The 56,392-nt window shown below is 63.2% G+C and carries 57 protein-coding genes, 1 tRNA gene and 1 riboswitch (1 of these 59 cut by a window edge); of the genes, 30 read left to right on the top strand and 28 right to left on the bottom strand.

Annotation, left to right across the window (positions count from 1 at the left end; all coding sequences use genetic code 11):
* The 6 genes from FJ951_RS20535 to map all read right to left on the bottom strand — a co-directional run.
* A protein-coding gene (locus FJ951_RS20535) for an autoinducer 2 ABC transporter substrate-binding protein (protein ID WP_140495805.1) crosses the window boundary here: on the bottom strand, positions 1-458 show its 5' portion. The gene continues 529 nt to the left of window position 1, outside the view; 458 of the gene's 987 nt are visible here — the first part of the coding sequence; the start codon lies at positions 456-458; the stop codon falls past the left edge of the window.
* Positions 459-489: 31 nt separating this feature from the next.
* Positions 490-1,260 carry an ATP-binding cassette domain-containing protein gene (locus tag FJ951_RS20530; protein ID WP_140517083.1) on the bottom strand — a complete coding sequence of 257 codons (771 nt, stop codon included), beginning with the start codon at positions 1,258-1,260 and terminating at the stop codon, positions 490-492.
* Between the two features lie 27 nt (positions 1,261-1,287).
* A complete protein-coding gene (locus FJ951_RS20525) occupies positions 1,288-2,064 on the bottom strand; it encodes a glutamine amidotransferase (RefSeq protein WP_140495807.1) in 777 nt (258 codons plus the stop codon).
* Positions 2,065-2,100: 36 nt separating this feature from the next.
* Positions 2,101-3,282 (bottom strand): PfkB family carbohydrate kinase, encoded by a 1,182-nt coding sequence (locus FJ951_RS20520; RefSeq protein WP_140521013.1) that lies wholly within the window; start codon positions 3,280-3,282, stop codon positions 2,101-2,103.
* 231 nt (positions 3,283-3,513) lie between these two features.
* Positions 3,514-4,302, bottom strand: a complete 789-nt coding sequence (radC, locus tag FJ951_RS20515) for a DNA repair protein RadC (RefSeq protein WP_140517081.1) — start codon at positions 4,300-4,302, stop codon at positions 3,514-3,516.
* Positions 4,303-4,351: 49 nt separating this feature from the next.
* Complete coding sequence (gene map / locus FJ951_RS20510) at positions 4,352-5,179, bottom strand: type I methionyl aminopeptidase (protein WP_140517079.1); 828 nt, start codon at positions 5,177-5,179, stop codon at positions 4,352-4,354.
* A 209-nt stretch (positions 5,180-5,388) separates the two neighbouring features.
* Between map and FJ951_RS20505 the strand changes: the two genes are divergently transcribed.
* The 4 genes from FJ951_RS20505 to FJ951_RS20490 all read left to right on the top strand — a co-directional run bounded on the left by FJ951_RS20505 (position 5,389) and on the right by FJ951_RS20490 (position 7,009).
* On the top strand, positions 5,389-5,787 hold the full coding sequence (locus FJ951_RS20505; RefSeq protein WP_140495811.1) for a hypothetical protein: 399 nt from the start codon (positions 5,389-5,391) through the stop codon (positions 5,785-5,787).
* A 108-nt stretch (positions 5,788-5,895) separates the two neighbouring features.
* Positions 5,896-6,132: a hypothetical protein gene (locus tag FJ951_RS20500; protein WP_140495812.1), complete on the top strand. Its 237-nt coding sequence runs from the start codon at positions 5,896-5,898 to the stop codon at positions 6,130-6,132.
* A 178-nt stretch (positions 6,133-6,310) separates the two neighbouring features.
* Positions 6,311-6,607: a DUF982 domain-containing protein gene (locus tag FJ951_RS20495; RefSeq protein WP_140517077.1), complete on the top strand. Its 297-nt coding sequence runs from the start codon at positions 6,311-6,313 to the stop codon at positions 6,605-6,607.
* Between the two features lie 42 nt (positions 6,608-6,649).
* Positions 6,650-7,009, top strand: a complete 360-nt coding sequence (locus tag FJ951_RS20490) for a DUF6074 family protein (RefSeq protein ID WP_246671067.1) — start codon at positions 6,650-6,652, stop codon at positions 7,007-7,009.
* Positions 7,010-7,049: 40 nt separating this feature from the next.
* Here FJ951_RS20490 and FJ951_RS20485 read toward each other — a convergent pair whose 3' ends face one another.
* From FJ951_RS20485 to phaC, 5 genes are all read right to left on the bottom strand, one after another.
* Positions 7,050-8,192 (bottom strand): hypothetical protein, encoded by a 1,143-nt coding sequence (locus FJ951_RS20485; protein ID WP_140517075.1) that lies wholly within the window; start codon positions 8,190-8,192, stop codon positions 7,050-7,052.
* Positions 8,193-8,359: 167 nt separating this feature from the next.
* A tRNA-Glu gene (locus FJ951_RS20480) sits at positions 8,360-8,434 on the bottom strand.
* Positions 8,420-8,644 carry a hypothetical protein gene (locus FJ951_RS20475; protein ID WP_140517073.1) on the bottom strand — a complete coding sequence of 75 codons (225 nt, stop codon included), beginning with the start codon at positions 8,642-8,644 and terminating at the stop codon, positions 8,420-8,422. Before FJ951_RS20475 ends, FJ951_RS20480 begins: the two co-directional genes overlap by 15 nt.
* 57 nt (positions 8,645-8,701) lie before the next feature.
* Positions 8,702-9,949, bottom strand: coding sequence for a YcbK family protein (locus FJ951_RS20470; protein WP_140517071.1), 1,248 nt, complete (start codon positions 9,947-9,949; stop codon positions 8,702-8,704).
* Positions 9,950-10,165: 216 nt separating this feature from the next.
* Positions 10,166-12,001, bottom strand: coding sequence for a class I poly(R)-hydroxyalkanoic acid synthase (gene phaC / locus FJ951_RS20465; RefSeq protein WP_140517069.1), 1,836 nt, complete (start codon positions 11,999-12,001; stop codon positions 10,166-10,168).
* A gap of 98 nt (positions 12,002-12,099) precedes the next feature.
* Here phaC and FJ951_RS20460 point away from each other — a divergent pair, with 98 nt between their 5' ends.
* From FJ951_RS20460 to recJ, 7 genes are all read left to right on the top strand, one after another.
* Positions 12,100-12,492 (top strand): hypothetical protein, encoded by a 393-nt coding sequence (locus tag FJ951_RS20460; RefSeq protein ID WP_140495819.1) that lies wholly within the window; start codon positions 12,100-12,102, stop codon positions 12,490-12,492.
* A 74-nt stretch (positions 12,493-12,566) separates the two neighbouring features.
* Positions 12,567-13,784, top strand: coding sequence for an LL-diaminopimelate aminotransferase (locus FJ951_RS20455; RefSeq protein WP_140495820.1), 1,218 nt, complete (start codon positions 12,567-12,569; stop codon positions 13,782-13,784).
* A gap of 48 nt (positions 13,785-13,832) precedes the next feature.
* A complete protein-coding gene (locus FJ951_RS20450; protein WP_140517067.1) occupies positions 13,833-15,146 on the top strand; it encodes a homoserine dehydrogenase in 1,314 nt (437 codons plus the stop codon).
* A gap of 128 nt (positions 15,147-15,274) precedes the next feature.
* Entirely contained in the window at positions 15,275-15,631 is a 357-nt protein-coding gene (locus FJ951_RS20445) for a hypothetical protein (protein WP_140517065.1), read from the top strand.
* Positions 15,632-15,696: 65 nt separating this feature from the next.
* Positions 15,697-15,864, top strand: coding sequence for a Thivi_2564 family membrane protein (locus FJ951_RS20440; protein WP_140517063.1), 168 nt, complete (start codon positions 15,697-15,699; stop codon positions 15,862-15,864).
* A gap of 179 nt (positions 15,865-16,043) precedes the next feature.
* Positions 16,044-17,027: a class II fructose-bisphosphatase gene (gene glpX / locus FJ951_RS20435; RefSeq protein ID WP_140495884.1), complete on the top strand. Its 984-nt coding sequence runs from the start codon at positions 16,044-16,046 to the stop codon at positions 17,025-17,027.
* A 60-nt stretch (positions 17,028-17,087) separates the two neighbouring features.
* Positions 17,088-18,872 (top strand): single-stranded-DNA-specific exonuclease RecJ, encoded by a 1,785-nt coding sequence (gene recJ, locus FJ951_RS20430; protein WP_140517061.1) that lies wholly within the window; start codon positions 17,088-17,090, stop codon positions 18,870-18,872.
* A gap of 11 nt (positions 18,873-18,883) precedes the next feature.
* On the opposite strand, the gene FJ951_RS20425 is transcribed toward recJ, so the two are convergent.
* The 3 genes from FJ951_RS20425 to folE all read right to left on the bottom strand — a co-directional run bounded on the left by FJ951_RS20425 (position 18,884) and on the right by folE (position 21,136).
* The gene (locus FJ951_RS20425; RefSeq protein ID WP_140517059.1) at positions 18,884-19,855 is read right to left on the bottom strand and encodes a patatin family protein; all 972 of its coding nucleotides are present in this window, start codon (positions 19,853-19,855) and stop codon (positions 18,884-18,886) included.
* A 97-nt stretch (positions 19,856-19,952) separates the two neighbouring features.
* Positions 19,953-20,411 (bottom strand): phosphoribosyl-AMP cyclohydrolase, encoded by a 459-nt coding sequence (hisI, locus tag FJ951_RS20420; protein ID WP_140517282.1) that lies wholly within the window; start codon positions 20,409-20,411, stop codon positions 19,953-19,955.
* Positions 20,412-20,500: 89 nt separating this feature from the next.
* The gene (folE, locus tag FJ951_RS20415; RefSeq protein WP_140517057.1) at positions 20,501-21,136 is read right to left on the bottom strand and encodes a GTP cyclohydrolase I FolE; all 636 of its coding nucleotides are present in this window, start codon (positions 21,134-21,136) and stop codon (positions 20,501-20,503) included.
* A 242-nt stretch (positions 21,137-21,378) separates the two neighbouring features.
* On the opposite strand from folE, the gene FJ951_RS20410 reads away from it, so the two are divergent.
* A complete protein-coding gene (locus FJ951_RS20410) occupies positions 21,379-21,825 on the top strand; it encodes an iron-sulfur cluster assembly scaffold protein (RefSeq protein ID WP_140495827.1) in 447 nt (148 codons plus the stop codon).
* 16 nt (positions 21,826-21,841) lie between these two features.
* Here FJ951_RS20410 and FJ951_RS20405 read toward each other — a convergent pair whose 3' ends face one another.
* Positions 21,842-22,747, bottom strand: a complete 906-nt coding sequence (locus FJ951_RS20405; RefSeq protein WP_140517055.1) for a LysR substrate-binding domain-containing protein — start codon at positions 22,745-22,747, stop codon at positions 21,842-21,844.
* 326 nt (positions 22,748-23,073) lie between these two features.
* On the opposite strand from FJ951_RS20405, the gene yidD reads away from it, so the two are divergent.
* The 4 genes from yidD to FJ951_RS20385 all read left to right on the top strand — a co-directional run bounded on the left by yidD (position 23,074) and on the right by FJ951_RS20385 (position 27,591).
* Positions 23,074-23,448, top strand: coding sequence for a membrane protein insertion efficiency factor YidD (gene yidD, locus FJ951_RS20400; RefSeq protein ID WP_140495829.1), 375 nt, complete (start codon positions 23,074-23,076; stop codon positions 23,446-23,448).
* Between the two features lie 143 nt (positions 23,449-23,591).
* Positions 23,592-24,410: a class D beta-lactamase gene (gene blaOXA / locus FJ951_RS20395; protein ID WP_140517053.1), complete on the top strand. Its 819-nt coding sequence runs from the start codon at positions 23,592-23,594 to the stop codon at positions 24,408-24,410.
* Positions 24,411-24,557: 147 nt separating this feature from the next.
* On the top strand, positions 24,558-26,534 hold the full coding sequence (thrS, locus tag FJ951_RS20390; RefSeq protein ID WP_140517051.1) for a threonine--tRNA ligase: 1,977 nt from the start codon (positions 24,558-24,560) through the stop codon (positions 26,532-26,534).
* Between the two features lie 118 nt (positions 26,535-26,652).
* Entirely contained in the window at positions 26,653-27,591 is a 939-nt protein-coding gene (locus FJ951_RS20385) for a GNAT family N-acetyltransferase (protein WP_140517049.1), read from the top strand.
* A gap of 53 nt (positions 27,592-27,644) precedes the next feature.
* Here FJ951_RS20385 and FJ951_RS20380 read toward each other — a convergent pair whose 3' ends face one another.
* Positions 27,645-28,607 (bottom strand): hypothetical protein, encoded by a 963-nt coding sequence (locus FJ951_RS20380; protein WP_140517047.1) that lies wholly within the window; start codon positions 28,605-28,607, stop codon positions 27,645-27,647.
* A 154-nt stretch (positions 28,608-28,761) separates the two neighbouring features.
* On the opposite strand from FJ951_RS20380, the gene FJ951_RS20375 reads away from it, so the two are divergent.
* From FJ951_RS20375 to FJ951_RS20365, 3 genes are all read left to right on the top strand, one after another.
* Positions 28,762-29,346, top strand: a complete 585-nt coding sequence (locus FJ951_RS20375) for a nitroreductase (protein WP_140495834.1) — start codon at positions 28,762-28,764, stop codon at positions 29,344-29,346.
* The gene (locus FJ951_RS20370; RefSeq protein WP_140495835.1) at positions 29,347-29,955 is read left to right on the top strand and encodes a flavin reductase family protein; all 609 of its coding nucleotides are present in this window, start codon (positions 29,347-29,349) and stop codon (positions 29,953-29,955) included.
* 202 nt (positions 29,956-30,157) lie between these two features.
* A complete protein-coding gene (locus tag FJ951_RS20365; protein WP_140495836.1) occupies positions 30,158-30,832 on the top strand; it encodes an isoprenylcysteine carboxylmethyltransferase family protein in 675 nt (224 codons plus the stop codon).
* 3 nt (positions 30,833-30,835) lie between these two features.
* Here the strand turns inward: FJ951_RS20365 and FJ951_RS20360 are convergent, their stop codons facing one another.
* Complete coding sequence (locus FJ951_RS20360) at positions 30,836-31,717, bottom strand: CoA ester lyase (RefSeq protein ID WP_140517045.1); 882 nt, start codon at positions 31,715-31,717, stop codon at positions 30,836-30,838.
* On the bottom strand, positions 31,717-32,169 hold the full coding sequence (locus FJ951_RS20355) for a MaoC family dehydratase (protein ID WP_140517043.1): 453 nt from the start codon (positions 32,167-32,169) through the stop codon (positions 31,717-31,719). The genes FJ951_RS20360 and FJ951_RS20355 overlap by 1 nt, the downstream gene beginning before the upstream one ends.
* Positions 32,170-32,320: 151 nt before the next feature.
* On the opposite strand from FJ951_RS20355, the gene FJ951_RS20350 reads away from it, so the two are divergent.
* Positions 32,321-33,445, top strand: a complete 1,125-nt coding sequence (locus tag FJ951_RS20350; protein WP_140517041.1) for a DUF2336 domain-containing protein — start codon at positions 32,321-32,323, stop codon at positions 33,443-33,445.
* A 1-nt stretch (position 33,446) separates the two neighbouring features.
* Here the strand turns inward: FJ951_RS20350 and FJ951_RS20345 are convergent, their stop codons facing one another.
* Together FJ951_RS20345 and parE are read right to left on the bottom strand one after the other, a co-directional pair.
* Positions 33,447-35,513 (bottom strand): FUSC family protein, encoded by a 2,067-nt coding sequence (locus tag FJ951_RS20345; RefSeq protein ID WP_140517039.1) that lies wholly within the window; start codon positions 35,511-35,513, stop codon positions 33,447-33,449.
* Positions 35,514-35,551: 38 nt separating this feature from the next.
* Positions 35,552-37,612, bottom strand: a complete 2,061-nt coding sequence (gene parE / locus FJ951_RS20340) for a DNA topoisomerase IV subunit B (protein ID WP_140517037.1) — start codon at positions 37,610-37,612, stop codon at positions 35,552-35,554.
* Positions 37,613-37,847: 235 nt separating this feature from the next.
* On the opposite strand from parE, the gene cpaB reads away from it, so the two are divergent.
* The 10 genes from cpaB to FJ951_RS20290 all read left to right on the top strand — a co-directional run bounded on the left by cpaB (position 37,848) and on the right by FJ951_RS20290 (position 48,014).
* A complete protein-coding gene (gene cpaB, locus FJ951_RS20335; RefSeq protein WP_246671759.1) occupies positions 37,848-38,774 on the top strand; it encodes a Flp pilus assembly protein CpaB in 927 nt (308 codons plus the stop codon).
* Positions 38,775-38,890: 116 nt separating this feature from the next.
* Positions 38,891-40,276: a type II and III secretion system protein family protein gene (locus FJ951_RS20330; protein ID WP_181167416.1), complete on the top strand. Its 1,386-nt coding sequence runs from the start codon at positions 38,891-38,893 to the stop codon at positions 40,274-40,276.
* Positions 40,277-40,280: 4 nt separating this feature from the next.
* Positions 40,281-40,550, top strand: coding sequence for a hypothetical protein (locus FJ951_RS20325; RefSeq protein ID WP_140517033.1), 270 nt, complete (start codon positions 40,281-40,283; stop codon positions 40,548-40,550).
* A 24-nt stretch (positions 40,551-40,574) separates the two neighbouring features.
* Complete coding sequence (locus FJ951_RS20320) at positions 40,575-41,789, top strand: response regulator (RefSeq protein WP_140517031.1); 1,215 nt, start codon at positions 40,575-40,577, stop codon at positions 41,787-41,789.
* A complete protein-coding gene (locus FJ951_RS20315) occupies positions 41,786-43,207 on the top strand; it encodes a CpaF family protein (protein ID WP_140517029.1) in 1,422 nt (473 codons plus the stop codon). The genes FJ951_RS20320 and FJ951_RS20315 overlap by 4 nt, the downstream gene beginning before the upstream one ends.
* A 4-nt stretch (positions 43,208-43,211) precedes the next feature.
* A complete protein-coding gene (locus FJ951_RS20310; protein ID WP_140517027.1) occupies positions 43,212-44,177 on the top strand; it encodes a type II secretion system F family protein in 966 nt (321 codons plus the stop codon).
* 1 nt (position 44,178) lies between these two features.
* Positions 44,179-45,141, top strand: coding sequence for a type II secretion system F family protein (locus FJ951_RS20305; protein WP_140517025.1), 963 nt, complete (start codon positions 44,179-44,181; stop codon positions 45,139-45,141).
* A gap of 60 nt (positions 45,142-45,201) precedes the next feature.
* A complete protein-coding gene (locus tag FJ951_RS20300) occupies positions 45,202-46,029 on the top strand; it encodes a hypothetical protein (RefSeq protein ID WP_181172261.1) in 828 nt (275 codons plus the stop codon).
* A 163-nt stretch (positions 46,030-46,192) separates the two neighbouring features.
* Entirely contained in the window at positions 46,193-46,663 is a 471-nt protein-coding gene (locus FJ951_RS20295) for a tetratricopeptide repeat protein (RefSeq protein ID WP_140517023.1), read from the top strand.
* A 175-nt stretch (positions 46,664-46,838) separates the two neighbouring features.
* Positions 46,839-48,014 (top strand): diguanylate cyclase, encoded by a 1,176-nt coding sequence (locus FJ951_RS20290; RefSeq protein WP_140495851.1) that lies wholly within the window; start codon positions 46,839-46,841, stop codon positions 48,012-48,014.
* Positions 48,015-48,023: 9 nt separating this feature from the next.
* On the opposite strand, the gene gcvP is transcribed toward FJ951_RS20290, so the two are convergent.
* From gcvP to gfa, 8 genes are all read right to left on the bottom strand, one after another.
* Positions 48,024-50,834: an aminomethyl-transferring glycine dehydrogenase gene (gene gcvP / locus FJ951_RS20285; RefSeq protein WP_140517021.1), complete on the bottom strand. Its 2,811-nt coding sequence runs from the start codon at positions 50,832-50,834 to the stop codon at positions 48,024-48,026.
* 17 nt (positions 50,835-50,851) lie between these two features.
* Positions 50,852-51,220 (bottom strand): glycine cleavage system protein GcvH, encoded by a 369-nt coding sequence (gcvH, locus tag FJ951_RS20280; protein WP_140495853.1) that lies wholly within the window; start codon positions 51,218-51,220, stop codon positions 50,852-50,854.
* Positions 51,221-51,227: 7 nt separating this feature from the next.
* Positions 51,228-52,325 carry a glycine cleavage system aminomethyltransferase GcvT gene (gcvT, locus tag FJ951_RS20275; RefSeq protein ID WP_140517019.1) on the bottom strand — a complete coding sequence of 366 codons (1,098 nt, stop codon included), beginning with the start codon at positions 52,323-52,325 and terminating at the stop codon, positions 51,228-51,230.
* 148 nt (positions 52,326-52,473) lie between these two features.
* Positions 52,474-52,560: riboswitch (glycine riboswitch) on the bottom strand.
* A 103-nt stretch (positions 52,561-52,663) separates the two neighbouring features.
* Complete coding sequence (locus tag FJ951_RS20270) at positions 52,664-53,455, bottom strand: molybdopterin-binding protein (protein ID WP_140517017.1); 792 nt, start codon at positions 53,453-53,455, stop codon at positions 52,664-52,666.
* 1 nt (position 53,456) lies between these two features.
* On the bottom strand, positions 53,457-54,338 hold the full coding sequence (locus FJ951_RS20265) for a cytochrome b/b6 domain-containing protein (protein WP_140517276.1): 882 nt from the start codon (positions 54,336-54,338) through the stop codon (positions 53,457-53,459).
* Positions 54,339-54,454: 116 nt separating this feature from the next.
* Positions 54,455-55,132, bottom strand: coding sequence for a DUF1345 domain-containing protein (locus FJ951_RS20260; RefSeq protein ID WP_140517015.1), 678 nt, complete (start codon positions 55,130-55,132; stop codon positions 54,455-54,457).
* Between the two features lie 25 nt (positions 55,133-55,157).
* Positions 55,158-55,625, bottom strand: coding sequence for a YaiI/YqxD family protein (locus FJ951_RS20255; RefSeq protein ID WP_140495857.1), 468 nt, complete (start codon positions 55,623-55,625; stop codon positions 55,158-55,160).
* A 64-nt stretch (positions 55,626-55,689) separates the two neighbouring features.
* Positions 55,690-56,259: an S-(hydroxymethyl)glutathione synthase gene (gene gfa / locus FJ951_RS20250; protein ID WP_140495858.1), complete on the bottom strand. Its 570-nt coding sequence runs from the start codon at positions 56,257-56,259 to the stop codon at positions 55,690-55,692.
* Positions 56,260-56,392 lie beyond the last annotated feature (133 nt).

The raw sequence follows: 56,392 nt of genomic DNA, 5'->3' as shown, positions 1-56,392 counted from the left end.
GTGGCGTCCTCGCCGACGCGCTTCACCAACTCATCGATGATCGTCGTGCCGAGCCCTTCGTCGGTCGCCTGCGCCACATAGACGGCACGGCCGCTGTCGGGTGCATCGCTGTCGCTGGTGAAAAGCTTGATGCCCTTGGCCTTGGCGCTCTCGACGACGGGCGCGATGCTGGACGCATCCAGCACGCTGACCGAGATCGCCTGGACACCCTGGTCGATCAGGTTCTGCACGATCTGCAACTGATCGACCGGGTTGGTGTCGACGGGGCCGGAATAGATGAAATCGACGCCCAGGTCCTTCGCGGCGCGATTGCCGCCGGCTTCCATGGCATTGAAATAGGGTATGCCGATCAATTGCGGGACGAAGGCGACCTTGGGCTTGTCGGCGGCATGCGCCGCCGTGGCGACCACGAGTGACAGCACGGAAACGGCGAGCGCTTTTTTGAGTTGAGAAAGCATTGGTTTATCCTCTCTGGAATGGACGTGCATTTCAGTTTGATTTTTCAAGCGCCCGCACGTCGGGATGAGCGCCTGTTATGAGCGAAACGACTTCCTCGTGATTGGTCTCGGCCGCCAGCCGTTCGGCCACCTTGCGGCCGCGCCGGAACACCACGATGCGGTCGGCGACCTCGAACACTTCGGAAATGTTGTGGCTGATGAGGACGACGGCACAACCGCGCGCGGCAAGCCGCCGCGTCAGTGCCAGAACCTTGCGGGTTTCGGCGACGGCAAGGGCCGCCGTCGGCTCGTCCATGATGACCAGCCTGGCATTCAGATTGAGGGCCCGGCAGATGGCCACGGCTTGGCGCTGACCGCCGGACAGGCTGCCGACGGGTGCTTCCGGATCGGAAATATGCGCGTCGAGCTCTTTCAGCAGGCCGTCGACGCGCTGGCGCATTTCCTTGCGCTTCAGGAAGGGAATACCCAAAATGGAGCGTTTCAATTCGCGGCCGAGAAAGACGTTTTCGGCAATCGACAGGTTTTCCGAGAGCGCCAGTTCCTGAAAGATCGTCGCGATCCCCGACGACGCCGCATCCTTGGGCGAGGAGAAAGCCACCGGATTGCCCTCGATGAGAAGCTTTCCATCGCTGGGCGGATGGGCGCCCGCCAGGATCTTGATGAAGGTGGATTTGCCGGCGCCGTTGTCGCCGAGAAGCGCCAGCACCTCGCCGGAGCGGATCTCCAGGTCGACATTGGCAAGCGCGGTCAGAGCGCCGAAGCGCTTGGCGATATTTCTGGCGACAAGAAACGGTTCTGTCATGGCGGTTCCCCGGCGGTTGCTGGTCGGCTAGACGGCCTTGCTGACCCAGCGCAGCACGTTGGTCCAAAGACGCGCATAGCCCGGCCATTCCACGAAGCTGTTGGGCAGCCAATGCGGGCCGATATCCGACGTCCAGGCCAGCGTGCGGCCCTGGCCATGGCGGCCGGTGACCAGCAGCGGATGACCGCCGTGATCCTGCGGCAACCGTGCGAGGATTTCGACGTCGTCGCGATCGCGAGCGACGACCTCGTTGGCGCCGAGCAGCAGCGGCCATTCGCCTTCGATGCCGGCAAAGATCGGGTGATCCTTGGGACCGGTGATTTCAGGCCGGAACCCTTCGGGAATCTCGAGCCGGTCGTCATAGGGGAGGCAGGTTACCGGCAGCGCCTCCTCGACGGCCGTGCGGTGCCAGCGCGCCTTGCCGTCGATGCCCTGGAAAGAGAAATAGCCGCCGATCATGACCATGCCACCACCGGCCTGCGTCCAGTCGCGCAGAAGCTTGAGCCGGTTGGGCACTGTCTTGCCGTGCAGCCAGACATCGGGGTGAAGCAGCAGCGAGTTCGCGCCGATGTCGGAGAGGATGATGGCCTTGTATTGCGACAGGCCCTCCGTGGTGAAAGGCAGCTTTTCGACGGCTTCATGGGCCGGCATGTAGTCGAGGTCGAATTCGCTGCTCTTCAAGGCATCGACCAGCGGCGTCGCGCCCAGGTGAAAGGTGACGCTGCCGAACTGATCGAACCCCTTGTAGTGGGTCGCCGAACTCATCCAGCTCTCGCCGACCAGAAGCACTCTTGTTTTCGCCATAACCAATACTCTCCTGGGTTCCCGTAAGTTGTTGGTTCAGCTTGCCAACATGGCGTTGTTCGCCAAGGCGGCGGCCTTCAAAGTCGCGAAATCCGCGATGTAGCCCTGTGCGCCTTCGACCGTGGTCGTCAGGCTCGCGCCGATCGCCGCATGGCGGGCGGCGTCGTCCAGCGACGCACCATGCAGCCAGAGGCTTAGGAATATGCCGGCGAAGCTGTCGCCGGCGCCCGTCGCATCGACGCGGTCGACAGGCAGTGCCGGCACCTCGATCTGCGGTCCGCCATTCGCCGGAAAGACGACCGCGCCAAACTCGCCGAGAGTGAGCACGACCGTTCCGCGCGGCTTGATGCGTGCCAGCATCAGCCGCACCTCTTCGATCATCGTCGCCATCCTGGAGCGAAAGTCGAAAATCTCCCGCATCATCACATCGTTGATGAAGGTCAGGTCGATGTGCCGGACCATCTGCGTGAAGGTTTCAGGCGTGCGTGCGCTCTTGGGCAGGCCGGCCGAATGCAGGCTCACCCTCCAGCCGGCCTGATGAAAGCGCGCGATGGAAGCGGTCATCGTTTCGTAGTGGAAGCCTTCGATGTGAAGACAGGCCGGGCGCGGCTCGGGCTGGATGTCCAGATTGGCGGTCAGATCGATCTCGCCGAGTTCGAACGGTTCACTGATGATCGTGCGGCTACCATTGCGCTCGATGATCACGATGGCTTGCGAAAGGCGGTTGTTGGGCGTGTTGCGGATCGGCAATGCGTGGACGCCCAGTTTGGAAAGCGCGCCGAGCGCCCAGTCACTCTCCGGGTCTTCACCGACCGCCGTCGCCAGTTCCACGTCGAGAGCGTAGGGCGCCCCAACACCGGCGGCGGCAACCGCGAGATTGGCCGCGGGCCCGCCCAGCGCCTTCTCGATATGACTGGCTGTGATGCGGTCGTCGCGATGCGGCAGGACGTCCACGCGGCAGAGAAAGTCGACACTGACCCGGCCCGCGACTAGGAGCCTCGGCAGATGATCGAGATTCTTCGGCCTGTGGGGCGCGCGGCCCGGCAGCGAACGCGCAAACGAACTCGGCCGGTACATCAGCGTGGCGATCGCCTTTTCGATGCGTTCGCGCGTGGCCTCCTTCAGGCCGGCGGTCCCATTGATGAAGTTCGACACCGTTCCGATGGAGACACCGGCGGCGCGTGCGACATCCGCTATGGTCGGGCGCTTGCGTTGCAATGGCAGGTTCCAATTGAAGCGTTTCAAACGGTATCAACGGAAAAGCCGCCCCTCAACGGAATTATGTTCTAAAAGGTCTGGAATCTGCGAGTGAATTTGGAAAACTATGGCGATATGGCCTCAATTTCGGGCCATTCGTTCCAGAATTGAACGATTTTCAAATTCTTGAGCCGAAAGACCGGGCCGGCGAATTGCCTGCTTTCATTCGGATAGCTTCGCCGAGCCGATGATCTAGATCAACAGCAAGCCCTTCATGCTGGAATAGCCCTTGCGACCGATGATGATGTGGTCATGCACGGAAATGCCCAGCCGCTTGGCCGCGTCGATGATCTCCTTGGTCATCTCGATATCGGCACGCGATGGCGTCGGATCGCCCGACGGGTGGTTGTGCACCAGGATGATTGCCGTCGCCGACAGTTCGAGAGCGCGCTTGACCACCTCACGCGGATAGACGGGCGTATGGTCAACAGTGCCGGTCTGCTGCACCTCGTCGGCAATCAGCGTGTTCTTCTTGTCAAGGAACAGGATGCGGAACTGCTCGCGCGCCTCGAAGGCCATGGCTGACCGGCAATAGTCGAGAAGCTGCTGCCAAGAGGAGAGGATTTCGCGGCCATGGACCTCGCTGCGCGCCATGCGCTGGGCCGTCGCCGCAATGACCTTCAGGTCGAGCGCTACCACCGGGCCCACGCCCTTGACCTCCTGGAGGAGGCCGACGGGCGCGCCAAGCACCTCGGCCAGGATACCGAAGCGGGAGAGCAGCGCCTTGGCGACCGGCTTGGTGTCGGCGCGCGGGATCAGGCGGAAGAGCAGGAGTTCCAGAAGCTCATAGTCGGGCAGGGCGTCGGGACCTGCCGAGGCGAAGCGTTCGCGCAAACGGTCGCGATGGCCGAGATAATGCGGCTTCTCCTCGATCCCCTTGGTCTTCGCGGCAGGCCCGGCTGTCCCAGGAGAGTGCATGGTCGCGGAAAGCTGCGCAGGCTTTTCTGCAAAGAAACTGCGCTCGTCGTCGTCACCTGACATCTCGTCTGCCCCCCAGCTCCCCGACCGCGAGCGCCGGGAGAACGAAACATTAGGCCGGCAGGCCGGGGCGGTCGAGCTTTTTGGGGGAGAGCGTGAAGATCTCGCAGCCGGTGTCAGTCACGCCGATCGTGTGTTCGTATTGCGCCGACAGCGAGCGGTCGCGTGTCACCGCGGTCCAGCCGTCCGACAGGACTTTCACATGCGGCCGGCCGAGGTTGATCATCGGCTCGACGGTGAAGATCATGCCGGGCCGCATCTCGACGCCCTCATTGGCGCTGCCATAATGCAGGATGTTGGGCGCGTCGTGGAACAACTGGCCGACGCCGTGGCCGCAGAAGTCGCGCACCACCGAGCAGCGCTCGCCCTCGGCATAGCTCTGGATGGCCGCGCCAATGGCGCCGGTGCGGGCGCCGGGCCTGATCGCGGCAATGCCGCGCATCAGGCATTCGTGGGTGACTTCGAGCAGGCGTTCCGCCGCGCGTTTTATGGTGCCGACAGGGTACATGCGCGAGGAATCGCCGTGCCAGCCGTCGAGGATGTAGGTGACGTCGATGTTGACGATGTCGCCATCCTTCAGCGGCTTGTTGTCGGGGATGCCATGGCAGACGACATGATTGATCGAGGTGCAGGAAGACTTGGTGTAGCCGCGGTAGTTGAGAGTCGCCGGCAGCGCGCCATGATCCATGCCGAACTCGAAAACGAAACGATCTATGGTGTCGGTGGTGACGCCGGGCGCAACCATCGGCACCAGTTCGTCGAGGCAGCGCGCCGTGAGGTCGCATGCCTTGCGCATGCCGGCAAAACCTTCCTCGCCATAGAGGCGGATCTGGCCGGTGTTTCTGAGCGGTGCCGTGGCGGCGTCGAGATAAGTGACCATTGGTGTCCGTCTTGCCGGTGTGGCTCTGCAAGGGAGCCGGCGTGAAAATCTCCCCAGATTTGGCACTTGAGGGCAAAAGGTTCAAGGAAGAACTGCCCGGACACGACCAAGCGGCAGGGATATTCGGCGCGCCCCGGTGTCCTTGACGCCCTTGTTCCTTCCCTTTCAGTCGACCGTGCGGTAGGGCGAGGGAGGTTTTTGGAGATTTCATGAGCGTCGAGCACGCCAGATTGCCTGAAGCGCCGTTGAAGGCGGCCTGCTCATTGCTGATGAGCCTTGTGCTGCTGGCGATGCTGTCGCTTGGCCGGGCGGAGGTGCCCGTCTTTGCCGGAGCAGCCTCCGGTGTCGCCAGCGCCGGCGTGGAGCGGTCCGGCGAAGCGGCGGCGCTGCTGCGCATCACCGGCAAGGCGCAGGCGCTGGAAGTTCGTTCCGGCCGGCCGGCCCTGGTTAAGTTCGCCGGCGGCCATCCGGCCCTGTCGGCTCGGGACACCGTCTTTTCCTGGTTTGTTTCGGTTCCGCCGGCAGAGGTCGTCGCCGCCGACGGGGACGCCCGCACACCGTGGGCGACTGCCAATCAGCCGCGCGCGCCGCCATCGGTTCCGGCCTGAGCGGTTTCAACCGCTCCTTCACTCAAACCACTTCCTGTTCGCGCCTCGATCCGCGCGGCGGCTTCGGTCGCGCAGCGGTGCGTAGCGCGTCATTTCCGGATTGTTTCCATGCAACGTATCAAGACACTCAAGAGCCTTTCGCGCGCGGCCTGCGCCGCCATTTTCCTTTCCGTCCAGGCGCTCATCTGTATCGGAACCGTCTACTGGGCGCTGACGGAGACGCTCGGCCTTTCGGCGACAGGGGCACTTGTCCTTGGCGGGATTTTCGCTGTGCCGTCTGCTCTCGTGCTGCTTACGGCGGTGCGCATGGCCTTCGGTGCGGAGACCGATCCCGCCAACCAGTAGCCGGACCGCCAAGGCGCCCGCGTTCGACAAGGCCGGGCGCCTTGGCGCTTGCTTGCGGCGGCTGCGGCAAAACGTCCATGACCGCGGAGACGCCACATTCCTGCGGTAGCGACAGGCCAGAGCAACTTTTTACGACGGATGGCGTTGCCGCTGGTGACGACAGTTCGGGAGATGGCGGATGGACAGACTGCAATTCGAGGTGCCGGTGCGTATCGCGCCCGGACCCGGCCTGCCTGTCGAGGAGATCTACAGCGTCGAACAGGCCCTTGATTTTCTCCAGGCCTGGCCGCTGCGCCGGCAAGGCCCGATTTACCAGAAGGCCTTCAACGCCTGCTTCGGCGCCACCGTGGACGTGGTCAAGACCGAGGATGCCTGCCGGGCGTTCATGGCGTTCTGCCGGGTGACCGGGCTGATGGCCCGGGACATGATGGCGCCGCGCAAGCGCGGTGGCCAGGCGAGAGGGCTGCAAGCCTGAGGTGCGCTGCGCTCTTCGTTCTCCTGGCCGAACGGCGCATCGATGCCGATGCCATTAAGCTTCCGTTTCCACTTTCGCGGCTACGCCATGCTTGTTCGGCAATGGTTGATTCGTTGCGTCAGTCTCGTGGTTCGGAAGATGTCCCCAGAAAAAATCCGTGCATTCCCGATCGACCGTCAGGCATTCCTGGTTCGGGAGGTGGCTGCCAGGCTCGACAGTTTGCATGGCGACAGCGCCACCTCGTTCTGGAGGGCCAAGGCGACGGAGTTGTTCGATCTCGTCGTCAGGTCAGGCACGGACAGGGCGGCGGCCAGCGACGAGGTGCGCAGGTTCTTCTTCGCCGTGCAAAAAGAGATATCGGCCGGCGCGGCCGCTGAGCCGATGCCAATTCTTTCCGCCTGAAGTGCTCCGCAAGGCGTCCCACAGCCGGTCCATGCCACCGCTAGCGTAACAGATATTTTGAAACTTCGGGGTTGCCGCGTCGCCACATGACGTTGTCAAGGAAGTAGTGGTGCACGTTGATGAAGATCAGCACTATGAAGAAGAACAGCGACGAACCCAGGACTTCCTTGTCGTAAGGGATCAAGGCAGTCAGTGCCGCCGGGATCAGCCAGAAACCGAGACCGCCGAGGATCCCGCCGGCGACGACGAACCCCAGGACTCGCGTCCTGTAGATCGGACCAAGAACGGACAGGATTCTGGAGTCCGGAACCTTTCGTGCATCGGGACCGTCACGCTCGACATTGCTTTGATAGCGCCAGACCACGGCTAGGTACTGCAGCGAATGGAGAGCCGGCACCACGAGCAGCCAGAGCGGGTCTATTCTCACGACCAGGATCCAAAGATATAGGGACGCGATATAAGCGACGACGCCGTTATACGGCAGGCTGCCGCCATTTTTACTCCAGCGATTGATCAGCATCACGACGGTGGCGGCCGTGGAAGCGGCCGCGGCCGACAGCGCAATCGTGTTGAGCCACGCAGGCGTGGCAAACGTATAATATTCCAAGCCGTAATATTTTGCTTGGCTGACCGCCGTGTTCGTCTGAAGCCATGCGAACAGCCATACGGCATAGCTGTTGACCAGCAAGATTTTCTTGTCCGGATTGGTGAAGAACCTGCGCTTCAACACGGCGTCCACCATCAACATGCCGTAGCCTTGCTTGACGTAGTGCCAGCCCACGAAAAAGAACATCGCGTTGGCTGCGTTTCCGAGCAGCCGGGCGTTCGCCGTTATCGAGCCGTAAGCAAAAAACCCGACCATGAGCAGGGGAACGACAATGCCGGCGAAAATGTAGCGGATCTGGAGGCCCCTGTCGTATCCCTCGCCGCGCACCTTGCTTCCAAAATTGCGATAGAAGAGTTGGTAAGAGTGGGCGAAATGCGGATAGTTTATCAAGTAGGCCAGGAAAAACATCGCCGCCGCAACAAGGCTGTCGTATTTGGTAGGCAAGAAGAACAGGGCCGGCAAAATCAGGAATGCGCTGCCGCCAAGCATGAGGAAGTCGGCCAGCGGGCCAAAGAGATATCTTTGTGGCGGCGTCGCCGCAGGAGCTCGAGCATCCGCCGAAAGGTGAACTGCCATATTAGCATCCCCCTGGGAAAGCCGATTTAACCATCGAGCCTTGCCCTCGACAAGGTCGAGGCGGCGGAATGGTCAACACGTAAAATGACGTTTCGGAAGGGGGTGTTACCCTGTCCGGCGCAATAGCTCTTGACGCCGAAAGGAGCGGAGGGGACATCGAGTGAAGCTGGTACGCCCAAGGGGAATCGAACCCCTGTTACCGCCGTGAAAGGGCGGTGTCCTGACCGCTAGACGATGGGCGCGCTCAGATAAAAGCGGCTTATACTGGCGTTGTGCGCAACCGGCAACCCGTCAGGTGCCGGCTTGGACAACTTTTTTCCCGCCTGCCGAAGCGAGTGATTCACGCAGCGCCAGCGGCAATTTTTCTGGCGGCCGTCACCAGCCGCCGCGTGGATTTCCGGGCACTTTTCAGACGATTGCGGAAGCGGCCCGATGAAATGCATGTCGCTCAACAGTGAGCTCCGTTTCAGCGCGACGCGCTTTGGCGCGTCCAGCCGAACCGGCCCTGGTCAGCCTTCGCCACCGCTGCGCCGGCGGCAGCGCCAGTTCCAGTCGCGCTCGGGGCCGACGTCGACATGGACCGATTCGGTGTGGCAGTAGGTGCCGACGCCGCCGCGGCCGGGCATCGTCCTGACGTAGCTCGCCAGCTCCCATTTCGAGACGCCCGGCACCTGGATGTCGGCGGCGGCGCAATACATGTGCAGCGAATTCTTGGCGCCGTTGGCACGGCGGTTGCGGGCGGGGTCGCGATAGCCGGAGGTGACGACCATCTTGCGGCCGTAGTGGCCTTCGATCGTCTTGAGCACGCGCACCAGCGAGGGCTTGAGGCACGCCACGTCGACGCTCTCGTTCTGCTTCAAGAGGCCGTTAGGCGCGAGGCGCGCCATGCCGGCGGCGGAGGCTACCTGGTAGAGGCCGCCCGAACCTTCATCCTCGTTGAGGTCGACGTCGCTTTCGTCGTCGAGGCCGGATTTGCGCTTGATCTCGAACAGCGCCGTCTGGCGGACGCCCGGCAGGGCATCGCTGCCGGTGATGTGACCTGAGTCGTCGCCGAGCGAAGCCAGCTGCACCGGTTTCGCCGTGGAATCGGCCGAGGCCAGTGTAATGATCGGCTTTGCCGCCGCCGGGGCGGGCTTGGCCTGCACAGCCGGCTGTTCGCCTGCGCGCGTGTTGACCAGTGGAGCGGGCTTCGCCGAAGCCGGCGTGGCGCCAAACATCGAGGCCAGGAAACCCCTTTTCTTCGGCGCCTCCGCTTGCTGCGCCTCGCCAGCGGTCACATAGACCGGATTGTTCATCGCCGGTGTGGCGGCCTGCTTCGGCGCCGTCACGGCCGCGTCGGCGGCGGCGATCTTCTGCGCCGCCGCATCGGTCTGCTGCGCCGTCTGCGGCTGCTGCTCCAGCGATTGCGGCGTGTTTCCGGCAATCGTTTCAGCTTCAGCCGGCGCGGTGAGCGGGAAGGCCGCCTGCGGCTTGGTAATCGGCACGTAGGCGACCGTCTCGGGCAGCGCTGTGTCGCCTTCCGCCATCACGGTGGTCTGCGTGGTCGCCGTCTGCGACGACGAATCGCCGGCCACGATCGGCTTGTTTGTCGAGGCTGCGTTGATGTCCGACGCGGAGGCATTGTAGCCGGGCATGCCAACCGACATTGTGGGGTCTCCGGCCGAGGTGCAGGAGGCCAGGAGCACGGAGCAGAGCGCCGCCGCAATGGTGCGGCGTTTTCCCTTCGCGAGGCTCCACCCTGCTGATTTCAAAGTCAAATTCCCCCTCGATATCCGATCGGTATATCCTTGGCGCGGCGTCCGAACGGCTGCGTCGAGGTGCCCCTTGTCTCCGATCCGGAAACGAGACCTGTGTCAAATCAGCAAGCCTGGAAGTATTTTTGCGGCAATTGCCGAATTTAGGCGGCAAGATGGTTGACGACACCATTTCGCCCGCTTTTACGGGTCCGTCAACTCACCAGACATTACAGTCGGTTACACACGCACCTTGACATAGGTGCCGGGGGCATCACCAAAAGTTTTCATATGCTTGCCTGCTTTGCGGGCAGGCACGCGATTATTGTCCTTAGCCTCTATCCAGCTCTGCCAGTGCGGCCACCAGGAGCCAGGATGGTCGGTGGCCCTTGCGATCCACTCGCCGAAGTCGCCCTCCGGCTTGCCGCCGGTCCAGTACTGGTACTTGCCCGATGCGGGCGGGTTGACGACGCCGGCGATATGACCGGAGCCCGCCATCACGTATTCGACCTCGCCACCGAAATATTTCGAGCCGAGGAAGACGGACAGCGCGGGAGCGATGTGGTCTTCCCTGGAGGCGAGGTTGTAGACGGGGATCTTGATGTCGGCGAGCGAAACGGTGCGTCCGGCAAGTTCCATCCTGCCGCGCGAGAGGTTGTTCTCGAGATAGCAGTTGCGCAAATAGAAGGAGTGGTTGGCCGCCGCCATGCGTGTCGAATCGGCATTCCAGTAAAGCAGGTCGAAGGGCAGGGGATCCTTGCCGCGCATGTAGTTGTTGACGACATAGGGCCAGATCAGGTCGCCCGAGCGCAGCATGTTGAAGGCGGTCGCCATCTTGGTGCCGTCGAGATAGCCCTTTTCGTTCATCGCCTTTTCCACCGCCGCGACCTGTTCCTCGTCGACGAACACCTTGAGGTCGCCGGCATAGGTGAAATCGACCTGGGTGGTGAAGAAGGTCGCCGATTTGATGCGATCGTCACCCTCCTGCGCCAGCAGGGCAAGCGCCGCCGCCAGCAACGTGCCGCCGACGCAGTAGCCGATAGCGTTGACCTCTTTCTCGCCTGTGGCCTTCTCGATAGTGTCGAGGCCGTATTGCAGCCCCTCTCTTGTATAAGCCTCCCAGTTCTTCATGCCGTGGCGTTCATCAGGGTTGATCCAGGAGATGACGAACACGGTGTGGCCCTGTTCGATCGCCCAGCGGATGAAGGATTTCTGCGGGTTGAGGTCGAGTATGTAGAACTTGTTGATCCAGGGCGGGCAGATCAGCAGCGGCCGTTTCAGCACCGTCTCGGTGGCGGGATCGTATTGAATGATCTCGGCGACGTCGCTGCGGCCGACCACCTTGCCGGGGGTGGTGGCGATGTTGCGGCCGATCTCGAAGGGCGAGTAGTCGGCCTGACGCAGCTTCAGGTCGCCCTTGCCGGCCGCGATGTCCTCGGCCAGCATCTTCATGCCGCGCACAAGATTTTCGCCGTTCGAGGCGATGGTTTCGCGAAACAGTTCCGGATTGGTCAGGATGAAATTCGACGGCGAGATGGCGTTGGACACCTGCTTGACGTAGAAGCTCGCCTTGTGGCGGGTGTGGTCATCCAGGCCTTCGGCGTGCTCGACAAGATCAGCCGCCCAGCGCGAGGTGACGAGATAGGCCTGTTTCAAGAAATCGAAGAAGGCGTTGCGGCCCCATTCCGGATCCTGGAAACGCTTGTCGCCGCGCTCCGGCTTGACCGCGTCCTCGGTTCGCTCGGCATCGGCGCTGACGCGCTGGATGGCGTTCGCCCAAACCGTCATATAGCCGGCGAACAGCCGCGTCTGCGCTTCGAGCGCGCGTTGTGGGTCGGCAAGCCAGTATTCGCTGAGCTTGGAGAAGGTCTTCACCATGTCGACGACCGGTTCGGCGACATGGTCGCGCACTTCGCCCTTCTCGCGCGGCTCGGCCCAGGCGGAAGCCGCCTTGCCGGCCTGCTCGATCATGCGCGCCATGTTCAGGGCGAAGCGTTCCGGGTCCTTCACCAGATATTGCTCGACCGTCGAAGGTCCGCCATCTTCCGCTTTGCCCGAATCGGGTGTTTTGGACATGGTGCGCGGGGTTCCTCCCGAAGCGTTTTCTTGACATATTACCATGGGACATCCGACTGGGTCCAACCTCGCTCTACCCCGGCTGCCAAGGAAACAATATGACGATTAACATTGGCGAGACTGTTTTTTTCGGCGCCGGTCGTTTTTGCCGCATCGGTGCGGCAATTGCCCTGCTGTGCCTTGGGGCCTGCTCGAGCACCAATACCAGCGGCCCGGTGCCCATCGCCACATCAGCGGGACCGAAGGATACCGGCACCTTTCCGAACCTGAACATCCCGCCGAAAGTAGCGGCCAAACAGTTCACCGATGCCGAGAGGAATGCCAGGCTCGCGGAATTGAAGGGAGACGAAAGCGCGCAGGCAGCCAATGGCGGCGCCCCCAACGTCACCAATCAGGCGGCGCTGACGGACCTGGCCAGCAAGCATGGCGCGCAGACGCTGAAGCAGATCGAAGGCAAATGCGACCCCACCCTCGACCCTACCTGCAAATAAGTATATAGCGCGCGCCCAAGGCACTTGCCGACACGGCGCGCCTTGCCAAACGCCAAGTGATGTCTGGAACTGCCATGGAAGAGTTTCACAAGGTCCGCCGGCTTCCGCCCTATGTCTTCGAGCAGGTCAACCGGCTCAAGGCCAGCGCCCGCTCGCGCGGCGCCGACATCATCGACCTCGGCATGGGCAATCCGGACCTGCCGACGCCCAAGGCAATCGTCGACAAGTTGTGCGAAGTGGTGCGCGATCCGCGCACCCATCGCTATTCCTCCTCGCGCGGCATTCCGGGCCTGCGCCGCGCCCAGGCCGCTTACTATCAGCGCCGCTTCGGCGTGAAGCTTGATCCCGATACGCAAGTGGTGGCAACGCTGGGTTCGAAAGAGGGCTTCGCCAACATGGCGCAGGCGATCACCGCCCCTGGCGACGTGATCCTGTGCCCGAATCCAACCTACCCGATCCATGCTTTCGGCTTCATCATGTCGGGCGGCGTCATCCGGTCGCTGCAGGTGGAACCCGATGACGGTTTCATCCCGGCGGTCGAGCGCGGCATCCGCCATTCGATTCCGAAGCCGCTGGCGCTGATCCTCAACTACCCGTCGAACCCGACGGCGCTGGTCGCCTCGCTCGATTTTTACAAGGACGTGGTGGCGTTCGCGAAGAAGAACGACATCATCATCCTGTCGGACCTTGCCTATTCGGAGATCTATTTCGACGGCAATCCGCCGCCTTCGGTGCTGCAGGTGCCGGGCGCGATCGACGTTTGCGTCGAGTTCACCTCCATGTCGAAGACCTTCTCCATGCCCGGCTGGCGCATGGGCTTTGCGGTCGGCAACGAGCGGCTTATCTCGGCGCTGACCCGGGTGAAATCCTATCTCGATTACGGTGCGTTCACCCCGATCCAGGTGGCGGCCGCACACGCCCTCAACGGCGATGGCGCCGACATCGCCGAAGTGCGCGACATCTACCACAAGCGGCGCGACGTGATGGTGGATGCCTTCGGCCGCGCGGGCTGGACCATTCCGGCTCCGGCTGCGTCCATGTTCGCCTGGGCGCCGATTCCCGAGCCGTTCCGCCATCTCGGCTCGCTCGAATTCTCCAAGCTGCTCATCGAACATGCCGACGTTGCGGTGGCGCCAGGCGTCGGCTTCGGCGAACACGGCGATGATTTCGTGCGTGTCGCGCTGGTCGAGAACGAGCACCGGATCCGGCAGGCGGCGCGCAACATCAAGCGCTTCCTGGCGACCAGTGCCAAGCAACCCAACAATGTCGTGCCGCTTTCCGCCCATCGGTAAGCTTTCCGCACACAATTTCGTTTGATCTTTCGGGGGACATCGCCGGCCATGGCTGAAGCTCTGCGTGTTGGAATTGCCGGCCTCGGCACGGTCGGCGCCTCGGTGGCGCGCGTGCTGCGCAACAAGGCGGCGGAGCTGACACGGCAGTGTGGGCGCGACATCGTCGTATCGGCGGTTTCGGCGCGTGATCCCAAGCGCGACCGCGGCGTCGATCTCAATGCCGCCAAATGGTTCGACGATCCGGTCAAGATGGCGCAGGCCGCCGAGATCGACGTTTTCGTCGAGCTGATCGGCGGCGACGAGGGGCCGGCGTTCGCGGCGGTCAGGGCGGCGCTCGAAGCCGGCCGCCATGTCGTTACCGCGAACAAGGCGCTGCTGGCCAAACATGGCGTCGCGCTCGCCGAGATCGCCGAGAAGAAGGGCGTGCTGCTCAACTACGAGGCCGCGGTGGCGGGCGGCATTCCCGTTATCAAGACGATGCGCGAGGCGATGGCCGGCAACTCGGTCACCCGTGTCTTCGGTATTCTCAACGGTACCTGCAACTATATCCTGACCCGGATGGAGGCCGAAGGCATCTCGTTCGACGCCTGCCTCAAGGACGCGCAGCGGCTGGGCTATGCCGAGGCCGACCCGACCTTCGACATCGAAGGCCATGACACCGCGCACAAGCTGTCGATCCTGACCAGCCTGGCCTTCGGCACCAAGATCGCCGCCAACGACATCTACATGGAAGGCATCTCGAACATCACCCAGGCCGATATCCGTGCGGCCGGCGATCTCGGCTACCGGATCAAGCTGCTTGGCGTCGCCCAGCGCACCGAGAGCGGCATCGAGCAGCGCGTGCATCCGACCATGGTGCCGACGGCCTCGGTGATCGCGCAGGTCCACGGCGTCATCAATGCGGTGGCGATCGAGACCGACATCCTCGGCGAACTGCTGCTCTCCGGCCCCGGCGCCGGCGGCAATGCCACCGCCTCGGCCGTCATCGGCGACATCGCCGATATAGCAAAGAGCCGTCCCGGCTTCCAGCACGGCCCGGTCTTCGGCAGGCCGGCGAGGGAATTGAAGCCTTACAAGAAGGCGCAGATGCGCAGCCATGCCGGCGGCTATTTCATCCGGCTGACCGTGCATGACCGCATTGGCGTGTTCGCGGCCATCGCCAAGCGCATGGCCGACAACGATATCTCGCTGGAATCGATCGTCCAGCACGCGATCAGCGGCGAAGCGGCGGCGCAAAAGACGGTGATCCTCGTCACCCACGAGACCACCGAAGCCGCGGTGCGCAAGGCCGTGGACGGTATCACCAAGGATGGTCACCTGACCGACAAGCCGCAGGTCATCCGGATCGAACGGGCAGGATAGATATTTCCTTCCGTCGCGCACCACTGGATTGCTGCGACGATACTGTTGCGGCCGATGCCGCTGCTTGGCTCGCCGGAACCAATCCCGGCCAGCGCCGTTCTCCCGAGGTGCAAACCGAGGGAATGCCAATGGCCGAAACATCGAAATCCGACACCCCCCAGATCGACGACATCCAAAAGACGCTCGAAAAGCAGATCGCCGATCTGCGCAAGGAGATCACCAGGATCAACAAGAGCCTTTCGGAGCGAGGTGCGGAACTGGTTGACGAGGCCTCGGCTCAGGCATCCGATGTCTACGACAGCGCGGCGAGCCGTGCGTCGCGAACGGCTCAGCAGTTGCGCAGCCAGGCGCAGGCGGTCTCGGAGGTCGCGCGGGAAAATCCGGGCACGACGACGGCTGTGGTCGGCGTCATCGGGCTGCTGGGTTTTCTGGCCGGCCTCGCCGTTGGCCAATCGATGAATGACACCCAGCGCCGCTGGTATTGATCCGGTAACGACCGAACCGGGTTTGCCGGCTTACCTGTCCATCGAGCAATTTCCAGGGGAGCACCATGGCTTCTTCCGTCCTGATCGGTATTCTGATCACGTTCCTCGTGATCATTCTGGTGCTTTATCTCATTCAGCGATTGCCGCTGGATGCCAGGATGCGGCAGATCGCGCAGATCATCGGCATCATCATCGGCATCGTTTCGCTATTGAAATATCTGGCCGTGTTTTAGATCTCGATACCTACTTTGAAAGCGGCCCAAGTTCGCCGGAATCGTGCTATCCATAGTTTAATCGATTGATATTGCAGGCTTTTCGAGAAAACCTTCGAGAGGTCTTGCCGTTGTCATGCTCGTTTGACACAAGAGGCGCGCCTCCGGCGGGAGGCGGCATGCGAACGAGGATCGACCTGATGAACGTGGCCCACAACATTATCGCCGGACTTGACCGGATACTCACCATGGAACTGGTGCGCGTAACCGAGCGCGCCGCCGTCGCGGCCGCCAGGCTGCGCGGACGCGGTGACGAAAAGGCCGCCGACCAGGTCGCGGTGGACGCCATGCGCCAGGAGCTCAATCGCCTCGCCATCAAGGGCACGGTGGTGATCGGCGAAGGCGAGCGGGACGAGGCGCCGATGCTCTATATCGGAGAGGAGGTCGGCACCGGCAAAGGCCCGGCGGTCGACATTGCGCTTGACCCGCTGGAAGGCACCACGATCTGCGCCAAGAACCTGCCCAACGCGCTGGCCGTGATCGCCATCGCCGAGAAGGGCAGCCTGCTGTTCGCGCCCGACGTCTACATGGACAAGATCGCCATCGGCCCGGGCTATGCCGAGGGCGTCATCGACATCGATGCCTCGCCGGCCGAAAACATAGCCAGCCTGGCAAAGGCCAAGGGCGTCGCGGTGTCCGACGTTACCGCTTGCATCCTCGACCGTCCGCGCCATGGCAAGCTGATCGACGCCGTGCGCGCCACCGGGGCGGCAATCCGGCTGATCGGCGATGGCGACGTCGCCGGTGTCATCCACACCACCGATCCCGAGGAAACCGGCATCGACATCTATCTCGGCATTGGCGGCGCGCCGGAGGGGGTGCTGGCCGCCGCGGCGCTGCGCTGCACGGGTGGCCAGATGCAGGGCCGCTTGATCCTCGACACGCCCGAAAAGGTCGCCCGCGCCGGCAAGATGGGTATTGCCGACCCGAAGCGGGTCTACCGGGCCGAGGACATGGCGCGCGGCGATGTGTTGTTCGCGGCCACCGGCGTCACCGACGGCAACATGCTGGCAGGCGTCAAGTTCGGCCGCAACTACATCACAACGCACACGATCGTGCTGCGCTCGTCGTCGCGCACCGTGCGCGAGATCAAGGCCCGGCATCAGGACCTGGAAAAGTTTTGATGCATTCCTGACTGGCCGTCGCATATTGTGGGCAATGATCATCCGCAAACGTCGCCTCGCATGACGGGCGAGAGACGCCTTTTTCTCGATGTCCGACAGTCGGCCACCGGTGTTTCCTGGGAACATCGGCTGACCGAGCGGCAGGACATGGTCGCGCTTGCCATCGCACAGGGGCACGGCGTGCCCGATATCGTCGCGCGCGTGCTTGCCGGACGTGGCGTGACGGCGGAACAGGCGGAGCGCTTTCTCGACCCGACGATCCGCGACCTGCTGCCGGACCCGGCTTCGCTGACCGACATGGACAAGGCGGCCATTCGAATAGCCGCCGCGGTGATGGCCCGGGAGAAGGTGGCGATCTTCGGCGACTACGATGTCGATGGCGCCGCCTCGTCGGCCTTGCTCAAACGCTTCCTCGCGCATTTCTCGATATCGTCGGAAATCTACATTCCCGATCGTATCTTCGAGGGTTACGGTCCCAATCCCGAAGCCATGCGCGAGCTCGTCTCGCGCGGCGCGACGCTGATCGTCACCGTCGATTGCGGCACCAACAGCGCGGCTTCCATCGACGCGGCCAATGCCGCCGGTGCCGATGTCGTGGTGCTCGACCATCACCAGGTCGGCGGCGCCTTGCCGGCGGCACACGCGGTGGTCAACCCCAACCGCGACGACGACCTTTCCGGGCAGGGCCATCTCTGCGCCGCCGGAGTGGTTTTTCTCGCGCTGGTGCAGACGGCCAAGGTCCTGCGCGGCCGGCTGGCCGACGCCACGCCGCCGGACCTGCTCTCGCTGCTCGATCTCGTGGCGCTGGCCACGGTCTGCGATGTGGTGCCGCTCACCGGCGTCAACCGTGCCTTCGTCGTCAAGGGCTTGCAAGTGGCGCGCCAGCAGAAGAACGAGGGAATGTCTGCGCTGGCGCGGGTCTCGCGCGTTGGCGAGCCGCTCAGCACCTTCCATCTGGCCTACCTGATCGGACCGCGCATAAACGCCGGCGGGCGCATCGGCGACGCCGCCCTCGGCAGCCGGCTGCTTGCGACCGACGATCCGGTCGAGGCCCGCACCATCGCCGAGACGCTCGATCGGCTCAACCAGGAGCGGCAGCTGATGGAACACGAGATGCTGGCCGCGGCGCGTGCCGAGGCCGATGCCGAGCTTGCCGGCGGCAGCGGGCCGGCCATCGTCGTTACCGCTAGCACCAACTGGCATCCCGGCATCGTCGGCCTGCTTGCCTCCAGGCTCAAGGACCATGCCCGACGGCCGGCCTTCGCCATCGCCTTCAACGCCACCGGCACCGGCACCGGTTCAGGTCGCTCGGTGTCGGGCTTCGATCTCGGCCGGCTGGTGCGCGAAGCCGCAGATGCCGGGCTGATCGTCAAGGGCGGCGGCCATGGCATGGCAGCCGGCATTACCGTCGAGCGCACGCGGCTCGGCGAGCTCAGGGCATTTTTCGAGGAGCGCGCAGCAGCCGACGTGTTCCGATTGCAAGACGAGGAAAGCCTGGCGATCGACGGCGCGCTTGCCGCCGAGGGTGCGACGCTGGCCTTGCTGGATGCGCTGGAAAAGGCCGGCCCGTTCGGTGCAGGGCATGTCGCGCCTGTTTTCGCGCTGCCTCGCCATCGGCTGGCCGACGCCCGGCTGGTCGGCACCAACCACATCCGCGCCGACCTCCAGTCGGGCAGTGGCGGTCGCATCCAGGCGATCGCCTTTCGTGCCGTCGACACCGTGCTCGGCGACTTCCTGTTCAAGAACCGCGGTAAGACGATCCACGTCGCCGGCTCATTGTCGGGCAATTACTGGAACGGCAATCGCAGCGTGCAGTTCCGCATCGTCGACGCGGCACGCGCCTGATGCGTCTTTGATCAGGCGAGAACCGTCTGAAGCCGGGTCAGTTCGCCGATCTGTGCCATCGTTGCCCTATAGCCGATCTGGATCGCCTCATCGGCGCGGTGGAATTCGGTCAGACCGATGTGGCTGAGCTTGGGCTGCAGCGACATGTCCGGCGGATCGCCGGCAAGCCTGGCGCGCGAGATTCGGTCTTGGATGATGTTGAAGGCCTCGACCATGACGCCGGTGATGCCAAGCCGCGTCTGATGCGCCCGGTGCTCCGGGTCGAATTGGCCACTGCGCGGTGCATCGTTCTCGACGACCAGTTCGCCGGCGCTATGCTTGATGACGGCGGCACGGCCGAACAGGTCGTAATGAAGGTTGACCGCGACAACCAGCGGCTGCTCATAGGCACGGCAGACCGACACCGGCACCGGATTGACCAAAGCTCCGTCGACCAGCACGCGACCATTGCAAGTCACCGGCTCGAACACGCCGGGCAAGGCATAGGAAGCGCGCATGGCTGTTATCAGCGAACCGTTCGACAGCCAAATCTCATGGCCGGTGCGGATTTCGGAAGCGACCGCGACGAACGGCTTGGACAAATCCTCAAAGCGAATGCCGGCCACATGCTCACGCAGGCGAGCATCCAGCTTCATGCCGCCGAACAGACCGCTGCCGCGCAGGTTTAGATCGAGCAGGCCGAAGATGCGCCGCCTGGTTAGGCTGCGGGCGAACTCTTCCAACTCGTCCAGTTTTCCGGCGAGGTAACAGCCGCCGACCAGCGCGCCGATCGAGGTGCCGGCAATCATCGAAACCTCGATGCCGGCTTCATCGAGCGCGCGCAGCACGCCGATATGCGCCCAGCCTCTTGCGCAACCGCCGCCCAGTGCAAGCGAGATGCCAGTTTTCTTTGGTGATGTTGTTTCGGACGCGCCGCCGGACGAAGCGGGACCATTCGCCTCTCGTACGTCCGCTCTGTTACGCAATGACGCCCACTCGAGCATCATGATCTCCCTTGTCCCACAGCTAATATATAGGCGGGCCGTATCGAAATGGTGAATCTATGTGGTTGGCTGCGGGCAAAAGGTTCAAGCTGGTCATTCACGGGAGCTTCCGATACGTTTTTTCCGCATCGAACAAGGGCTCGCTGCCATCGTCGGCAAGCATCGCCTTGCCGTCGATCAGCCCCACCGTCCGATAGAAGCAGGAACGCCGGCCTGTGTGACAAGTTGCGTCGTGGCCTAGCACTTTGACGCGCAACCATATGGCGTCCTGGTCACAATCCGTGAGCACCTCGATGACATGCTGGAGATTGCCTGACGTTTCGCCCTTCTTCCACAGCGCATTGCGCGAACGCGACCAGTAGTGGGCGATACCTGTTTCAAGCGTCAACGCCAGAGCCTGCGCATTCATGTGCGCGACCATCAAAAGCACGCCGTCTGCCGCATCGGTGACGACGACGGTGACCAGGCCGGCGGCATCGAAGCGCGGTGAAAACACCGCGCCTTCTTCCAGCGCTTTCTTGTCTGAGGGAGCCTTCGGAAATTCCAGTGCCGACATCGCCGGGCTATCTTCCTGTTTGACCATAATTATCCGAAAACCGGTAGCCACTTTCGGAATCATGGTTCGGCGATGCCGGGCGAGGCGGCTTACACCCCACCGCCACGCACCATGGTGACGAAACGAACCTGTTCTTCGGGAGTATCCTTGAACACGCCGGTGAAGGTCGAGGTCAGCGTGGTGGAGCCCTGCTTGCGGATGCCGCGCATGGCCATGCACATGTGCTCGGCCTCGATCATCACGGCAACGCCGCGCGGATTGAGCACATCCTGAATGACGCCGGCGATCTGCGCGGTCATGGCTTCCTGGGTCTGCAGGCGATGGGCGAAGATATCGACCACGCGCGCGATCTTGGACAGGCCGACGACCTTGCCGTCCGGCAGATAGCCGACATGGGCTTTGCCGATGATCGGCACCATGTGATGTTCGCAATGCGAATGGAACTGGATGTCCTTGACGATGACAAGGTCGTCGTAACCAGCCACTTCCTCGAAGGTGCGGCCAAGCTCTTCGGCCGGGCACATGTCATAGCCGCCGAACATTTCCCGATAGGCCTTGGCCACCCGCTTGGGCGTGTCGACCAGCCCTTCGCGATCGGGGTTGTCGCCGGTCCAGCGCAAAAGCGTGCGTACCGCAGCCTCGACCTCGGCCTCGCTCGGCCGGTCGGTGACGGGCTTTTCCATGTAGGCCGACTGGGGCATGAACTTCTTGATAACGGCATCCATAAAGGCGTCTCCCGTAGTCCCTCTCTCAGGAGGAACGAGTTGAACGGACCACGACCTTTCGGCGTCGGAAACTCGCCCGGTTTCCAGCCCCGTAAGCGGCGTGAGCAAACTGCGGCAAAGACGTGGGCTTTTCGTCGCCTTGTCGATACCGGACTGCCACCATTATATATGGTCATGACGAGCGAAAGAAAGACGCGTCAGCGGCAAACGCTGTTCGCTTGGCGGCGACGGACTGGAAAATAATGATCAACGACGTCTACAATGCGAAAATTCTCGGTTTTGCCGGAAATATCACACGGATTGGCCGGCTCGATCATCCCGATGCCAGCGCGAGGGCACATTCCAAATTGTGCGGCTCTACCGTTACCGTCGATCTCAACATGGCGGACGGCGTGGTTACCGATTTCGCACATGACGTGAAGGCCTGCGCGCTCGGCCAGGCCTCGTCCTCCATCATGGCGCAGCATGTGGTTGGCGCTACGGCCGACGAATTGCGCGCGGTGCGCGAGACCATGCTGAAAATGCTGAAAGAGAACGGAGCGCCGCCGGAAGGCCGCTTCGCCGATCTCAAATATCTGGAACCGGTGCGCGACTACAAGGCGCGCCATGCCTCGACCATGTTGACCTTCGACGCGGTGGTCGACGCGATCGGTCAGATCGAGAAGAAGCGCGCCGAAGAAGCCGCCTGATAGCCCATTTGGCGGCCTATTGGAGCCGTCTGCTTTCGGCGAATTCGCTTCTCACCCAGTCGGCGAACGCGGCGGCTGGCTCGGGGAGATCGCGCAGGCTTCTGGCCACCAGCCAATAGGCGCCGGACGCGACGTCGATGTCGAATGGCTTGACCAGCGTGCCGGAGGCGAGCTCTTCACCGATCTGCAGAAGATCGCCCAGCGCCACCCCGTGTCCGAGCAGAGCGGCCTGCTTCGAAAGCGACGCATCCGCCAGCATAGGACCGCGCGCGAGCACCGCGTCGGCAGGCACACCGGCCGCCTCGAACCAGCGCGCCCAACCCTGTCGGTTTTCCTCATGCAACAGCGTATAGCGGCCAAGGTCGGCCGGCTTGTCGAGGGGAGGCCCCGCGGCAAGCAGCGCCGGCGACAGAACCGGTGAATCGACCGTCGAGGCAAGCTGCTCGGCCTCGCTGCGCGGCCACGAGGCAGCATGCGCACTGAAGCGTAACGCAAGTTCAGGCTGGTCGCCGCGAAACTCAATCAGCCTTGGATCGACTTCGAGCGCAACGTCGATGTCGGGCCGCAATTGGCGAAAACGGTTGAGCCGCGGCACCAGCCATACCGATGCCAGAGACGGCTCGACGCTGACGCGAACCACTGTCTGCGCGGGAGCCGCCACCAACTCGGAAAGCAGGGCGTCGATGGCGTCGAAACTCCTGACCAGCTGACTGAGCAGCCGGCGGCCCGCATCGGTCAGTTCGACGCGGCGATGGTGACGTTCGAACAGGGGCCGGCGCAGAAAGATCTCGAGCTCGCGGATCTGCCGGCTGATCGCTGCCTGCGAGACGAAAAGCTCCTCGGCCGCCCTGCTGAAACTCAGGTGCCGCCCGGCTGCTTCAAAGCTCCTCAAGGCCGTCAGCGGCAGTCGCCCACGCTTCATTCGCATAACCCAGGATTATCCGAAGTGGAAATTATACTCGTTTGAAGGCGAAGGCCAGCGGCGGTCTACTCGTCGTCAAGGAGATACGGCCATGGTCCAGTTGCTAGAGATTTTTGGCGATGTGATGCGGATTGCAACCTATCAGTGGCGTGACGAAAGGACCCGTCGGAAGCACCACGAAGAGCAGTCTAGCCCCCGCCGATGGGCACTGCCGGCTGATCGGCAGCCACTTCGCCGCTTCCGCCCGTGAAAGCTCAGCAAGCAGGGGCGGGATTGCGTTCTCCCGATGAAGCCCACATCTATCGTGTGGAAAGACGGAGATCGCAGTGGGCGACCAGCATGGGCATACACATACAGCCGGGCCGCCGCGGCAAGGCCGCAACTGGTCCGGCCCGTGGCGCAAGACCCCCGGCCGGGTGTTGGGCACGTCGCTGGTGCGCCTCTATCAACTGACGCTGTCCAGCTTCATCGGCAATTCCTGCCGTCACCTGCCGACCTGCTCGGAATACGCGCATGAGGCGATCGCCCGCCATGGCCTTTGGGCCGGCGGCTGGATGGGATTTTTCAGGGTTCTGCGCTGCGGACCATTCGGCACCCATGGCGTCGACCTTGTTCCGGAGGTTCTGGCGGATCGGTATGTCTGGTTTACGCCGTGGCGATATTGGCGGATCGGCGGCAACCACGACGAGGCGCGAAGCTGACTGCCGGTCAGTTCTTCAAGGCAACCGTTTACGATCTGGTAGGGTTAACGGCAGCCTGCACAATAACTGCGAATTTGAGACAAAATCGAGACAAGAGACCTCGCTAAGCCGCTCGCCGAACCCCCCTCTGGAGCGAGCATCCAATGCGCAATGTCGACCGTCTTCCCTTCATCCTTGCCGGAGTCCTGTTCCTGCTTGCCTGGCTTCTGGGATTTCCGATGCGCGCGCAGTCGGCGCCGCTCGGGGATGTGCAATGCACGCTGATCGCCGATGCGCAGAGCGGCAAGACGCTTTACCAAAACGGCGTCTGCGATCAGCGGTTCAGCCCGGCCTCGACGTTCAAGGTGCCGCTGTCGCTGATCGGTTACGATGCCGGCATACTAAGCGACGAGCACACGCCGAGCTGGGACTACAAACCTGAATTCAAGGCGGTCAAGCGGGACCACAAGACCGTCGATCCGATGATCTGGGAGCGGGACTCGGTGCTGTGGTATTCACGCGAGATCACCCGCCGGCTTGGACCGGAGAGCTTTGCCGGCTACGTCTCGAAGTTCGGCTATGGCAATGCGGACGTTTCCGGCGATCCCGGCAAGAATGACGGCCTGACTCATTCCTGGGTGAACTCCTCGCTCAAGATCACGCCGGTCGAGCAGGTCGATTTCCTGCGTAAGCTCCTCGCCGGCAAGATACCGGTCTCGGCCAAGGCTCACGACATGACGAAAGCCATCCTACCCAGCTTCAAGGCCGGCGACTGGACCGTCCAGGGCAAGACGGGCAGCACCAGGGGAGGCGAGGGCGGCAAGGACAGGCGTTCACTCGGCTGGTTCGTCGGCTGGGCGCAGAAAAACGGCCGCCAGATCGTGTTTGCCCGGCTCGTCGTCGATACGAAGCGGAGCGATATGCCGAAGGGGCTCGCGACGCGCGCGGCCTTCCTGAAGGACCTGCCGCTGCTGATTAAATAGCCGAGGCTTTACGGCGGCGGCATCTGCCCATAAAAGACTGCCGCCGCCGGACGCCTCCGGCTATCTGGCAGGCCGCAGCCTCGAACGGCTGACGACCTGCATTTCACCACCCGCGCTCGTTTGCGGGACTGGATAGGAGAATACCTGATGCTGAATGCCGTTTCCCTGACATTTCCCGATGGCTCCGTGCGCGACTACGATGCGGCGATGACCGGTGCAGGCCTTGCCGAATCGATCTCCAAGTCGCTGGCCAAGAAGGCCGTGGCCTATGCCATCGACGGTACCGTGCGCGATCTCTCCGATCCGCTCGGCAAGTCCGGCAAGATCGAGATCATCACCCGCGACGATCCGCGCGCGCTGGAACTCATCCGCCATGACGCGGCACATGTGCTGGCGGAGGCCGTGCAGGAGATATGGCCGGGAACGCAGGTGACCATCGGGCCGGTGATCGAGAACGGATTCTACTACGACTTCGCCCGCAACGAGCCGTTCACTCCGGACGACTTCCCGGTGATCGAGAAGAAGATGCGCGAGATCATTGCGCGCAACAAGCCGTTCACGAAGGAAGTCTGGTCGCGCGACAAGGCCAAAAAGGTCTTTGCCGACAAGGGCGAGCGCTACAAGCTGGAACTGATCGACGCCATTCCTGACGATCAGGATCTCAAGATCTACGCGCAAGGCGACTGGTTCGACCTTTGCCGCGGTCCGCATATGGCCTCGACCGGGCAGATCGGCAATGCCTTCAAGCTGATGAAGGTGGCGGGCGCCTATTGGCGCGGAGATTCGAACAACCCGATGCTGACGCGCATCTACGGCACGGCGTGGGCTGATCAGGCGCAGCTCGACGCCTACCAGACAATGCTGGAGGAAGCCGAAAAGCGCGACCACAGGAAGCTCGGCCGCGAGATGGATTTGTTCCATTTCCAGGAAGAGGGGCCCGGTGTCGTCTTCTGGCATGCCAAGGGCTGGAAGATGTTCCAGAACCTGGTCAACTACATGCGCCGCCGCCTCGACGAGCAGGGCTACCAGGAGGTCAACGCACCGCAGGTGCTCGACAAGAGCCTGTGGGAGACGTCGGGCCATTGGGGCTGGTACCGCGACGCCATGTTCAAGGTCACGGTTGCCGGCGACGACACCGATGACGACCGCGTGTTCGCGCTGAAGCCGATGAACTGTCCTGGCCATGTGCAGATATTCAAGCACGGGTTGAAATCCTATCGCGACCTGCCGGTAAAGCTTGCGGAATTCGGCAATGTGCATCGCTATGAGCCGTCGGGCGCGCTACACGGGCTGATGCGCGTGCGCGGTTTCACGCAGGATGACGCGCATATTTTCTGCACCGAGGAGCAACTGGCGTCGGAGTGCCTGCGTATCAACGATCTGATTCTGTCGACCTATGCCGATTTCGGCTTCGACGAAATCAGCGTGAAGCTGTCGACCCGGCCGGACAAGCGCGTCGGCACCGACGAAGCCTGGGATCACGCCGAAGCGATCATGAGCGGCGTGCTGGAGACGATCAGGACGCGATCGGGCAACCGCATCAAGACCTCGATCAATCCTGGCGAGGGCGCCTTCTACGGGCCGAAGTTCGAATATGTGCTGAAGGATGCCATCGGCCGCGAATGGCAATGCGGCACCACGCAGGTCGACTTCAACCTGCCGGAGCGTTTCGGTGCCTTCTACATCGGCTCGGATTCCGAGAAGAAACAGCCTGTCATGGTGCACCGTGCCATCTGCGGCTCGATGGAGCGCTTCCTCGGCATCCTGATCGAGAACTATTCCGGCCATTTCCCGCTGTGGTTCGCGCCGCTGCAGGTAGTGGTGGCGACGATCACTTCGGACGCCGACGGCTATGCGAACGAAGTGGTGGCGAAGCTGAAAGCCGCGGGCTTGTCCGCCGAGGCGGATCTGCGCAACGAGAAGATCAACTATAAGGTCCGTGAGCACAGCCTAGCCAAGGTTCCGGTCATCCTCGTCTGCGGCAAGCGCGAGGCGGAAGAGCAGACGGTCAACATGCGCCGCCTCGGATCGCGCGATCAGGAGTCGCTGGGTCTCGCCCAAGCGGTCGCGCAGCTGACCGAAGAAGCGGTCACGCCCGATCGCCGACGCAAACCTGCGGCCTGACCCGGTAGTATTTCAAGCGGAATGGCGGTGGAGCAGTCCGCCGCCATTTCCATATCGCACCGTCTTCACATCCCTCCATTTTCACATCCCTGTCACGGCAGTCTTGTAACAAGCCCTCATGCTCAAGCTGAAATTGCGTGAAAAACCGTTTCCCGAGCTTTCCTATGCTAATCCCCGACAGCCAGCGCTGACGCGGTGGGTCATCCATTCCATCGAAGGCCTGTCCGGACGCGACCGTTTTGCAGCGCTTTATGATTTTTGGCGCCGCCAGGTGGTCCCGTCCGGCGAGCGCGTGTTCAGCCGCATGCTCGAATTGATCGATGTGCGGGTGCGAACCCCCGACCAATGGCCGCCGCAGACCCTGCCTGACACGCCGCTGGTGATCGTCGCCAATCATCCCTTTGGCATCGGCGACGGGATTGCCGTGCTGTCGCTGGCCGAGCAGCTTGGGCGGCCGTTCCGGGTCATGATCCACAAGGATCTGCTCAAGATCAGCGAGATGGAGCCCTACTCGCTGCCGATCGACTTTTCCGAGACCAAGGACGCTCTGAAGAACAACATGGCGGTGCGTCACGAGGCTGTGCGGCTCTTGAAAGAACGTGTCACCATCGTGGTGTTTCCGGCCGGCGGCGTCGCCACCGCGCCGAAAGGTTTTGGCCAGGCACGCGATCTGCCATGGAAGATGTTTCCGGCCCGTCTCGTGCAGGATGCCAAGGCTTCCGTAGTGCCGATGCATTTCTCCGGCCAGAACGGCAGGCTGTTCCATCTGGTCAGCGGCCCCATGAACATGGCCGAGCGCGACGGGCGCGTGGCGAAGTTCGTCGGCAAGGCATCGCTGACGCTGCGCATTTCGCTGCTTATCCACGAGTTCGCCCGGCTTTCCGGCAAGTCGATCGACGTGCGTGTCGGCGATGTGCTGAACTGGAACGAACTGGAGCCCGTGCGCGACCGCAAGGCGCTGCTCGAGCGCCTCTATAGAGGCGTCTTCGATCTGGCGCCGCCGGTTCCTCGCCGCCGGATTCCATTCCTGCCGGCACGAGCCAAGCTGGCGGCGTAGGTCCATTTCGTGGAGATCCGAAGGGAAAGCGGCTCGAGGCTTTCCGGAATTGACTAATCCGCGCCTTCTTCCGGATCCATCGCGGCTGCTTCCGTCGCGAGAACCTCGATTTCCTGGTTCTGTCCGGCCACGACAGTGAAATCCTTCTGGTAGATCCGGTCGCGGTTCTTGGCGATGATCGTGTAGTCGCCTTCGGCCAGCACCATGGAGGCGAAGGCGCCGACGGTTTCCTTGATCGGATCGCCGGATTCGTTGAGCAGCGACCACGACGTGTCGGCGATCGCTTCGCCGCCCGCTTCACGCACCAGCTTCAAGGTAATCTCGGCGGCGTGATGCTCGACGGTGGCTTCGGTCAGCTTGCCGGCCTCGACGCGGATGTCGGAGCGGATGACGGCATTGACCGCGCCATAGGTCGAGACCACGTGGTAGATGCCGGCATTGAGACGCACGACGCTGTTGGGCTCGACGTCGGGAATGATCAGCGCGCGATCGCCATTGGGTTCGGCATTGCCCTCATAGATCGAAAAGCGCAACTTCTTTGGCGGGATGCGCGCCCCTCCGGAAAGGACGGCGTCGAGCTTCAGGCCGCCGGCATCGAGCACGAGGCTCTCGCGTTTGGCGTCCTTGCCGACAGTGATGCGCTTGGTGGCACCGGCCCGGCCGTAGGAAGCGTGAACCAGATAGCTGCCGGGTTCGAGCTGGAAGACCGCCGTGCCCCCATGGGCGGAAGCCACCATCGGCAATTTGCCGTTGACGGCCTCCGGCTTGAAGACGCGCCAGACGATACCGCGAGTGATATCGCCTCCCTTGTCGGTCAATTGCGCGGACAAGGTGATGGCGCCGCCGCCACCAAGCGCCAGCGATGTCTCGCCTTTCGGCGTCGCGTAGCTCGAAATTCCGGGAAGCTTCAGGTCGCTGACGCCATCCACGTTCTGTGCCACGGCAACGGAAACCGGCGCCATGAGCAGCAGGGTGCAGACCCAGATCAGGAAAAGACGCAAAGCCCCCTCAAACATGCCTTGCGTTGAAGCCCATGGCGGTGGCAATTTCAAGGCTTAAGAGTCCGACGGATACGACTCTCCAGCCTGGCGCGCCCGCGTCGATGCCCGAGCCGCCTCGCATTCCCATGGCGCGCTTCAGCTCAAAATCGAACTTAGGAGACTTGCGCCCATGGCGTCCCCGATCATCGACTTCCTGCTGACCCGCAATTCAGCGCCGATACCGGACTTGAAGGAGCCCGCGCCCGGCGACGCCGAGATCGCCACGATGATCGCCGCGGCCACGCGCGTGCCCGATCATGGCCGGCTCGAGCCCTGGCGCTTCATTCTTTATCGCGGTGATGCCCGCATCGAAATCGGCAGGAAGCTGGCGGCCCTTGCCGAACAGCGGGAGGGACCTTTACCGGATGGCCGCCGCAACCAGGAGCTGGCGCGCTTCTCGCGCGCGCCGCTGGTCATCGGCGTGGTGTCGGTGCCGAAGGAAAATCCAAAAATCCCGCAATGGGAGATGTTCCTGTCCGGCGGCATGGCGGCGATGAACCTGATGATTGCTGCCAACGCACTGGGCTATGGCACCAACATGATCAGCAACTGGTATTCAGACGTGCCGGAAGGCAGGGCGATCCTGGGGCTGGCGCCGCAAGAGCGCGTCATCGGCTTCGTCCATATCGGCTCCTATGGCGGCCCGGCGCCGGAGCGGCCGCGCCCCGATCCGGCAAAGCTTTATGCGGACTATGCCGGGCCCTGGGCGGGGTAAGTGTTCTACGAGCCGTCAAAGGGGCACGGACTGCCGCATGATCCGTCGAAGGCGATCGTGGCGCCGCGCCCGATCGGCTGGATCTCGACCCTTAACGGGGCCGGCGAGATCAACCTCGCGCCCTATTCCTTCTTCAATGCCGTTTCGACAAGGCCCTTCATCGTCTGGTTTTCCTCCGAGGGCGAGAAGGACAGTGCCTCCTTCGCTGAGGAGACCGGCGAGTTCGTCGCCAATCTGGTCGGCCGCGATCTCGCCGAGAAGATGAACCGGACGTCGGTCGACGCGCCGCGCGGCGTCAACGAGTTCGTTTATGCCGATCTCGCCATGGCGCCGTCGCGTCTTGTCGCGCCGCCGCGCGTGGCGGCCGCACCCGCCGCACTCGAATGCAAGGTGACCGAAGTGTTCCGGCCAAAGGCCCTGGACGGAACGCCGACCAGCGCCGTCGTCGTGGCCGGCGAAGTGATCGGCGTGCATATTGACGATGCCTACCTGAAAGACGGCCTGTTCGATATCAGCAAGGCCGGCAATGTCGCTCGCCTCGGCTACATGGATTATGCCAGCGTCAACGAAGTGTTTTCGATGCGCCGGCCGCGTTGGGGCAAGGATTAGCCCGCAAGGGGGCCCAGTCACTGTGCTTTCCTGAGGGCGAGCCGTCATCACGACGCGCCCTGAGCTTGATGACGCGGCATGACGAAACCTTCTGCACACCAGGACCGTTTCGTCCAGGCGCGGGATGGGCGATAGTCCGCTGAGGGTCGGCGGTAGTCTGTTGCTGGTAAATGCCGACGGCAAATATCATGGAAGGTTGATCATGGTCTCGAGATTGATCCTCCAGACGTTCGTGTGGTTCGGCGCCATGGGCGCGCTGCTTTTCCTGACAGCGGGTACGCTGACCTGGCCGGGAGCCTGGGTATATCTGGCGGTGATGACCGGGCTGAGCCTGACCCTTGGCGTGACGCTGGCCCGGCGCGATCCCGGGCTGATGAACGAACGGCTGAGCTCTCCCATCCAGAAGGACCAGACCGCGGCCGACAAGGTTCTGTTGAGCATACTCCTGCTCGGCATATTTGCCTGGCTGGCCTTCATGGGTTTCGACTACCGCTTCGGCTGGTCCGTCGTTCCGGTCTGGGTACAGGCGATCGGTGCGCTGGTTCTGCTGGTCGGACTATGGATCAGCTATCTGACGATGCTGGAGAATAGCTTCGCGGCGCCCGTCGTGAAGATCCAGGCGGAGCGCGGACAGCAAGTGATCACAACGGGTCCCTATAGCTATGTGCGCCATCCCATGTATGCCGGCGCCATCCTCTTCTTTGCCGGCACGGCTCTCCTGCTCGGCTCCTGGTGGGGGCTGGCACTGGTCGTCGTGTTCATCGTTCTCTTGGCCATCCGCACATTCATCGAGGAAAAAACGCTTCGCACCGGCCTGCGCGGCTATGACGACTATGCGGCCCATGTCCGCTACCGCCTGATCCCGTTGGTCTGGTAGCGGTCAGGCGGAGATTCCGGCTGCCCGGGCGCGTGCCAGAAGCCGCTCGGCCAGCCGCAGATGCGGCCGGTCATACATCTTGCCGTCGATGCCGACGACGCCGGGATTTCCCGCCGCCTGGAATGCCGCGACAATTGCCGCCGACTGTTGCACCGCTTCCACCGAGGGCGTGAAGGCGGCGTTTATGACCGGCACCTGATCAGGGTGGATCGCCATCTTGCCGGTGAAGCCGTCACGTTCGGCCTCCCTGCATTCGGCCTCGAAGGCCGCCATATCGCGGAAATTCGGGAAGACGGTGTCGATCGCCGCGACTTTCGCCGCGCCGGCGGCGAGAATGGTCATGGCGCGAGCGAAGCGGAATATTTCGGTGTAACGGCCATGTTGGTCGCGGGTGGTGCGCGCGCCGATCGCCGCCGACAGGTCTTCCGCGCCCCAGGTCAGCCCGGCAAGTCGCGCGCTTGCCCCGGCGTAGCTCGCCGCCGCCAGCACGGCCGCCGGTGTTTCGGTAATGATCGGCAGGATTTTTGTCGCGCCGTCGGCCAGGCCGTTCTCCGCTTCGCGCAGCCTGAGCTTTGCCGAGAGGTGCTGGACATCCTGGCCGCCAGCCGATTTGGGCAGCATGACGCCGTCGGGTTTTGCCGGGATAAGCGCTGCAAGATCGTCGTCCGTCAATCCCGTCGAAAGGTCGTTGACTCTGACGTAGATTGCCGACCTTGTTTTCGCCCTGTGGCTGGCGATGAAGCGCGCCGCGGTCATTCGCGCCGATGCCTTGTTTTGGGGCGCCACCGAATCCTCGAGGTCGACAATGACCACATCGGCGCCGGCGCCAAAGCCCTTCTCCAGCTTTCTCTCGGAATCGCCGGGAACGAACAGCAGCGAACGCATCAGGCTATCTTCTTCAGCATCATGGCGTGTCTCGTGCATTTGGCGACGAGGTCGCCGTTCTGGTTATAGGCCCGATGTTCGAACTCGACGATGCCGCGATCGGGCTTCGACCTGGATTCGCGCACCGAGACGACAGTGGTCTCGACGCGGATGGTGTCGCCATGGAAGACCGGATGCGGAAACACCGTTTCCTTCATGCCGAGATTGGCGACAGTCGTACCGACGGTGATGTCGTTGACCGAAATGCCGATCATCAGGCCGAGCGTGAACAGCGAGTTGACCAGCGGCTTGCCCCATTCGCTCCTGGCGGCGAAATCGAAGTCGATATGCAGCGGCTGCGGGTTCAGCGTCATCACCGAGAACATCATGTTGTCGCTCTCGGTGACGGTCTTGCGCAGCGTGTGCTGGAAGACATGGCCGACGACGAACTCCTCGAGATAAAGCCCAGCCATTTCATTCTCCTCCGCTGCTGGACGGTTGATAGGCGCTGCATCCAGCGCTCGCAAGCCAGTTAACGAACATGGTGAACGCTTCATAAACCAATTCGGCCTAACGTCCGGCACGGGGTCGGAAACCTTCCGGCAAGGGGCGTAAGCAGGCGGTATGGTTGTTGTCTCGCATTTCCTGAAATGGATCTACACGGCCAGGGTATCGGAGCGCGCCGCGGCGGCAAGCGCGCTCGCCCGCGCCTATGTCGACGCGGAATTGCCGTTCGAGGATCGCTGCGCCGCCGAGGCGGCGCTGACCTTGCTGCTCGACGACGCATCGTCGAAGGTACGGCTGGCGATGGCCGAGGCGCTGTCCATGAGCCATCACGCACCGCCCCAGATCATCAGCGCGCTTGCTTCCGACCAGCCGGAAGTCGCCGGCGTCGTGCTGACGCGATCGCCACTGCTTACCGACGCAGACCTGATCAATCGCGTGGCTTCAGGTCCGAAGGCGACGCAAAAACTGATCGCCGATCGGCCATTGGTCTCGATGGCGCTGTCGGCGGCTATCGCAGAGATCGGCGAGGCGGAGGCCTGCGCCGTGCTTTTGGCCAACAGCGGCGCCGATATCGCTTCGTTGAGTTTCCGCCGCATGGCCGAGCGCCACGGCCATCTGCCGCTGGTGCGCGAGGCGCTTATATCGGATGCACGCCTGCCTGCCGACTGCCGGCATATGCTGCTCGTCAAGCTCGGTGAGATGCTCAAGACCTCGCCGCTGGTCATGGCCTTGATGGGAGCCGCCCGGGCCGACCGCGTCATGCGCGACGCCTGCGTCAAGGCCTGCGTGACGCTGATCGAGGGCACGCGCCAGGAAGAACATGCAGCACTGATCGAGCATCTCAGGCTACGCGGCGATCTCACCGCGAGCTTCCTCATTCGCACCATCGCGCATGGCAAGGTCGACTTCTTCGGCTCGGCGCTGGTCGCGCTCAGCCAGCAGTCCGCCCAAAGAGTGAGGGCGCTGCTGGCCGGCGGACACGACGTGGCCTTGCAGGCGCTGTTCCGCAGTGCCGGCCTGGCTGCCGCCACGCACGCGGTCATCTTGCGCGCGCTGAAAATCTGGCGAGAGGTCGCCAACGGCAAGCGCGTCGCCGGCGTGCAGGAAGTCAGCTGGCTGATGCTGAAGGAATTGGGCGGACAGTCCGCGGAAGGCGATCTCGCCGCGCTGATCAAGTCGATCCATCTCGCTGCGTTGCGTGAAAATGCGCGCGGCCATGCGCTGGCGATCGCAGCCGCTTAACTTAGCCTTTATCCCTGGCAAAAAAATCCGGAAAATCCTCCATCGCCGCCGCGATAATCCGTAGTGACGCCGCGATCTGGAGCATTTCACCAGTGGCGTTTCGCTGGGCGATGCCGGCGGCATACTGCCGGGCGACGGCAATGGTGGATGTCTGCGGATCGCCCGGGGCGCGGAAGAGCAGTTCGCGTGCCAGTCCACGCAGGAAGTTGGCGATCGAAAGCGTCGTCTCGGCCGGAACGGCGTGCGCCTGCTGTGCGCCACGCAGCCGCAGGATCTCCAGACCGACGGTGACGGCGGCGACACTGCCGCCCAGAACCGCTTCACCCTTCCTGCCGCTGGTCTGCACCAGCGGCATCAATTGGTTGATGCGGTCATAGGCGAGGCTCTCGAAGGCCGAACGCCTCGGCACGCGCTCGTGCAGGCAAAGCCGCGCCAGATCCTCGCGCATGGCCCGCACGATGCGGTGCGCCGCGAGCCATGGGTCGGCGGGCAGCACGATGATGAAGACGCCGATTGCCAAAAGGATGCCGACCAGGATCGAGGCCGAGCCGGCGAAGAACGGGCCCGGGTCGTAGGTCATCGCCTGGTGCGGGCTGAGGAAAGCAAGAAAATTGATGGCGAAGGCCGTCGCCACGCCGACATAGCGGGGATTGGCCATGGCGAGCGCCGCCGGCACCAGGATCGGTACGACGAACAGCATGAACCAGCCGAAACCAGGAAAAACGGGAAGCGCGATCTGGCCGACGAGAAAGGCAAAGGGCAGAGCCAACAGCGTTCCCTGGAAGAACCCCCAGGCTACCCGCACCGGATCGGGGCGGGCGGCAAACAAGCTCGACACGACGGCAACCAGAATGACCGTGCCGGCGGCTTCCGACCATCTCGTCGTCAGCCAGAAAGCGGCGACCAGCAGCGTTGCAAGCGCGGCGCGAAGCGCGTTGCGGCTCGCCCCGTGATAATCGCGATGTACCACCAGCGCCGGGGGCCTGCGTTCGCGTGAAGGCCGCGCGACGGGCGCACGCAAGGCATCGAGGCCGCGCAGCGCCTGTTTCAGCGCTTCGGCAAAATCGGCGGCGATGGTGAGCCGGGTGACGGTGCCGACCCTGTCGTCGTCCTGGTCAGCCAAGGCCTCGGGCATTTGCGTCGCTTTGGCGCCGATCGCGTCGAGCCGTGCCAGCCAGGGCGCCGTGTCGTCGAGCGCGCCCGGCGTCGCCGCCATTTCAGTGACGAGGGCTTGCAGCTCCGAGCGCACCGGAATGAGCGCCGCGTTCTTCGGTGCGGCGTGTGAATGCAGCGCGCGGGCCGCGGACAGGGCTGAAAGCAGTTGTCCGATGGTGCGCCGGACCGGATGGGCGCGCGGCGCGAAGCTCGGGGCCTCCAGCCTGGCATAGGCGCGCATCTCGGCGAGCGTCTGGGTGTCAGCGACCAGCTTCCGGTGCAGGCCGGAAAGCATTGCCGTGTCGCCACCGGAAAAGGCGCCGCCGGCATAGGTGGCAAGGTCGAGAATGCTGCGCTTCAGCCGCGAGATGATGGCCTCGCTGGCCAATTTGGGCAGGATCAGCCGACTGGTCAGGCCGGCGCAGACAATGCCGAGTACGATCTCGGCACAGCGCGCGACCGCGAGGTCGACGACGAGATGCGGCTGGCCAAACGCCGGCAAGCCGATGATCATCGCGGTGTAGCCGGCCAGCGCCGCTCCGTAAGCTTCCGGGTTGCGCAGCAGCGACGACACGAAGGTGCAAATGCCGATCCATAGGGCAAGCACCGTCACCAGCACCCAGGGATTCGTGCCGAAGACAGTGGTGATGGCAATTGCGGCAGCACCGCCCGCCAGCGTGCCGAGCAACCGATAAAAGCCTTTCGCCAACACCATGCCGGCGACCGGCTGGGCAACGATGAACACCGTCATCATCGCCCATTGCGGGTGATCGAGCTTGAGGGCGTAGGCGGCCATAAGCGCGATCAGGCCGGCCGAGACCGTGCGCAAGGCGAAGATCCAGTCCGACCGGGTCGGCTGTGTCAACCCGGCAAGAGCCGCTTCGAAATAGTCTTTCAGCCGTTGCCAGCTCACACGCGCGTCTCCGCAAGCCTTGATCGACCGGCCTGCGCTCAGATATCCAGCACTTCCGTTTCCGCGAATTCGGCGCGTTCCTGGATGAACCGGAAACGAGCCTCCGGCTTGGTGCCCATCAGCGCATCGATCGCGTCCTTGGTGGCGGCCTCGGCATCGATCACATCGACCCGGAGCAGCGTACGCTTCCTCGGGTCCATTGTGGTCTCCTTGAGCTGCGCGGCCATCATTTCGCCCAGGCCCTTGAAGCGACCGATCTCGACCTTGCCGCGCCCGGTGAACTCGGTGCGCAGCAATTCGTCCTTGTGCGCGTCGTCACGCGCATAAGCGACCTTGCCGCCCTGCCGGATCGAGTAGAGCGGCGGCACCGCCAGATAGAGATGTCCGCCGCGAACCAGGTTCGGCATCTCCTGGTAGAAGAAGGTGATCAGCAGCGAGGCGATGTGAGCGCCGTCGACGTCGGCGTCGGTCATGATGATGACGCGGTCGTAGCGAAGATCCTCGTCGCGGTATTTCGACCGCGTGCCGCAACCAAGCGCCTGGATCAGATCGGAAATCTGCTGGTTGGCGGCCAGCTTGTCGTTGCCGGCGCTGGCGACGTTGAGAATCTTGCCGCGCAGCGGCAGCACCGCCTGGCTGGCGCGGTCGCGCGCCTGCTTGGCAGAGCCGCCGGCCGAATCGCCTTCGACGATGAAGAGTTCGGCGCCGGCGGCCGCATTCTGCGTGCAATCGGCAAGCTTGCCCGGCAGGCGCAGCTTGCGCACCGCACTCTTGCGCGACACTTCCTTTTCCTGGCGGCGTCGTACCCGCTCGTCGGCGCGTGCGATAACCCATTCGAGCAGCTTCGAGGCTTCCTGCGGATTGTCGGCCAGCCAATGGTCGAAAGGGTCGCGAATCGCCGTCTCGACGATGCGGATCGCCTCGATCGTCGCCAGCCTGTCCTTGGTCTGGCCGACGAATTCAGGCTCGCGGATGAACACCGACAGCATGCCCGCCGCCGAGATCATGACATCCTCCGACGTGACGATCGAGGCGCGCTTGTTGCCGACGAGGTCGGCATAGGCGCGCAGGCCGCGCGTCAAGACGTTGCGGAAGCCGGCCTCGTGGGTGCCACCTTCGCCGGTCGGGATGGTGTTGCAGTAGGAGTTGATGAAGCCGTCGCCGCCGAACCAGGTCACTGCCCATTCCAGCGAGCCATGGCCGCCTTGCCTGTCGCTCTTGCCGGCGAAGATTTCGCGCGTCACCTGGAATTCGTCGCCAAGCGACGCTTTCAGATAGTCCTTGAGGCCGCCGGGAAAATGGAATTCGGCCTTGGCCGGAGTGGTGTCCTTTTCCTTGATCAGGGAGGGATCGCAGGTCCAGCGGATTTCGACGCCGCCGAACAGATAGGCTTTCGAGCGCGTCATGCGGTAGAGCCGCGCCGGTTCGAACGCGGCGCCCTTGCCGAAGATCTGCTCGTCGGGGTGGAAACGGGTCCTGGTGCCGCGCCGGTTGTGAACTTCGCCAAGATGCTCGAGGCCGCTGACCGGAATGCCGCGCGAGAAGCGCTGCCGGTAAAGTTGCCGTCCGCGCGCGACTTCGACTTCGAGATGATCCGACAGTGCGTTGACCACGGAGACGCCGACGCCGTGCAGGCCGCCCGAGGTTTCATAGACCTTGCTATCGAACTTGCCGCCCGAATGCAGTGTCGTCATGATCACTTCGAGCGCCGGCTTCTTGAACTTCGGATGCGGATCGACGGGAATGCCGCGGCCATTGTCGGTGACGGTGAGAAAGCCGTCAGCCGAAAGCTCGACATCGATGAATGTGGCATGGCCGGCAACCGCCTCGTCCATCGAGTTGTCGATAACCTCGGCGAACAGATGGTGCATGGCCTTGTCGTCGGTGCCGCCAATATACATGCCCGGACGGCGCCGCACCGGCTCCAGGCCTTCGAGTACCTCGATATCGGCGGCGCTGTAGCCCTCTGAGCCGTCACGAGACGCCGCCGCCGGACGCTTGGCTGCCGCCTGCACCAGCGGATCGGCCGGACGCGCCGGTGTGCGAACCGGTTGCGGCTGCTTCTCCAGATTGCCGAAAAGATCGTTGTTGTCGTCCATGCCTGCCATAGAGCCCAAGCTGCGAATCACCCGCCGATACTGCCACGCTTTTCAGCGCCAAGCGACGGAGGTTCCTGTTACGTTCGGGGATTAACCCCCTCTTATCCTAAAACCATTCGATAACCAAGCCGGCGGAAATCAGGCGGATAGCCAGCGAGAAGATTCCTGATTCTTTAACAATGCCGCCTAGCGTGAGCCAACATAACAAGAAACGACGGGCATCAGGGGTTTGGGCGTGAGGGGCAAGGCCATAACGATGATCGGCATCGCCGCCGTTTTCGGCGCGATCTCGATCTTTGCCGCGGATTTCTGGGTCAAGCGCCAGGCCAGGGCCGACGCCGAGGAGAAAACCGCATCGATCACCGCTCCGGCCGCACCCAGGGTTGAATTCAAGACAATCGTGGTGGCGAATGCACCGTTGCGGTACGGCATGGATCTCGACCGCGCGAAACTCAACGAAATCCCCTGGCCGCAGGATTCGCTGCCGCAGGGCGCCTTCGCCACCATCGATGGACTGCTCGGGGACGGCAGCCGCGTGGTGCTGTCGCCGATCGAAGTTAATGAACCGGTGCTGCTTACCAAGCTGTCCGGCCCGAATGGCCGCGCCACGCTCTCCAACATGCTGACGACCGGCATGCGGGCCGTCACGATCCGCACCGACGAGATCGCGGGCGTCGGCGGCTTCGTCACGCCGGGCGACCGGGTCGATGTCGTGCTGACGCGCGATGCCGGTGAAATCCAGGAAGTGGCCAAGAATGCGCAAGGCGCCGCCGGCTCGACCATCACCTCCGAGATCGTCGTTGCCGACGCGAAGGTGCTGAGCGTCGGGCAGGGCGCCGACGAGCGCCAAACAACCCCGCAGGTGGCCAATTCCATAACCATCGAGGTGACCACCGAAGGCGCGCAGAAAGTGGCGCTGGCCCGCACTGTCGGCACGCTGTCGCTGTCGCTTCGCTCCGCCAGCGAGGGCGGCGAGGGCAAGGACGGTGTGACCACCATCTCCTCCTTTGGCGGATCGGTGGCGGGCAAGGCGCAGGCCGCAGCCGGCTCGCTGTTCGACGCCATGGCAAAGGAGCCTGAGAAGCCGAAATTCAAGACGGTCATCGTGACGCGTGGAACGACGGCCGAGGAATATCAGGTTCCTGCGCGGGACCAGAAATAGGAATATCAGGTTCCTGAGTGGAACCAGAGCAGGACCGGTGGGGACCGGACGGGACGGGAACAATGTTCAGGCAACTTCAATATCGAATGACAGGCCGGTTGCACGTCGCGCAGGCGATGGCGATGGCGGTGACGATGGCGGCGGCCGGCATCTTCGCCGGCCCGGCCAGGGCGGACAACGACATCGTCTATGTCTCGGCGACCAAGAACGCCTCGATCAAGGTCGCCAAGGGCAAGCCAAAGACGATCATGACGAGCGCGGCCTTCTACCAGATCGTCATCGGCGATCCGGAGATCGCCAACGTCAACCCGCTGACCGACAAATCCTTCTATGTGCTGGGCAACAATCTCGGCACCACTGGCATTGCCCTGTTCGACGAGAACAAGCAGCTCGTCGGCACCGTCGACATCGAAGTGACGCTCGATACCGACCAGTTGGCCGACACGATCCGCGCCAGCGTGCCGGACGCCAAGATCAAGGTCGGCTCCGCCAATGGCCGCGTCGTGCTGTCGGGCGAGGCGGATGACGCGGTCGCCGCCGAAAAGGCAAACAAGATCGCCACCCGCTTCTCCGGCAATGAGGAGGTGATCAATTCGGTCAACATCTCGTCCTCGCAGCAGGTCCAGCTCAATGTTCGCTTCGTTGAGATCAACCGCCAGGCGGGGCAGGATCTCGGCGCCAAATACAGTGCCAATTTCGCTTATGGCATGGGCGGACGCGACGTTACGATTGCTCCCGGCACCATTGAGCCGGCGGGGACCGGCGAGATCATCGGCAAGCTGCTGTCGAACGGCGTTTCCATCGACATCGCCATCAAGGCACTGGAAGAGCGCGGCCTGGCTCGTCGGCTGGCCGAGCCGAACCTGATCGCCCGGTCCGGCGAGACGGCGAGCTTCCTGGCCGGCGGCGAGTTTCCGATCCCGGTTTCCGAAGACAACGGCAAGATTTCCGTCAGCTACAAGAAGTACGGCGTCAGCCTGGATTTCACGCCCACCGTTCTGAAGGACGGGCTGGTCAGCCTCGACATCGCGCCGGAAGTCTCCTCGATCGACGCGTCGGCTTCCTACAATATCGGCAGCATCTCGGTGCCCGGCTTCATCGTGCGCCGCGCCAGGACGTCGGTCGACCTGAAGAACGGCCAGAGCTTCATGATCGCGGGGCTGCTGCAGTCGCAGAACGACATCACCACCTCGCGCATACCGGGCCTCGGCAAGATGCCGGTGCTCGGGGCCCTGTTCTCGTCGAAATCCTACCAGCGGCGCGAGACGGACCTGGTGATCATCGTCACGCCTTACCTTGTCAAGCCGGTGGATCCGTCGAAGAAAATGGCCGAGCCGACCGATGGCACGCAGCCTGCCAGCAATGTCGACTATTTCCTCAACAACACCGAGGAGGTGAGGGCGTCGGACACCAATCGCGCGCTGGCGCTGGCTGACGGCAGCGCCGCGCGTGCCGCTCCCGCCACCAAAGTCGGGCATTTCCTCGACCTGCCGAAGGACTGAAGCCATGCGGATGGTCTTGAGCTCGAGCGTCGCCTTGCTGCTTGCCGGCTTCACCGCCGGCTGCACGAGTGACGACTATGTGCGCAGCGAAGGCGTGACCAGCGGCGCCGGGGAGGCCCAGGCCGCCAACACCGTCATGCAGATGGTCGATCCCTGGAAATACGGCGTCCAGAACACCAGGCTTCTCGTGCCTGCCCAGCGCGGCAGCACGGAACCCGCCACCGCCGAGCAGGCGGCCAGCGCCAAGGCATCGCAAGCCAGCGCCGACAATTGATCCGAGATCACAGGCTGACAATAAATGGCAAACGGCATCAAGATCAGGAAAATCCTGCTCATATCGACGGACAGAACCTTCGCGCAGGACACCCGGACGGCGTTTGCCGCCTCGGAGATCATCCAGCTCTCGACGGTGGACAAGAATATCACCGAACTTCGCGGCGAGGTCCAGGAGGCCGATCTCGGCGCGATCATCGTCGATATGGACGCAGCGAAGCTTGAGGAGATCGATGCGCTGCAACGCGTCATGCGCCGGCTGGAAGGCAAGGCGCCGGTCGTGGTCGTCACCCAGGAGTTCAACGCCGCCGCCGCGCGCATCCTCGTGCAGCTCAAGGTCGCGGATTTCCTGGTCAAGCCGATCACCACGGCCGATCTCGTGCGTTCGGTGGTGCGTGCGCTGCAAGGGCCGGGGCGCGAGGAAAACACCGAGTCGCAGATCTATACCTTCATGCCCGCGGCAGGCGGCGTCGGCACCACGACGCTGGCTTTGCAGACCGCGTTCCAGCTGCATCATTCAGTGACGCGCGGCGCCTCGACCTGCGTGGTGGACCTCAATTTCCAGCAGGGCGCCTGCGCCGAATATCTCGACCTGGAGCCGCGTTTCGACATCACCGAAATCGAGAACCAGCCGGAGCGTCTCGACAGGCAATTGCTCGACGTGATGCTGTCGAAGCATGCCAGCGGACTTTGTGTTCTGGCCGCACCGACGCAGCCGGCGGAGATGCGATCGTTCAAGACCGATGTCGTGGTGCGGATGCTGGACCTCGTCTCGGCCTATTTCGACAATGTCGTCATCGACATGCCGCGCACCTGGTTTCCGTGGACGGAGACGGTGCTGCTCGGCTCCAACAAGCTCTACATCGTCGCCGAAATGACGGTACCGTGCCTGCGCCACACGCAACGCCTGATCCAGGCGGTCTACGAGACCGCCGGCAAGGAAGTGAAGCCGAACGTCATCGTCAACCGTTTCGAGCAGAAGATGTTTGACAGCGGCATCAAGCAGGCGGACGTCCAGGAAATCCTCGGCGAGCATTTCGTCGGCGGCATCGCCAACAATTACCGGCTGGTGCGCGAGGCTGTCGATCGCGGCGTGCCGCTGCACGAGATCGATGCCAATGCCAACGTCGTCAACGACCTCAAGAGGATCATCCTTCCGGAGGAAGTGGCGGCGGCGCCGGGCAAATCGAAATCGCTGTTCGGCTTCGGCAAGAGCCTTTTGAAGAGGAAGGCCGGATGAGCAGCCGCTTTTCCACCTTGCAGAACCGCGATGCGCGTCCCCAGCGCTCCGCCGAGCCGACGGCGGTTGCGCACCACGCGGTCGTCATCCCGACGAGCCGGAAGGTCTTGCCGGCGAAAGCCGAAGCCGTGCCGGGCAAGAGTGCTAACAAGGTGCTCGATGCGCGCGTGCGCATCCACCGGTTGCTGCTCGAGGAGATCAATCTTGTCGCGCTGGAGCGGCTGCCCAGGGACGAGATGCGCCGGCAGGTGCATGATTTCGTGTCGGAAAAGACGCGCGAAGAGCGGATGGCGATCAACACCGTCGAACTCGATGCCCTGGTCGACGACATCGTCGACGAGATGGTCGGGCTCGGCCCGCTCGAGCCGCTGCTCAAGGACCCCGATATCAACGATATCCTGATCAACGGCCATCAGAACTGCTTCGTCGAAAAGAAGGGCAAGCTGCAGCAGGTCCACATCCCGTTCAAGGATGAGGCGCATCTGCTTAGAATCATAAACAAAATCGTTGCCGCGGTCGGCCGCCGCGTCGATGAATCGCAGCCGATGGTCGACGCCCGCATGCTGGACGGCTCGCGTTTCAACGCCGCCATCCGCCCGGTCGCGGTCGACGGGCCGCTGGTGTCGATCCGCAAATTTTCCAAGAACAAGCTCGGCCTGCACCGGCTGGTCGAATTCGGCGCCATCACCCAGAACATGGCCGAAGTGCTTGCTGCGGCAGTACATGCCCGCAAGACGACGATCATTTCGGGCGGCACCGGTACCGGCAAGACGACCATGCTCAACGCGCTGTCGGCCTTCATTCCCGAGGACGAGCGGCTGATCACCATCGAGGATGCGGCGGAGCTTCAGTTGCAGCAGCCGCATGTCGCGCGCATGGAAACCCGGCCGGCCAACATCGAAGGCCATGGCGAGCTCAAGCAGCGCGACCTCGTCAAGAACGCGCTGCGCATGCGGCCTGATCGCGTCATCCTCGGCGAGTGCCGCGGCGAGGAGGCCTTCGACATGCTGCAGGCCATGAACACCGGCCATGAAGGGTCGATGGCCACCATTCACGCCAATACGCCGCGCGATGCCATTTCGCGGCTCGAGCAGATGTTGGGCATGACCGGCATGCCGATGACGGTGCAGTCGATCCGCAGCCAGATCGCCAGCGCCATCGACATCATCGTCCAGTTGACCCGGCTCTCCGACGGCAAGCGCAAGGTGACGAGCGTCGCCGAGGTGACGGGCATGGAAGGCGACGTCATCCAGATGCAGGAGATCTTCCGCTTCGTGCGCACCGGCATGGACGCCGATGGCACGATCCTCGGCCATTTCGAAGCGACCGGGATCCGGCCGCGCTTCCTGGAGGACCTGCGCGCCATGGGCATCGAGTTTCCCGGGCGCTATTTCGAACCCGGCCGGCCGCAGGAGTAACCAGGTGTTGGACGGATTCAGCGCGATCTATGTCGTCTATGCCGGGGCTGCATTGACCGGCATCATGATCGCCGAGGCCGTTTACCTGCTCTATGCCGGCCGCAGCGACAGGCGCACCGCCATCAACCGGCGCATGAAGCTGCAGGAAAACAGGATCAGTCAGGAACAGGTGCTGATCCAATTGCGTAAGGAGCGTGGTCTCGATGCGGGCACGTCGCTGTTCTCGCCTGACCGTTTTCGCGCCCTGCGCGCCCAGTCGGGCATGATCATGCCGCTGTCGAAGTTCCTGATAATCACTTCGGGGATGGCGCTGGCTGCGGCCCTTGCCGCCATCTGGTATGGCTTGCCGCTGCTGATGGGCGCCATTCTGTTTGTCGTCGTGTTGCCGGTGCTGCCGGTGATGGCGATGCGCTCCATGCGCAAGCGCAGGCTGAAGCGGTTCGGCATGCAGTTGCCGGAAGCGCTGGAACTGATTACGCGCGGCCTCAAGGCCGGCCATCCGGTACCGGTGGCCATCGCCATGGTGTCGCGCGAAATGCCCGACCCGATCGGCACCGAGTTCGGCGTGATTGCCGATGAGGTGACCTTTGGTTCGGATCTGGTTTCGGCGCTGAATTCGCTGTTCGACAGGGTCGGCCATGAGGATCTGCCGCTGTTCGTCACCGCCGTGTCGATCCAGACGAGTTCTGGCGGCAATCTGCGCGAAATCCTCGACGGACTGTCGACGACGATCCGCGAACGCGGCAAGCTGCGCCGCAAGGTGCGCGCCATTTCAACCGAAGGCCGTCTGTCGGCCTATATCCTGACGGCCGTGCCGGCGCTGCTGTTCACGACCATCATGGCATTCATGCCTGGGTATTACAGCGACGTCTGGGGCGTGCCTAAGACGTGGTACATGGTTGGTGGCTCGGTCACCTGGCTGATGCTGGGCAATCTGATCATGTTCAAAATGTCGAACTTCAAATTCTGACATGCAGAAGGTCGTCGAATTCCTCGCCTCGCTCGCGCCGACCTCGCTGATGCCGGTGGCTGTCCTGCTGCTGGCCGTGGGCGCTGCCGCTTTTGCCTGGCCGATGGTGGTGGCAAAGGGCGATCGCAACGAAGTCAGGCGCAGACTCAAGGTCGACGAGGGTCCAGTGGCCGCCAGGCCGGAACCGGCCCAGAAGAAGAATACCGGTGTCGTTCGCGAGAAGGCGGTGAAGAAGGCGCAGGAGTTCTACGCCAAGAGCGATCCGGAAAATGTCGCCCGCCTGCGCTTGAAACTCATCCAGGCGGGCTACATGGAGCCGCGCGCCGTCGGCATGTTCTTCCTCATCCGTTTCACGGCGATGGTGGGCATCGCGCTCGCCGTCTTCGTGCTCAACCGCTGGATGGCCAGTCCCGACGCCACGGTGACCAGCCGCTGGGCCTTCGTCGTGTTGTCGGGCGTGGCCGGCTATTTCCTGCCAGGGCTGGTGCTGACCCAGAAGATACGGGAAAAGATGCGCGAATACCGCAACGGCTTCCCCGATTTCATGGACCTGATGATCGTCTGTTCGGATGCCGGCATGAGCATGGAAGCGGGCGTCGAGCGCGTCTCGAAGGAACTCGCAAAGACCTACCCGTCGCTCAGCCGGAACCTGCAGCTCGTGTCGCTGGAGTTGCGGGCCGGGCGCGGCCTCGACGATGCACTGAAGGCGCTCGCCGATCGCCTGAGCCTGGACGAGGTGCGCTCCTTCGCCACGCTGCTGCAACAGTCCAAGGAGCTTGGCACCAGCCTGTCGGGGGCGCTGCGCGTCTTTTCCGACGAAATGCGCCACAAGCGCATGTCGCTGGCCGAGGAAAAAGCGCATGCCTTGCCGGCCAAGATGTCGGTGCCGGTCGTGGTTTGCATCCTGCCGGTGGTGCTGATGATCGCGGTCATTCCGATCATCGTCAAAATGACCGGCCACTAGGATTTGCTGATACTCAGTGAAGCCGGCGATCTGCAAAGTCCGCAAATGAATGAGAAGTCCATGCGAATGCTGTTGCGCGCTCTTGTCCTCGGCCTTGCCGCGGCCAGTCTGTCGCCCGTCTGGGCTGCAGCCGATTGCGGCGATACCGCTGCCCTGGTGCAGCAGGCCTATCCCAACGCCCGCAAAAGCGCTGACGGTGCCTCGTTCACGCTCGAACCCTACACCAGCATCGCCCTGACGTCTGCATTTGGCGACCCGCCGGGGCTGGTCTGCAAGATATGGCCCGCCCATGACGACCTGCTGTTGGTCGCGGTGCCGCTGATGGACAGTTCGCAACCCAGCGACTACGCGCATGCCGGCGATATCGAGCTTCTGGTCATCGACAGGAAGAGCCGGCAGGTGCGCCAGCGTCTGCTGCAGCCCGGGCTGATGAATGATGATGCCATCGCCATCCGCAAAGTCGAACTCGATACCGGCCGGTATGCGCTGGCGCCCGATGTCTCCGCCTTCGGCCTGCGCATCGAAATGGCGAACAATTCGCTGCCTAACCCTTTCAGTGAAACCGACCTGCGGCTCTATGCCGAGGACGGCGATGCCCTGCGGATGGTTCTCGATGGCCTGGTCGTGGCCGGCAATGGCGGCGAGGGCGATACCAATTGCGCCGGATTCTTCCATACCAGTCAGGTGAGCCTGGCGATGAGCCCGGCCAAACATCATGGCTATCACGACATCACGGTGGTCGAACGGATGGACACCGACAATCCGTTGCCCGACAGCAATGGCGAGTGCCAGTCCCATCCCGGCAAGCCCGTGAGCCAAACCTACCGGCTGCGCTATGACGGCAGCCGGTATACGGTTCCGGCGGGGCTCAAGGCCCTGGAACCGTGAGAACGCCGCTGGGCCATGGTTGAGGCGTTGCGGCCTGGTGGTTAATAGCTGGTGTACCCAAGGCCTAATTTTGGCGGCGTTTCGGCACCTAAGTTTAATTGCTCTGGAATAGTGTGTTTCCTGAAGAACGACCCGGCAAAAAACCGGGCGATGGGGCAGGGGCATGCGTCACAGCAATTTAACGGCAATGGCCGCGATGGCGGCCGTCTTGATGATGTCTGGTTGTACGACGAGTGGCGTCGACACCACCAAAACCACCGCCATTCAACCGGCCGCGAAGGACGTCAGCACATCCGATCTGGCGGAAGGCAAGGCGCAATTTCGCGACGCGAATTACGGTCTTGCCGAACAGCATTTCCGCAAGGCCGTCGAGTTGAAGGCCGACAATCCGGAAGCCTGGATGGGCCTCGCCGCTTCCTATGACGAACTCGGCCGCTTCGACTTCGCCGATCGTGCCTACGATCAGTTGCTCAAGGTCGCCGGGCGCAAGCCGCAGATCGTCAACAATATGGGCTATTCGCAATTGCTGCGCGGCAACAGGAAAAAGGCAAGGGCGCTGCTGCTCGAAGCCAAGGCCGGCATGGCCGACCCCACGGTCGTCGATGCCAATCTTGCCCTCCTGAACAAGGGCTGACGGCTGTCTGGTGGCCACGATTGTCGCGAGGACGATTTTGGGACACTCGGCGTCGACGCTTTGTAAACTCTATCCGAAGGTCTCAGCCGGAAGATCAGTTGAAAATCATGTCTGATGGCTGTCGTTGACCTAGAATGCAGCGGTAAGGCCGACGCTCAGGGAACCCCCGCCCAATATGCTGGATTTCAGTTCGCTCCTGCTCGCAGCCGCGCTGTCGGGCATCTGCCTCAGCATCACCATGTTCGCGATCTGGTTCGCCGCGCCCCGGGCCAGCTTCGTGCTGACGGTGGGGTGCGGCATTCTCGTGCTCGTTGTGCATGTCATCCTGTTCTGGCGATACACGAAGGAGCCTGATCCGCTGCTTTGCCAGGTCGCGCTTGCATTGCTCAGCCTCGGTTTCCTGGTCATCTGCCTCTCGGCCATGCAGTATCTCGGCGTGCCGGATTACCGGCGTGCCATTTTGCCGACATTGGCCGCCATGACGATCTGCGCGGCGGTGACTTCCCTCGGTCTCGACGGGGTAGGCTTCATCGTTACCTATGTAACGGTGACTGTGCTGCTCTCGGCGATCGGAACCATGTTCTGGCTCAACGGCAGTCATGATCGCAAAATCCTGCTGGTGGTTTCGTTCCTAGGCGGCACCTGTGCGGTGTCGTTTGCACTTTGCGCGGTCGTCCTGGTGGCCAAGGGGCAATGGACGCTCGGGGCAGCCCCCGATAACTGGGCCGAACGCCTGAATTCGGTCGTGGCCGTGGCCTGCATGACCGGTCTCGGCGCATTGACGCTTTCCCTGCATCACCTGCAGGCGCAGATCGAGCTGAAGGCCGAGACGATGACCGATCCGTTGACCGGGCTGATGAACCGCCGGGGATTGATGTCGCTCCATGGCGAACGGGCCTTCGGTCCGTTCATGGCTGTCGTCATGTTCGACCTCGATCATTTCAAGAAGACGAACGACATCTATGGTCACCCGGTGGGGGATCAGGTTCTGTGCCGCTTCGCCGCAGTCATCAGAAAATATGCCAGAACGGGCGTCGACGCCTTTCGTCTCGGCGGCGAGGAATTCGCGATCGTCATGTCCCGGGTGACCGAAGAGAGGGCTTACGAGCTCGCAAGCAAGATCGGCGTCGCCTTCGGCACCGAGATCGTTGCGACCTCCCACGGTCCCTTGCGCAGCACTGTCAGCGGAGGCATCGGCTTTGGCGGCGCCAACGGCAACAGCCTCGGCGAGGTGCTGGCCGAGGCGGACGCAGCGCTCTATGCCGCCAAGCGCGCGGGCCGCAATTGCGTCGTCAGCCACAAAAGGATGGGCAAGGCCGAGCCGATCAAGCCGGCCTTGCGCTCAGCATAGTTTGCGAGACTATTCGGCCGCGCCCAAATAGTCCGACAGCGGCGGGCATGAACAGACCAGGTTGCGGTCGCCGGCGACATTGTCGATGCGCGATACCGGCGGCCAGTATTTCGCCGCCATGTCGGCGTCTCCGGCGGGGTAGGCCGCTTCCAGGCGCGAATAGGGATGGCTCCACTGGCCGGCCAGCGCCTCCGCGGCGGTGTGCGGCGCATTGACCAGCGGATTGTCAGCCAGGGGCCACTCGCCCCTCGCAACCTTGGCCGCTTCGCCCGCGATGGCGATCATCGCCTCGCAGAAGCGGTCGAGCTCGCGCTTGGGCTCGGATTCGGTCGGCTCCACCATCAGCGTGCCGGCGACCGGGAACGACATGGTCGGCGCATGGAAACCGTAGTCGATCAACCGTTTGGCGATGTCCTCGACACTGATGCCGGCGCTCTCCTTGAGCACGCGGGTGTCGAGGATGCACTCATGGGCAACGCGGTCGCTCCTGCCCCTGTAAAGGAGCGGGAAGTGTGGGGCGAGCCGCGTCGCGACGTAGTTGGCCGAAACGATCGCCGTCTCGGTCGCCTGCTTCAGGCCGGAAGCGCCCATCATGCGGATGTACATCCAGGTGATGGGCAGGATGGAGGCACTCCCGAAAGGTGCGGCGGCCACGGCATGCGCGGAGCCTTCGGTGACATGGCCCGGCAGATAGGGCTTCAGATGCGCCCTGACGCCGATCGGGCCGACACCCGGGCCGCCGCCGCCATGGGGGATGCAGAAGGTCTTGTGCAGGTTCATGTGGCAGACGTCGGCGCCGATGTCGCCCGGGCGGGCGAGGCCGACCAGGGCGTTGAGGTTGGCGCCGTCGAAATAGACCTGGCCGCCATGCTCATGGATGAGGGCGCAGAGATGTCGCGCGCCCTCTTCATAGACGCCATGCGTCGAGGGATAGGTGAACATCAGCGCCGCGAGATTCCTGGAATGCTCGTTGGCCTTGGCCCTCATGTCGTCCATGTCGATATTGCCGTCCTCCAGGCAGCGAACGACGACCACGCTCATGCCGGCCATCGCCGCGCTCGCCGGATTGGTGCCGTGCGCGGAGGACGGGATCAGACAGACCGTGCGATGGCCCTCGCCGCGCGAGCGGTGATAGGCGCGGATGGCCAGCAATCCGGCATATTCGCCCTGGCTGCCGGCGTTGGGCTGGAGGCTTACCGCATCGAAGCCGGTAATCTCCGAAAGCCAGCCTTCCAGATCGTCGATCATGGCGCGGTAGCCTGCCGAGTGCGCGGCCGGCGCGAAGGGATGCATGTTGGCGATTTCAGGCCAACTCACAGGCACCATCTCGGCCGCGGCATTGAGCTTCATGGTGCAGGACCCCAGCGGGATCATCGCGCGGTCGAGGGCCAGGTCCTTGTCGGCCAGCCGGCGCAGGAAGCGCATCATCTCGGTTTCCGACTTGTTCTCGTGGAAGACGGGTTGGGTAAGAAACTCCTTGCCGCGCGGCTTGCCGGGCATGGCGGCGGCGGCCTCCGCGCTCGGGTTGGCCCCAAACAAGGCGGCAATGGCTTCCAGGTCGGCTTCGTCAGAGGTCTCGTCGAAGGCGATGCCGACACGGTCGGCGTCGATGACGCGCAGAAGCCGGCCGCCCTTTTCGGCGGCGGCGGCGATCTGCGCGGTCTTCCCCTTCGTCTCCACCGTCACCGTGTCGAAGCGGCTCGTGCCGATCACCGGCAAGCCTGCCGCCTTGAGCCCGGCTGCCAGGCGGCTGGCCAGCGCGTGGATGCGCCCGGCGATTGCCTGAAGGCCGGCGGGGCCGTGCCAGATCGCGTAGGCTGTCGCCATGTTGGCAAGCAGCGCCTGCGCGGTGCAGATGTTGGACGTCGCCTTGTCGCGGCGGATGTGCTGCTCGCGCGTCTGTAGGGCAAGCCTGTAGCCTGGACGGCCCTTGCTGTCGGTCGACTGGCCGACCAGGCGGCCGGGCATCAGCCGGGTCAATTTGTCGGCAACGGCGCAGTAGGCGGCATGCGGGCCTCCAAAGCCCATCGGCACGCCAAAGCGCTGCATCGGACCGACGGCAATGTCGGCGCCGAGCCTTGCCGGCGTGTCGGTCAGTGTCAGGCCGAGCGGGTCGGCGATGAAGACGACCAGAGCGCCGGCCGCGCGCGCCTTGTCGATGGCCGCCTTGTGATCACCATAGACGCCGAAAGTGTCCGGCCAGGAGACGAGCAGGGCGGCTGTGTTGTCGTCGATCGTCTCGCCGTCGATCTCGATGCCGAGCGGCTCGGCGCGGGTGCGCGCCACATCCAGCGTCTGCGGGTGCGGCGTGCCGGCGAGAGCCACCCTGGTGCGCTTGTCGCGGTGATGGCGCAATGCGATGCCGATCGCTTCGGCGACCGCTGTCGCTTCGTCGAGCAACGAAGCCGATGCCACAGGCAGGCCGGTCAGTTCCGCAACCAACGTCTGGAAATTGAACAGCATTTCCAGGCGGCCCTGGCTGATCTCCGCCTGGTAGGGCGTATAGGCCGTGTACCAGGCCGGGTTCTCGAACAGGTTGCGCTGGATGACCGGCGGCACGTGCACGCCGTGATATCCGGCGCCGATGAAGCTCTTCAGAACCGTATTCCGGGCCATGGTCACCGACAATTCGGCCAGCGCTTCGGCTTCGCTGGCCGGCGCGGGCAGGGACAGCGGCTGGTCGAGGCGGATCGATCTCGGCACGGCCTGGCTGATTAACGTCTCCACTGAGGGCACGCCGATGACGGCCAGCATGGCTCTCACATCGGCAATGCCGGGTCCGATATGGCGGGCCGAGAAGGGGTAGGGTGCTGCGGTCATGTCAATGCGTCCTGATTTCAGCCGATATGGGCTTTGTAGGCGGCCTCATCCATGAGGCTGGCGAGCTGGCTTTCGTCGGCAAGCTTCATTTTCCATAGCCACCCGGCGCCGGTCGCCGCCGAATTGACCAGCGACGGATCGGACGACAGCGTTGCGTTGGCCTCGGTGATCTCGCCGTCGACCGGCGCGTAGACGTCGGAGGCCGCCTTGACGGATTCGACCACGACGGCGGTGTCGCCCTTGGCGAGCTTCTTGCCTGTTTCGGGCAGTTCGACGAAGACGAGGTCGCCCAGCTGCTCCTGCGCGTAGTCGGTGATCCCGACGGTGGCGATGCCGCCCTCGACGCTGAGCCACTCGTGATCGGCGGTGAAATAGGTCTTTGCCATCTGAAAATTATCCTTTGCGGTAGCGATGCGGGAGGAAGGGCAGGGAAGAAACGTCGACGGGAATCTTCGTTCCGCGCACGTCGGCGAAAACCCGAGTTCCGGGTTTCGCCAAGGGCGTCGGGACATAACCCATGGCGACGGGATGGCCGGCAGACGGGCCGAAACCGCCCGAGGTTACGTGGCCGGCGGGATTGCCGTCGGCGTCAAAGAGCGTGGCGCCGGCGCGCACCGGCTGGCGGGCATCCGGCCTCAGGCCGACGCGCTTCTGAGCGGAGCCGCGCTCGACGGCGGTGCGCAGCGCGTCGGCGCCGATAAACGTGCCGTTCGCGCGGATGTCCTTCGGGATGGCCCACATCAGCGCCGCGCTTGCCGGATCGGTTTGCGCGGTGATGTCCTGGCCGTGCAGGCAGAGGCCGGCTTCCAGCCGCAGGCTGTCACGGGCGGCAAGGCCGATCCACAGCACGCGCTCGTCTTCGAGCAGCTTCGCCACGAGACCGCGCGCGTCTGCCTCAGGCAGGCCGATCTCAAACCCGTCCTCGCCGGTGTAGCCGGACCGGCTCATGAACCAGTTCTTTCGCGGTTCGATGCCATGCATGAACAGCAGCGACCCGGTCTCGATACCGGCGCGCGAAAGTGCCGCCCAGGCCTCGGGACCCTGGATGGCGAGGAAGACCCGGTCGAGCGGTTCGACCTTGACATCGAAGCCGGTCGCGAGCTCGCGCAAATGCTTCTCGTCGGCGATCGCGTTGCCGGCATTCGCGACGACCATGAAGTTGGTATCGCCCAGCCGGGTGACGATCAGATCGTCCAGGATCCCCGCGGCCTCGTTCAGGAAAAATGTCAGCTTCGACTGTGAGATTTCGAGCGCGCCCGCATCGAGCGGACAGGCAAGGTTGAGCAGGGGAATCGCGCCCGGCCCGATGACCTTGAACAGTTTCATGTGCGAGATGTCGAACAGGCCCGCATGTTCGCGGGTGTGAAGATGCTCCTTCATGACGCCGGCCGGGTAGGTCAGCGGCATCGACCAGCCGGCAAAGGCGCCAAAGCGCGCACCGGCAGCTGCGTGGATGTCTTCGAGAGGAAGGTGTTTGGTGTCGCCCGTCATGTGTTCTCCAGAGTCGCACGCAATCGGTCGCGAATGGCGACCAGTCCGTGCCCCTCTGTCTGAAGCCTGAGAGACTCGCGCCCCGTAACTCTGTCGGCAGCGCTTACACCTTCGGCGCGGGGGCAGGCCCCGACTTTCCAGAGTGTCTTTCCCGTCTACGGTTCTTTTGCCTGAGAGATTTCGGGCGATTTCCCCTTCGGCGACAGCTCTCGCTGCTCTCTCCCGCAAACAGGTAGGGCTCGCAAAAGCCCTCGACTCGTCATCCATAGCCCGTCAACGACGGATTGTCACCTGCATGCGACGTGCAAAATAAAATGGCGGCATCGTGCCGATTGCGATCAGATCCCGCCATACCAGTCGTAGCCATTGTCTTCCCAATAACCGCCCCGTCCGCCTCCTAAGGCGGCGAAGCCGTCGACCAGCTCGATCTTGTAGAGATATTTCGGCATCTTGTAGCCGAGCTGGCGCTCGACCCGGACACGCAGCGGCGCGCCGTTCTCGACCGGCAGCGGCTTGCCGTTGACGCCGTAGGCCAGGATCGTCTGCGGGTGGCGGGCGTCGATGAGGTCGATGCTGCCGTAATATTTGATGTCGCCCGAGAGGCTGCGGTCGATCGTGTCCAGGCAATGGAACATGACGTAGCGCGCCTCGGGTTTGACCACCGCCTGGTCGAGGACCAGCGACAGCGGCGTGCCGGTCCATTTGGCGATACAGCTCCAGCCTTCGACACAATCATGGCGGGTGATCTGCGTTCGGCTCGGCATGTTCATGAGCTGCTCGCGGGTCAGCGACAGCGGCTTTTCGACCAGGCCCGAGACCTCCAGCCGCCAGTCGGCGAAGTTGTTGGCGAGCAGGGTCTTGTAGGTATCGTCGTCGGGTGACGTCACCCCGTTGGGGCGCATCGGCTGACGGATATCGGCTTCAGTGAACTCCGGCGCCAGCGAATCACGGCCCGCGAGCAGACGTTGCGCGCGGTGTGTGAGATCGTTGGCGTTTTCGAGGAAGCTGCGCAGGCCGTCGCCCACGCCGAGCTGGCTGTCGAAGGCATCGCAGCCGGAAAGCGTGATGCCGGAAAGGCCAAGGCTGGCCGCGGTCAGGAATTTCCTGCGGTTGATCTCGAATTTTGCCATGTCAGGCGCTCCTTTCGGAGGATTTTGCGTCATGGGCCGGCGGATCGGTCCGATACCATCCGGTGACGATCGAGCGCAGTTCGTTGATCGGGCCGGCGGCGACGATCATCAGAATATGGATGATGAAGAAGGCGACCAGCAGCACCATGACGGTGAAATGGATGGTGCGCGCCGTCTGCCGGCCGCCGAGCAGGTCGTTGAGGAACGGCAGCACCGAATTCATGCTTGGCGACATTGCGAGCCCCGTGAGGATCATCAGCGGCAACAGCACGAACAGCACGCCGCCATAGGCCATTTTCTGCAGCGTGTTGTATTCGCGCGTGTGGTGGAATTTCAGCCTGGCGTGATTGGCGATATCTTGCGATAGGCGCCTGAGATCGTCCAGGCGAGGGGCGAGGTCACGTCTGATGTGGCCGTTGACCAGGCTGGCGACCAGCCACACAAGCAGCGTCGTCGTCAGCACCCAGGCGAAGAAGAAATGCACGACGCGTGCCGTGCCGAGGTCGTAGTATGACGGGATCGTCGCCCAGGACGGGAAGGCGCGGGGCGTCTCTTGTCCTGCCGGCCCAGACCAGCCGAGCACGCCGGTCGTGTCGAAGCGGTGTCCGAGGATTTCGGTATAGCCGCGCGGCCCGGCATTCGTGTTCTCGGCGCCGATAGCGAAGACGGTGTTGTTGTAGTCGAAGCCGGACTGCTTGCCGAGATAGAGCTGCGGGCGGGCGTTGAAGATCTGGAGGCCGGAAAGCAGCATGAAGAAGAGCGAGATGGCCCACAGCCAGTGCGTCAGCCGCGTCCAGGCCGATTGCCGGTAGATCAATGTCGTGGCCTTCGTAGCGTCACTGTCCGCGCTGGCGGCGGGTTGGTTCATGGCAACCGATTCCATCTGGTCTCGCTTCCTGGCCGTTCCATCCGGCGCGGCCGCTGTCTGCATCATTCTCCTCCTGATACGTCGCCAGCCAAGCCGATGTTTCATCGATCACGAAAATATCAGATCGAAGCTCAAGGGCCGCCCAGGCTGACGGCGAGATTGACGGCGGCGGCGACGATGACCGTGTTGAAGAAGAACGACAGGATCGAATGAACAAGCACGACGCGGCGCATGTGGGTTGTCGAGATGTTGGTGTCGGCGGTCTGCGCCGTCATGCCGATGACCGTCGAGAAGTACAGAAAATCCCAGCCTTCCGGCCGTTTGTCGCCGGGGAACAGCAAGCCGCCGACCGGGATTTTCTTCTTGGTTCCGGCATCGACCAGGTCGCCGTCCATCCAGTACACATGCGCATAGTGCAATGCCGCCATGGCGTGGATGGTGAACCAGCCGAGGGGAATCGATAGCAGCGCGAAGCCGAGCTCCATCGCGTTCGAACTGCCTTTCTGGTTGATCAACTGGAACAGTGCTGTGATGGCAACGCCAACGACGACCAGCGTCACGGCGAAGATGACCAGCACGGGCTGATCGGCGGCCCGCGCATTCTTGCTGAGATAGATGCCGGTGAATTTGGGCATCTGGGCGACCACCAGCGTGACATAGGCGGCAAAAAAGGCGTTGGCGCCGATCGAATAGGCGAGCGGCGCATGAAGCAGCAGCGCCATCAGAAGCGCAAAGACGCCGACACAAGCCGACACCGCGAACAGCATGTGCCGGTGCATGGGCGTGCTGGAGGGGATTTCGGCGGCCATGATGGTTCCGAATGGCGCTGGGCTTCTACTGCGGTGTGGCGGATTTTAGAGCGCGCCGCAAGATGCGGTCGAGTTCGCCGAGAAACCGTGAGCGGTCTTGCGGTGCGAAGCTCGCATTGTAGCCCTTGCTTTCGCCGGTCTCGCGCAGATGCTGCTTCAAGTCGCGCATTGCCACCGCCATGCCGATCGTTTCCGGCGTGAAGGGACGTCCGGTCGGCCCCAATACATGGGCCCCGAGCGCCACCGTGCGTGCGGCCAGTGGAATGTCCGCGGTCACCACGATGTCGTTGGGTTTTGCGTTTTCGACGATCCAGTCGTCGGCGGCGTCGGCACCCTTGGACACGACGACATTGCGGATCATGGGGTCGCGGGAGGGGCGCAGGCCGCCATTGGAAACATAGGTGACGACGACGCCGTGGCGCTCGGCAACTTTTTCGACTTCGGCTTTGACCGGGCAAGCGTCTGCGTCGACGAGGATGGCGGGTGCGGGCATTGTCTCTCCAAATGAGCATGGGGCCGGCAACCCGTCCGGCCCCATGCCTCAAATCTCATGGTCGTCAGGCCGGAAGCGCTCCCGACCTCTTGGCGGTCCAGGTGGCGATATAGTCCATCAGGCCGGGGTTGAGGCAGTCATAAGGTTCGAGGCCGATCGATTTCAGTTGGCCGCGAATGCTGTCCATGCGGCTCGGGTCGACACCGGATTCGATGATCGAGGAGACAAAGGCGGTAAAGCCCGGCGGCGACCAGCCATCCTCCTCGAAGCGCTCGGGATGGATGAAGGACAGGCCCTTGAACGGATGGTCGCGCTCGACGGGTCCATGCATGTGGACGCCGCAGCCGGTGCAGGCATGGCGCTGGATCAACGCGCTCGGGTCCACCACCTTCAGCTTGTCGCCGTTCTCGGTGACGGTGACGTCGCCGGTGCCGGCTACGGCCACCACCGAGAACACCGCCCCTTCGGGCTTCCAGCATTTGGTGCAGCCGCAGGCGTGGTTGTGGGCGATCTGGCCCTTGACCTTCACCTTGACCGGATTGCTGGTACAGGCGCAGACCAGCGTGCCGCCGATAAAGCTCGCACTCTCCCTGGGCAGACCATTGTCGATTTTCGGATGCAGTTTTTCCGCCATGCTTTTCTCCTCCCATTTTTGACCACAGAGGTCGCGGGCCCGTTGCCCGCGGCGTGGGGCCGCCCTCAGTAAACCACGACACTCCTGATCGACTTGCCCTCATGCATGAGGTCGAAACCCTTGTTGATGTCCT

It is taken from the genome of Mesorhizobium sp. B2-2-3, assembly GCF_006442405.1.
GTDB lineage: Bacteria > Pseudomonadota > Alphaproteobacteria > Rhizobiales > Rhizobiaceae > Mesorhizobium.
The sequence above is the reverse complement of the archived record's forward strand: the minus strand, read 5'-3'. Positions and strand labels throughout refer to the sequence as shown.

Coding starts and splice junctions, on each gene's coding strand:
- FJ951_RS20440 (WP_140517063.1), top strand. CDS start 15,697: ATGGCTTCTTCCGTCCTGATCGGTATTCTGATCACGTTCCTCGTGATC.
- FJ951_RS20265 (WP_140517276.1), bottom strand. CDS start 54,338: ATGGAATCGGTTGCCATGAACCAACCCGCCGCCAGCGCGGACAGTGAC.
- FJ951_RS20505 (WP_140495811.1), top strand. CDS start 5,389: ATGAGCGTCGAGCACGCCAGATTGCCTGAAGCGCCGTTGAAGGCGGCC.
- FJ951_RS20355 (WP_140517043.1), bottom strand. CDS start 32,169: ATGGCTGGGCTTTATCTCGAGGAGTTCGTCGTCGGCCATGTCTTCCAG.
- FJ951_RS20360 (WP_140517045.1), bottom strand. CDS start 31,717: ATGCGTTCGCTGCTGTTCGTTCCCGGCGATTCCGAGAGAAAGCTGGAG.
- phaC (WP_140517069.1), bottom strand. CDS start 12,001: ATGTCCAAAACACCCGATTCGGGCAAAGCGGAAGATGGCGGACCTTCG.
- FJ951_RS20530 (WP_140517083.1), bottom strand. CDS start 1,260: ATGACAGAACCGTTTCTTGTCGCCAGAAATATCGCCAAGCGCTTCGGC.
- FJ951_RS20380 (WP_140517047.1), bottom strand. CDS start 28,607: ATGTTTGAGGGGGCTTTGCGTCTTTTCCTGATCTGGGTCTGCACCCTG.
- FJ951_RS20490 (WP_246671067.1), top strand. CDS start 6,650: ATGCCGATGCCATTAAGCTTCCGTTTCCACTTTCGCGGCTACGCCATG.
- FJ951_RS20255 (WP_140495857.1), bottom strand. CDS start 55,625: ATGCCCGCACCCGCCATCCTCGTCGACGCAGACGCTTGCCCGGTCAAA.
- folE (WP_140517057.1), bottom strand. CDS start 21,136: ATGGATGCCGTTATCAAGAAGTTCATGCCCCAGTCGGCCTACATGGAA.
- FJ951_RS20330 (WP_181167416.1), top strand. CDS start 38,891: ATGGCGATGGCGGTGACGATGGCGGCGGCCGGCATCTTCGCCGGCCCG.
- FJ951_RS20295 (WP_140517023.1), top strand. CDS start 46,193: ATGCGTCACAGCAATTTAACGGCAATGGCCGCGATGGCGGCCGTCTTG.
- recJ (WP_140517061.1), top strand. CDS start 17,088: ATGACGGGCGAGAGACGCCTTTTTCTCGATGTCCGACAGTCGGCCACC.
- FJ951_RS20500 (WP_140495812.1), top strand. CDS start 5,896: ATGCAACGTATCAAGACACTCAAGAGCCTTTCGCGCGCGGCCTGCGCC.
- radC (WP_140517081.1), bottom strand. CDS start 4,302: ATGTCAGGTGACGACGACGAGCGCAGTTTCTTTGCAGAAAAGCCTGCG.
- FJ951_RS20305 (WP_140517025.1), top strand. CDS start 44,179: ATGCAGAAGGTCGTCGAATTCCTCGCCTCGCTCGCGCCGACCTCGCTG.
- FJ951_RS20350 (WP_140517041.1), top strand. CDS start 32,321: ATGGTTGTTGTCTCGCATTTCCTGAAATGGATCTACACGGCCAGGGTA.
- gcvT (WP_140517019.1), bottom strand. CDS start 52,325: ATGACGGGCGACACCAAACACCTTCCTCTCGAAGACATCCACGCAGCT.
- map (WP_140517079.1), bottom strand. CDS start 5,179: ATGGTCACTTATCTCGACGCCGCCACGGCACCGCTCAGAAACACCGGC.
- FJ951_RS20485 (WP_140517075.1), bottom strand. CDS start 8,192: ATGGCAGTTCACCTTTCGGCGGATGCTCGAGCTCCTGCGGCGACGCCG.
- FJ951_RS20460 (WP_140495819.1), top strand. CDS start 12,100: ATGACGATTAACATTGGCGAGACTGTTTTTTTCGGCGCCGGTCGTTTT.
- FJ951_RS20315 (WP_140517029.1), top strand. CDS start 41,786: ATGAGCAGCCGCTTTTCCACCTTGCAGAACCGCGATGCGCGTCCCCAG.
- FJ951_RS20495 (WP_140517077.1), top strand. CDS start 6,311: ATGGACAGACTGCAATTCGAGGTGCCGGTGCGTATCGCGCCCGGACCC.
- FJ951_RS20455 (WP_140495820.1), top strand. CDS start 12,567: ATGGAAGAGTTTCACAAGGTCCGCCGGCTTCCGCCCTATGTCTTCGAG.
- FJ951_RS20410 (WP_140495827.1), top strand. CDS start 21,379: ATGATCAACGACGTCTACAATGCGAAAATTCTCGGTTTTGCCGGAAAT.
- FJ951_RS20405 (WP_140517055.1), bottom strand. CDS start 22,747: ATGAAGCGTGGGCGACTGCCGCTGACGGCCTTGAGGAGCTTTGAAGCA.
- FJ951_RS20425 (WP_140517059.1), bottom strand. CDS start 19,855: ATGCTCGAGTGGGCGTCATTGCGTAACAGAGCGGACGTACGAGAGGCG.
- FJ951_RS20445 (WP_140517065.1), top strand. CDS start 15,275: ATGGCCGAAACATCGAAATCCGACACCCCCCAGATCGACGACATCCAA.
- FJ951_RS20300 (WP_181172261.1), top strand. CDS start 45,202: ATGCGAATGCTGTTGCGCGCTCTTGTCCTCGGCCTTGCCGCGGCCAGT.
- gcvP (WP_140517021.1), bottom strand. CDS start 50,834: ATGACCGCAGCACCCTACCCCTTCTCGGCCCGCCATATCGGACCCGGC.
- FJ951_RS20325 (WP_140517033.1), top strand. CDS start 40,281: ATGCGGATGGTCTTGAGCTCGAGCGTCGCCTTGCTGCTTGCCGGCTTC.
- parE (WP_140517037.1), bottom strand. CDS start 37,612: ATGGACGACAACAACGATCTTTTCGGCAATCTGGAGAAGCAGCCGCAA.
- FJ951_RS20290 (WP_140495851.1), top strand. CDS start 46,839: ATGCTGGATTTCAGTTCGCTCCTGCTCGCAGCCGCGCTGTCGGGCATC.
- FJ951_RS20320 (WP_140517031.1), top strand. CDS start 40,575: ATGGCAAACGGCATCAAGATCAGGAAAATCCTGCTCATATCGACGGAC.
- FJ951_RS20375 (WP_140495834.1), top strand. CDS start 28,762: ATGGCGTCCCCGATCATCGACTTCCTGCTGACCCGCAATTCAGCGCCG.
- FJ951_RS20385 (WP_140517049.1), top strand. CDS start 26,653: ATGCTCAAGCTGAAATTGCGTGAAAAACCGTTTCCCGAGCTTTCCTAT.
- FJ951_RS20365 (WP_140495836.1), top strand. CDS start 30,158: ATGGTCTCGAGATTGATCCTCCAGACGTTCGTGTGGTTCGGCGCCATG.
- thrS (WP_140517051.1), top strand. CDS start 24,558: ATGCTGAATGCCGTTTCCCTGACATTTCCCGATGGCTCCGTGCGCGAC.
- FJ951_RS20260 (WP_140517015.1), bottom strand. CDS start 55,132: ATGGCCGCCGAAATCCCCTCCAGCACGCCCATGCACCGGCACATGCTG.
- blaOXA (WP_140517053.1), top strand. CDS start 23,592: ATGCGCAATGTCGACCGTCTTCCCTTCATCCTTGCCGGAGTCCTGTTC.
- gcvH (WP_140495853.1), bottom strand. CDS start 51,220: ATGGCAAAGACCTATTTCACCGCCGATCACGAGTGGCTCAGCGTCGAG.
- gfa (WP_140495858.1), bottom strand. CDS start 56,259: ATGGCGGAAAAACTGCATCCGAAAATCGACAATGGTCTGCCCAGGGAG.
- glpX (WP_140495884.1), top strand. CDS start 16,044: ATGAACGTGGCCCACAACATTATCGCCGGACTTGACCGGATACTCACC.
- FJ951_RS20525 (WP_140495807.1), bottom strand. CDS start 2,064: ATGGCGAAAACAAGAGTGCTTCTGGTCGGCGAGAGCTGGATGAGTTCG.
- FJ951_RS20450 (WP_140517067.1), top strand. CDS start 13,833: ATGGCTGAAGCTCTGCGTGTTGGAATTGCCGGCCTCGGCACGGTCGGC.
- FJ951_RS20270 (WP_140517017.1), bottom strand. CDS start 53,455: ATGGCAAAATTCGAGATCAACCGCAGGAAATTCCTGACCGCGGCCAGC.
- hisI (WP_140517282.1), bottom strand. CDS start 20,411: ATGTCGGCACTGGAATTTCCGAAGGCTCCCTCAGACAAGAAAGCGCTG.